Source organism: Nonomuraea diastatica (assembly GCF_004349015.1).
Taxonomy (GTDB): domain Bacteria; phylum Actinomycetota; class Actinomycetes; order Streptosporangiales; family Streptosporangiaceae; genus Nonomuraea; species Nonomuraea diastatica.
Genome location: NZ_SMKP01000080.1, coordinates 1 through 42,513 on the forward strand (window position 1 = coordinate 1; position 42,513 = coordinate 42,513).

The 42,513-nt window shown below is 70.0% G+C and carries 54 protein-coding genes; 34 read left to right on the plus strand and 20 right to left on the minus strand.

Annotated features, from left to right (window positions below; all coding sequences use genetic code 11):
• The 11 genes from E1294_RS26350 to E1294_RS26400 form a co-directional block, all read left to right on the plus strand.
• The coding region (locus E1294_RS26350) for a 2-oxo acid dehydrogenase subunit E2 (RefSeq protein WP_181958555.1) at window positions 1-808 on the plus strand (808 nt) is incomplete at its 5' end.
• A 330-nt stretch (window positions 809-1,138) separates the two neighbouring features.
• Complete coding sequence (locus tag E1294_RS26355; protein ID WP_132512611.1) at window positions 1,139-2,032, plus strand: TIGR01777 family oxidoreductase; 894 nt, start codon at window positions 1,139-1,141, stop codon at window positions 2,030-2,032.
• Between the two features lie 42 nt (window positions 2,033-2,074).
• Window positions 2,075-2,812: a Type 1 glutamine amidotransferase-like domain-containing protein gene (locus E1294_RS26360; protein WP_132512613.1), complete on the plus strand. Its 738-nt coding sequence runs from the start codon at window positions 2,075-2,077 to the stop codon at window positions 2,810-2,812.
• A 37-nt stretch (window positions 2,813-2,849) separates the two neighbouring features.
• On the plus strand, window positions 2,850-3,542 hold the full coding sequence (gene lipB, locus E1294_RS26365; RefSeq protein ID WP_132512615.1) for a lipoyl(octanoyl) transferase LipB: 693 nt from the start codon (window positions 2,850-2,852) through the stop codon (window positions 3,540-3,542).
• Window positions 3,543-3,621: 79 nt separating this feature from the next.
• Window positions 3,622-4,551, plus strand: a complete 930-nt coding sequence (lipA, locus tag E1294_RS26370; RefSeq protein ID WP_132512617.1) for a lipoyl synthase — start codon at window positions 3,622-3,624, stop codon at window positions 4,549-4,551.
• Window positions 4,552-4,649: 98 nt separating this feature from the next.
• The gene (locus tag E1294_RS26375) at window positions 4,650-5,288 is read left to right on the plus strand and encodes a cupin domain-containing protein (RefSeq protein WP_132512619.1); all 639 of its coding nucleotides are present in this window, start codon (window positions 4,650-4,652) and stop codon (window positions 5,286-5,288) included.
• Window positions 5,239-5,367, plus strand: coding sequence for a helix-turn-helix domain-containing protein (locus E1294_RS58195; RefSeq protein WP_132512621.1), 129 nt, complete (start codon window positions 5,239-5,241; stop codon window positions 5,365-5,367). The genes E1294_RS26375 and E1294_RS58195 overlap by 50 nt, the downstream gene beginning before the upstream one ends.
• Window positions 5,368-5,501: 134 nt before the next feature.
• On the plus strand, window positions 5,502-5,888 hold the full coding sequence (locus E1294_RS26385; RefSeq protein ID WP_132512623.1) for a VOC family protein: 387 nt from the start codon (window positions 5,502-5,504) through the stop codon (window positions 5,886-5,888).
• Window positions 5,864-6,679 (plus strand): alpha/beta fold hydrolase, encoded by an 816-nt coding sequence (locus tag E1294_RS26390; RefSeq protein ID WP_132512625.1) that lies wholly within the window; start codon window positions 5,864-5,866, stop codon window positions 6,677-6,679. The genes E1294_RS26385 and E1294_RS26390 overlap by 25 nt, the downstream gene beginning before the upstream one ends.
• Before the next feature lie 107 nt (window positions 6,680-6,786).
• Entirely contained in the window at window positions 6,787-7,467 is a 681-nt protein-coding gene (locus tag E1294_RS26395) for a DUF4191 domain-containing protein (RefSeq protein WP_132512627.1), read from the plus strand.
• Window positions 7,467-8,231: a class I SAM-dependent methyltransferase gene (locus E1294_RS26400; protein WP_132512629.1), complete on the plus strand. Its 765-nt coding sequence runs from the start codon at window positions 7,467-7,469 to the stop codon at window positions 8,229-8,231. The genes E1294_RS26395 and E1294_RS26400 overlap by 1 nt, the downstream gene beginning before the upstream one ends.
• Here the strand turns inward: E1294_RS26400 and E1294_RS54765 are convergent.
• Genes E1294_RS54765 through E1294_RS26415 form a run of 4 tightly spaced genes read right to left on the minus strand, consistent with a single transcriptional unit; the run spans window position 8,212 to window position 9,986 of the window.
• On the minus strand, window positions 8,212-8,388 hold the full coding sequence (locus tag E1294_RS54765) for a hypothetical protein (RefSeq protein WP_220447948.1): 177 nt from the start codon (window positions 8,386-8,388) through the stop codon (window positions 8,212-8,214). The genes E1294_RS26400 and E1294_RS54765 overlap by 20 nt on opposite strands.
• Window positions 8,388-8,852: a hypothetical protein gene (locus E1294_RS26405; protein ID WP_220447949.1), complete on the minus strand. Its 465-nt coding sequence runs from the start codon at window positions 8,850-8,852 to the stop codon at window positions 8,388-8,390. The genes E1294_RS54765 and E1294_RS26405 overlap by 1 nt, the downstream gene beginning before the upstream one ends.
• Window positions 8,830-9,468 carry a TetR/AcrR family transcriptional regulator gene (locus E1294_RS26410; RefSeq protein ID WP_246083295.1) on the minus strand — a complete coding sequence of 213 codons (639 nt, stop codon included), beginning with the start codon at window positions 9,466-9,468 and terminating at the stop codon, window positions 8,830-8,832. Before E1294_RS26410 ends, E1294_RS26405 begins: the two co-directional genes overlap by 23 nt.
• A gap of 56 nt (window positions 9,469-9,524) precedes the next feature.
• A complete protein-coding gene (locus E1294_RS26415) occupies window positions 9,525-9,986 on the minus strand; it encodes an RDD family protein (protein WP_132512631.1) in 462 nt (153 codons plus the stop codon).
• 152 nt (window positions 9,987-10,138) lie between these two features.
• Between E1294_RS26415 and E1294_RS26420 the strand changes: the two genes are divergently transcribed.
• Together E1294_RS26420 and glnA are read left to right on the plus strand one after the other, a co-directional pair.
• Window positions 10,139-10,684: a hypothetical protein gene (locus E1294_RS26420; protein ID WP_132512633.1), complete on the plus strand. Its 546-nt coding sequence runs from the start codon at window positions 10,139-10,141 to the stop codon at window positions 10,682-10,684.
• 84 nt (window positions 10,685-10,768) lie between these two features.
• Window positions 10,769-12,193 carry a type I glutamate--ammonia ligase gene (glnA, locus tag E1294_RS26425; RefSeq protein WP_132512635.1) on the plus strand — a complete coding sequence of 475 codons (1,425 nt, stop codon included), beginning with the start codon at window positions 10,769-10,771 and terminating at the stop codon, window positions 12,191-12,193.
• A 288-nt stretch (window positions 12,194-12,481) separates the two neighbouring features.
• Here the strand turns inward: glnA and E1294_RS26430 are convergent, their stop codons facing one another.
• The 9 genes from E1294_RS26430 to E1294_RS26470 form a co-directional block, all read right to left on the minus strand.
• Window positions 12,482-12,892, minus strand: coding sequence for a hypothetical protein (locus E1294_RS26430; protein ID WP_132512637.1), 411 nt, complete (start codon window positions 12,890-12,892; stop codon window positions 12,482-12,484).
• Window positions 12,893-12,980: 88 nt separating this feature from the next.
• Window positions 12,981-13,433, minus strand: a complete 453-nt coding sequence (locus E1294_RS52930) for a hypothetical protein (protein WP_165977484.1) — start codon at window positions 13,431-13,433, stop codon at window positions 12,981-12,983.
• A gap of 301 nt (window positions 13,434-13,734) precedes the next feature.
• Entirely contained in the window at window positions 13,735-14,427 is a 693-nt protein-coding gene (locus E1294_RS26440) for a B3/B4 domain-containing protein (RefSeq protein WP_132512639.1), read from the minus strand.
• A gap of 150 nt (window positions 14,428-14,577) precedes the next feature.
• A complete protein-coding gene (locus E1294_RS26445) occupies window positions 14,578-15,117 on the minus strand; it encodes a GNAT family N-acetyltransferase (protein WP_246083296.1) in 540 nt (179 codons plus the stop codon).
• 5 nt (window positions 15,118-15,122) lie between these two features.
• A complete protein-coding gene (locus E1294_RS26450) occupies window positions 15,123-15,875 on the minus strand; it encodes an amino acid ABC transporter ATP-binding protein (protein WP_132512695.1) in 753 nt (250 codons plus the stop codon).
• A gap of 8 nt (window positions 15,876-15,883) precedes the next feature.
• The gene (locus E1294_RS26455) at window positions 15,884-16,798 is read right to left on the minus strand and encodes an amino acid ABC transporter permease (RefSeq protein WP_132512641.1); all 915 of its coding nucleotides are present in this window, start codon (window positions 16,796-16,798) and stop codon (window positions 15,884-15,886) included.
• Window positions 16,795-17,733, minus strand: a complete 939-nt coding sequence (locus tag E1294_RS26460) for an ABC transporter substrate-binding protein (RefSeq protein ID WP_132512643.1) — start codon at window positions 17,731-17,733, stop codon at window positions 16,795-16,797. The genes E1294_RS26455 and E1294_RS26460 overlap by 4 nt, the downstream gene beginning before the upstream one ends.
• Window positions 17,726-18,526, minus strand: coding sequence for a deaminated glutathione amidase (locus tag E1294_RS26465; protein WP_132512645.1), 801 nt, complete (start codon window positions 18,524-18,526; stop codon window positions 17,726-17,728). Before E1294_RS26465 ends, E1294_RS26460 begins: the two co-directional genes overlap by 8 nt.
• The gene (locus tag E1294_RS26470) at window positions 18,523-19,464 is read right to left on the minus strand and encodes a substrate-binding domain-containing protein (RefSeq protein ID WP_220447951.1); all 942 of its coding nucleotides are present in this window, start codon (window positions 19,462-19,464) and stop codon (window positions 18,523-18,525) included. The genes E1294_RS26465 and E1294_RS26470 overlap by 4 nt, the downstream gene beginning before the upstream one ends.
• Before the next feature lie 119 nt (window positions 19,465-19,583).
• Here E1294_RS26470 and E1294_RS26475 point away from each other — a divergent pair, with 119 nt between their 5' ends.
• Window positions 19,584-20,936, plus strand: coding sequence for an aminotransferase-like domain-containing protein (locus E1294_RS26475; protein ID WP_132512649.1), 1,353 nt, complete (start codon window positions 19,584-19,586; stop codon window positions 20,934-20,936).
• Here E1294_RS26475 and E1294_RS26480 read toward each other — a convergent pair.
• The 3 genes from E1294_RS26480 to E1294_RS26490 all read right to left on the minus strand — a co-directional run bounded on the left by E1294_RS26480 (window position 20,920) and on the right by E1294_RS26490 (window position 25,708).
• Window positions 20,920-21,954 carry a hypothetical protein gene (locus E1294_RS26480; RefSeq protein WP_132512651.1) on the minus strand — a complete coding sequence of 345 codons (1,035 nt, stop codon included), beginning with the start codon at window positions 21,952-21,954 and terminating at the stop codon, window positions 20,920-20,922. The two genes, E1294_RS26475 and E1294_RS26480, sit on opposite strands and share 17 nt — an antisense overlap.
• 83 nt (window positions 21,955-22,037) lie before the next feature.
• Window positions 22,038-24,941: a bifunctional [glutamine synthetase] adenylyltransferase/[glutamine synthetase]-adenylyl-L-tyrosine phosphorylase gene (locus E1294_RS26485; RefSeq protein WP_132512653.1), complete on the minus strand. Its 2,904-nt coding sequence runs from the start codon at window positions 24,939-24,941 to the stop codon at window positions 22,038-22,040.
• An 86-nt stretch (window positions 24,942-25,027) separates the two neighbouring features.
• Window positions 25,028-25,708 (minus strand): type 1 glutamine amidotransferase, encoded by a 681-nt coding sequence (locus E1294_RS26490; RefSeq protein WP_132512655.1) that lies wholly within the window; start codon window positions 25,706-25,708, stop codon window positions 25,028-25,030.
• A gap of 195 nt (window positions 25,709-25,903) precedes the next feature.
• Between E1294_RS26490 and E1294_RS26495 the strand changes: the two genes are divergently transcribed.
• On the plus strand, window positions 25,904-27,079 hold the full coding sequence (locus E1294_RS26495; RefSeq protein WP_220447952.1) for a mandelate racemase/muconate lactonizing enzyme family protein: 1,176 nt from the start codon (window positions 25,904-25,906) through the stop codon (window positions 27,077-27,079).
• A gap of 64 nt (window positions 27,080-27,143) precedes the next feature.
• Here the strand turns inward: E1294_RS26495 and E1294_RS26500 are convergent, their stop codons facing one another.
• Window positions 27,144-27,857, minus strand: coding sequence for a PaaI family thioesterase (locus tag E1294_RS26500; protein ID WP_132512659.1), 714 nt, complete (start codon window positions 27,855-27,857; stop codon window positions 27,144-27,146).
• Between the two features lie 403 nt (window positions 27,858-28,260).
• Here E1294_RS26500 and E1294_RS57345 point away from each other — a divergent pair, with 403 nt between their 5' ends.
• The 6 genes from E1294_RS57345 to E1294_RS57355 all read left to right on the plus strand — a co-directional run bounded on the left by E1294_RS57345 (window position 28,261) and on the right by E1294_RS57355 (window position 32,420).
• Window positions 28,261-29,058 carry a potassium channel family protein gene (locus E1294_RS57345; RefSeq protein ID WP_132512661.1) on the plus strand — a complete coding sequence of 266 codons (798 nt, stop codon included), beginning with the start codon at window positions 28,261-28,263 and terminating at the stop codon, window positions 29,056-29,058.
• Window positions 29,059-29,188: 130 nt separating this feature from the next.
• Window positions 29,189-29,806, plus strand: coding sequence for an AAA family ATPase (locus E1294_RS26510; RefSeq protein WP_246083297.1), 618 nt, complete (start codon window positions 29,189-29,191; stop codon window positions 29,804-29,806).
• Window positions 29,807-29,915: 109 nt separating this feature from the next.
• A complete protein-coding gene (locus E1294_RS26515; protein WP_132512665.1) occupies window positions 29,916-30,260 on the plus strand; it encodes a YciI family protein in 345 nt (114 codons plus the stop codon).
• Between the two features lie 366 nt (window positions 30,261-30,626).
• Window positions 30,627-31,571, plus strand: a complete 945-nt coding sequence (gene rsgA / locus E1294_RS26520) for a ribosome small subunit-dependent GTPase A (protein WP_246083298.1) — start codon at window positions 30,627-30,629, stop codon at window positions 31,569-31,571.
• Window positions 31,572-31,581: 10 nt separating this feature from the next.
• Complete coding sequence (locus E1294_RS57350; protein WP_281284519.1) at window positions 31,582-31,980, plus strand: class I SAM-dependent methyltransferase; 399 nt, start codon at window positions 31,582-31,584, stop codon at window positions 31,978-31,980.
• A complete protein-coding gene (locus E1294_RS57355) occupies window positions 31,941-32,420 on the plus strand; it encodes a methyltransferase domain-containing protein (RefSeq protein WP_281284520.1) in 480 nt (159 codons plus the stop codon). The genes E1294_RS57350 and E1294_RS57355 overlap by 40 nt, the downstream gene beginning before the upstream one ends.
• Before the next feature lie 71 nt (window positions 32,421-32,491).
• Here the strand turns inward: E1294_RS57355 and E1294_RS54770 are convergent, their stop codons facing one another.
• Together E1294_RS54770 and E1294_RS26535 are read right to left on the minus strand one after the other, a co-directional pair.
• A complete protein-coding gene (locus E1294_RS54770) occupies window positions 32,492-32,596 on the minus strand; it encodes a glutamine synthetase (protein ID WP_246083299.1) in 105 nt (34 codons plus the stop codon).
• A gap of 429 nt (window positions 32,597-33,025) precedes the next feature.
• Window positions 33,026-33,565 carry a Panacea domain-containing protein gene (locus tag E1294_RS26535; RefSeq protein WP_132512669.1) on the minus strand — a complete coding sequence of 180 codons (540 nt, stop codon included), beginning with the start codon at window positions 33,563-33,565 and terminating at the stop codon, window positions 33,026-33,028.
• Window positions 33,566-33,922: 357 nt separating this feature from the next.
• Between E1294_RS26535 and E1294_RS26540 the strand changes: the two genes are divergently transcribed.
• Together E1294_RS26540 and E1294_RS58200 are read left to right on the plus strand one after the other, a co-directional pair.
• On the plus strand, window positions 33,923-34,150 hold the full coding sequence (locus E1294_RS26540) for a winged helix-turn-helix domain-containing protein (protein WP_132512671.1): 228 nt from the start codon (window positions 33,923-33,925) through the stop codon (window positions 34,148-34,150).
• Window positions 34,147-35,166 carry an NAD-dependent epimerase/dehydratase family protein gene (locus E1294_RS58200; protein WP_132512673.1) on the plus strand — a complete coding sequence of 340 codons (1,020 nt, stop codon included), beginning with the start codon at window positions 34,147-34,149 and terminating at the stop codon, window positions 35,164-35,166. Before E1294_RS26540 ends, E1294_RS58200 begins: the two co-directional genes overlap by 4 nt.
• Here E1294_RS58200 and E1294_RS26550 read toward each other — a convergent pair.
• Complete coding sequence (locus tag E1294_RS26550; RefSeq protein ID WP_220447954.1) at window positions 35,159-36,448, minus strand: helix-turn-helix domain-containing protein; 1,290 nt, start codon at window positions 36,446-36,448, stop codon at window positions 35,159-35,161. The two genes, E1294_RS58200 and E1294_RS26550, sit on opposite strands and share 8 nt — an antisense overlap.
• Window positions 36,449-36,781: 333 nt before the next feature.
• Between E1294_RS26550 and E1294_RS52935 the strand changes: the two genes are divergently transcribed.
• The 11 genes from E1294_RS52935 to E1294_RS52945 are packed head-to-tail and all read left to right on the plus strand — an operon-like array spanning window position 36,782 to window position 42,471.
• Complete coding sequence (locus tag E1294_RS52935; RefSeq protein WP_165977485.1) at window positions 36,782-36,925, plus strand: hypothetical protein; 144 nt, start codon at window positions 36,782-36,784, stop codon at window positions 36,923-36,925.
• Complete coding sequence (locus E1294_RS26555) at window positions 36,922-37,257, plus strand: WhiB family transcriptional regulator (RefSeq protein ID WP_132512675.1); 336 nt, start codon at window positions 36,922-36,924, stop codon at window positions 37,255-37,257. Before E1294_RS52935 ends, E1294_RS26555 begins: the two co-directional genes overlap by 4 nt.
• Window positions 37,257-37,496: a hypothetical protein gene (locus E1294_RS26560; RefSeq protein ID WP_132512677.1), complete on the plus strand. Its 240-nt coding sequence runs from the start codon at window positions 37,257-37,259 to the stop codon at window positions 37,494-37,496. Before E1294_RS26555 ends, E1294_RS26560 begins: the two co-directional genes overlap by 1 nt.
• Window positions 37,496-37,687: a hypothetical protein gene (locus tag E1294_RS26565; RefSeq protein ID WP_132512679.1), complete on the plus strand. Its 192-nt coding sequence runs from the start codon at window positions 37,496-37,498 to the stop codon at window positions 37,685-37,687. Before E1294_RS26560 ends, E1294_RS26565 begins: the two co-directional genes overlap by 1 nt.
• Entirely contained in the window at window positions 37,684-38,070 is a 387-nt protein-coding gene (locus tag E1294_RS26570) for an RRQRL motif-containing zinc-binding protein (protein WP_132512681.1), read from the plus strand. The genes E1294_RS26565 and E1294_RS26570 overlap by 4 nt, the downstream gene beginning before the upstream one ends.
• Window positions 38,067-38,333 (plus strand): hypothetical protein, encoded by a 267-nt coding sequence (locus E1294_RS52940; RefSeq protein WP_165977486.1) that lies wholly within the window; start codon window positions 38,067-38,069, stop codon window positions 38,331-38,333. Before E1294_RS26570 ends, E1294_RS52940 begins: the two co-directional genes overlap by 4 nt.
• A complete protein-coding gene (locus tag E1294_RS26575) occupies window positions 38,330-39,289 on the plus strand; it encodes a DUF2637 domain-containing protein (protein ID WP_165977487.1) in 960 nt (319 codons plus the stop codon). The genes E1294_RS52940 and E1294_RS26575 overlap by 4 nt, the downstream gene beginning before the upstream one ends.
• Window positions 39,286-39,579 (plus strand): hypothetical protein, encoded by a 294-nt coding sequence (locus E1294_RS26580; RefSeq protein ID WP_132512685.1) that lies wholly within the window; start codon window positions 39,286-39,288, stop codon window positions 39,577-39,579. The genes E1294_RS26575 and E1294_RS26580 overlap by 4 nt, the downstream gene beginning before the upstream one ends.
• A gap of 5 nt (window positions 39,580-39,584) precedes the next feature.
• Window positions 39,585-40,013 carry a hypothetical protein gene (locus E1294_RS26585; protein WP_132512687.1) on the plus strand — a complete coding sequence of 143 codons (429 nt, stop codon included), beginning with the start codon at window positions 39,585-39,587 and terminating at the stop codon, window positions 40,011-40,013.
• Complete coding sequence (locus E1294_RS26590) at window positions 40,010-40,414, plus strand: hypothetical protein (protein WP_132512689.1); 405 nt, start codon at window positions 40,010-40,012, stop codon at window positions 40,412-40,414. Before E1294_RS26585 ends, E1294_RS26590 begins: the two co-directional genes overlap by 4 nt.
• A complete protein-coding gene (locus tag E1294_RS52945; protein ID WP_165977488.1) occupies window positions 40,414-42,471 on the plus strand; it encodes an ATP-binding protein in 2,058 nt (685 codons plus the stop codon). Before E1294_RS26590 ends, E1294_RS52945 begins: the two co-directional genes overlap by 1 nt.
• Window positions 42,472-42,513 lie beyond the last annotated feature (42 nt).

A 42,513-nucleotide genomic window follows, 5' to 3' on the forward strand; every position in this document is an offset into this window, starting at 1 on the left:
GCCCGCCGCCGCTCCCGCCCCCGCGGCCCAGGCCCAGGCTCCGGCCGCCGCCGCGCCGCCCGAGCCGGTGGAGGTCGACACGACGCTGCGCGGCCGCACCGAGAAGATGTCGCGCCTGCGCCAGACGATGTCCAAGCGGCTGGTCGAGTCGCTGCAGACGGCGGCGCAGCTCACCACCGTGGTCGAGGTCGACGTCACCAAGATCGCGCGGCTGCGCGAGCAGGCGAAGGCCGACTTCTTCCGCCGCGAGGGCGTCAAGCTGTCGTTCATGCCGTTCTTCGAGATGGCCGCCATCGAGGCGCTCAAGCAGCACCCGAAGCTCAACGCGACGATCAACAACGAGACCATGGAGGTCACCTACTTCGACGTCGAGCACCTGGGCATCGCGGTCGACACCGAGCGTGGCCTGATCGCGGCGGTCATCAAGAACGCCGGCGACCTCAACCTCGCCGGGCTCGCCCGCAAGACGGCCGACCTCGCCGAGCGCACGCGCGCCAACAAGGTGACCCCTGACGAGATCACCGGCGGCACGTTCACGCTGACCAACACCGGCAGCCGGGGCGCCCTTTTCGACACGCCGATCCTCAACCAGCCGCAGGTGGGCATGCTCGGCACCGGCGCCGTCGTGAAGCGGCCCGTGGTGATCGACACGCCGGAGGGCGAGGCCATCTCCGTGCGGTCGATGGTCTACCTCGCGCTGACCTACGACCACCGGCTGGTGGACGGCGCCGACGCGGCGCGCTTCCTGACGACGGTCAAGCGCCGTCTCGAGGAGGGCCGCTTCGAGGCCCAGCTCGGGCTCGCGTAGACGCAGGGGTGTCGTGACGCCGGGCGGTCCTCACGGGCCGCCCGGCGTCCGCATGTGGCCCTGCCCCCACACGGCCGGTACACCGGGCCCGTGCCCGGCCGCGAGAGCCCGCAGACCGGCGCCGAGGTTCGGCGCGGGAACGACTCGCGAGAGCGCGACTCGCTGACGCGACGCTCACGGGGCCGCGCGTCTCCCTGGCGGAGCGCGACGTCGCGAAGCGGCACGGCCCGCGACAGCGCGCGGCGTGCCGCCGCCTCCCCAGCCATAGTCGGGCCGACACGTGTGCGGTGGTGGCGCGCCGCCGGGAAGGCGGCGGCGTACATTGGAATGATGGCGATCATCGTGACGGGGGCGTCGGGGCTGCTCGGCTCGGCGCTGGCCGAGGCGCTGCGGGCCGAGGGCCGGGAGGTCGTCAGGCTGGTACGCCGGGAGCCCCGCGGGGCCGGTGAGGCCTACTGGCAACCGCGGGAGCAGGTCATCGACCTGTCCGCGCTCGAGGGCGCCGACGGCGTGGTCCATCTGGCCGGAGCGCCGATCGGCGACCGGCGGTGGAGCGAGGCGTACAAACGGGAACTGGTCGCCAGCCGGGTGGAGGGCACCCGGGTGCTCGTCGACGCCCTGCGGGAGCTGGAGGCGCCGCCCAGGGTGCTCCTGTCGGCGTCCGGCGTCGACTTCTACGGCGACACAGGGGATCGGCTGATCGACGAGAGCCAGGGCCGGGGCGAGGGTTTCCTGGCGGATCTGTGTGCGGCGTGGGAGGGCGAGGCGGAGCGGGCCAGGGAGGCGGGGGTCAGGACCGCGTTCGCGCGTACGGGGCTGGTGCTGAGCCGCCGGGGCGGAGCGCTGGGAAGGATGTTGCCGATCTTCAGGATGGGGCTGGGGGCGCCGCTCGGGTCGGGGAAGCAGTACTGGTCGTGGATCAGCGTGGAGGACTGGGTGAGGGCCGCGCTCCATGTCCTGAAAAATCAGGACGTGGACGGGCCGGTCAATTTCACCTCGCCCTCCCCTGTCACCAACGCCGAGTTCACAAGGACGCTCGGAAAAGCCCTGCGCAGAAGCACGATGCCACTCCCCGTGCCGGCGTTCGCGCTCTCCGCGGGGCTCGGTGAGTTCGCCCGCGAGGCGCTGCTCCCCGGGCACCGGGTCCTGCCGGCGAAGCTGTCCGCCTCTGACTACCGCTTCGCACATACCACTCTCGGTGCGGCGCTCAGCGCCGTACTCTAGGATGCCGTTCCACTACTTTCAGCACGTCGGGAGATTCTTGACATGATCCGGTCAGGACAGTCGCACATCCTCGCCATCGGCGGTGGATCGTTCCGCCCGAGCAACCGCCACTCCTTCATCGAGGCGAGCCCGCTGCTGCGCTACGGCCTCGACCTGACCGGACAGGACCGCCCGAAGCTCGGCCTTGTCGCCACGGCGCTCGGCGACTCGAGCGACTGGCTGCTGAAGATGTACGGCGCCTTCGCCGGGTGGGACGTCGAGCTGAGCCATCTGACGGTGTTCCCGATGCCCAACGTGCCCGATCCCCGGGCCTGGATGCTCGAACAGGACATGATCTACGTCAGCGGCGGCAGCGTCGCCAACCTGATGGCGTTGTGGCGGCTGCACGGCCTGGACGAGGCGTTCGGCGAGGCGTGGCGGGCGGGCGTGGTGTTGTCCGGGCAGAGCGCGGGCGCCTTGTGCTGGCACGTCGGGGGCAACACCGACTCCTTCGGCCCGGAGCTGCAGGTGTGGGCCGAGGGCATGGCCCTGCTGCCCTACTCATGCGGCGTCCACTACGACTCCGACCCGCAGCGCCGCGACCTGCTGCAGAAGTCGGTGGCGGGCGGCGAGCTGCCCGGCGGATACGCCGCCGACGAGGGCGTGGGGCTGCACTACGTGGGCACCGAGTTCATCCAGGCCGTGACCGTCGAGCCGGGCGGCTACGCCTACAAGCTCGAGCACGACGGCGCCAGCGGGGTCAAGGAGGTCAGGATCGAGCCACGGTTGCTGACCCCCTGATTACCCTTCGAAGGTAAGGGAACGGCACAATAGGCTCATGCGCCCCATCCACGGGGACGATCCCCACGCACTCGCCATCGTCCGCCTTGGTGTCGACGTCCCCTACGAGCAGGCCTGGTCGCTGCAGCGCTGGGTGCACGACAAGCGGGTCGCCGGCGAGCTGACCGACACCGTCCTGCTCCTGGAGCACGCGCCGGTCTACACCGCGGGCAAGCGCACCGCCCCGCACGAGCGGCCCGCCGACGGCACCCCTGTCATCGACGTCGACCGGGGCGGCCGGCTCACCTGGCACGGCCCCGGGCAGCTCGTCGCCTACCCCGTCGTCGCGATCACCGACGTGGTCGCCTACGCCTGCCGCCTGGAAGACGTGATGATCCAGACCTGCGCCGACTTCGGCGTCACGGCCAGGCGCGTGCGGGGGCGCGGCGGCGTCTGGGCGGCCGGCGAACCCAGCCTCGGCCTGCCCGATCGCCAGCTCGGCGCGGTCGGGTTGCGCGTCACGCGCGGCGTCACCATGCACGGCTTCTCCCTCAACTGTGCCAACGACCCGCGCTGGTTCAACCGCATCACGCCGTGCGGCATCCCCGGCGTGGGCGTCTCCTCGTTGTCGGCGGAGACGGGCCGCCGCATCGTGGTCGAGGAGGTCATGCCGATCGCAGAGAAGCGGCTGGCCGAAGCGCTCGGCATGGAGCCGTACGACCTGCACGAGGAGGACCTCCTCCGCCGGTGACCGTGCCGGCACCCGACCGTCACGTGAGCGCGTACGCCCCCTCGGACGGCGCGGTTCGGGGGAGACGTAAGCTGAGGACGTGACCGTTGCTCCTGAAGGCCGAAAGCTCCTCCGCCTGGAGGTGCGCAACGCCGAAACCCCTATCGAGCGCAAGCCCCCGTGGATCAAGACCAAGCTGAAGACGGGCCCCGAATACACCGAGCTCAAGTCGCTGGTGCGCAGGGAGGGTCTGCACACGGTCTGTGAAGAGGCGGGCTGTCCCAATATCTACGAGTGCTGGGAAGACCGCGAGGCCACTTTCCTCATCGGCGGCGACCAGTGCACGCGCCGCTGCGACTTCTGCCAGATCGACACGGGCAAACCCAAGGAATACGACCGCGACGAGCCCCGCAGGGTGGCCCAGTCCGTCCAGCAGATGGGCCTGCGCTACGCGACCGTGACCGGAGTGGCCCGCGACGACCTGCCCGACGGCGGCGCCTGGCTCTACGCCGAGACCGCGCGCCAGATCCACGCGCTGCTGCCCGGCTGCGGCGTCGAGTTGCTGGTGCCCGACTTCAACGGCAACCGCGACCAGCTGGAGGAGGTCTTCTCCAGCCGGCCCGAGGTGTTCGCGCACAACGTCGAGACGGTGCCGCGGATCTTCAAGCGCATCCGCCCGGCCTTTCGTTACGACCGTTCGCTCCAGGTGATCACGACGGCCCGCGAGGCCGGGCTGGTCACCAAGTCCAACCTGATCCTGGGCATGGGCGAGACGCGCGAGGAGATCACCGGGGCCATGCGCGACCTCCACGCCGCCGGCACCGACCTGCTGACGATCACCCAATACCTCCGGCCGACGCCGCGCCACCACCCGGTGGAGCGGTGGGTGAAGCCGGAGGAGTTCGTCGAGCTGCAGGCCGAGGCCGAGGCCATCGGGTTCGCCGGAGTGCTGTCCGGGCCGCTGGTCCGCTCGTCCTACCGGGCGGGCAGGCTCTACAAGCAGGCCGTCGAGGCGCGCCAGACCGCTTGAGCGGCTGACAGGGCCCTGGGCGCGCACCGCCCGGGGCCCTGTCGTTTCAGCCCCGTCGTTTCAGCCTGTCGTGACAGCGCAGTCGTAACAGCGCTGTCATGTCCGCCGGCGTTAGCATGGCCAGGGCCGCCGACGGGAGGATGACGGGCATGGCCGTTCTGATCCGCACCAGCGACTTACCCGCCAGAAATCGCCACGACGCCTGGCGGGCCCTCGTGTGTGACACGCTCGGCCCGCTCGACCTGCGCATCGACCCCGACGCCCCGCTGCGGGGCGAGATGGAGCTCGGCCAGCTCGGCTCCGTGGGCGTCGGCAGGGTCCGCACCTCCACGCCGCACAGCGTTCACCGCACCCCCGGCCTGATCCGCCGCGACAACCCCGACGTCTACCGGGTCGTGCTGGCCGTGTCAGGCAGCCCCCGGATCTCCCAGGACGGCCGGGCCACCCAGCTCCGCCGCGACGAGTTCGCCATCTACGACTTCACCCGCCCGTACGAGCTGGCCTACGACGGGGCGGTGCAGCTCGCGGTGTTCAGCCTGCCGCACGACCTGCTCGCCCTGCCTCCCGGCGCCATGTCCGAGCTGACGGCGCTGCCCATCACGGCGGAGACGGGCGCCGCCGCGCTCGCCGCCCCGCTGCTGCCAGCGCCGCCTGGAGCGCTGCCGCGCCGACCTGGCCGACGCCTCGATGCGCGACCTGTCCGTGAGCAGCGTCGGAGCCAGGTGGGGGTTGCCTGACTCGGCGCATTTCAGCAGGTTGTTCCGGCGCGCGTACGGGATGCCGCCCGCGGAGTACCGCCGCGCCGTCGCGCTCTGAGCACCATGCGTGCCGACGCGCTTCTGAGCACAGTGCGCTGAACGTCAAGGTGCCTGGCGTCCAGATCCAAGACCCGGGAGCCGCGGGTCGGCAGACTCATGGGTGTTCCTCCCCAGCGGCGAAAGGTCTCGGACATGCAGCTGTTCGTGAATCTCCCGGTCAAGGACCTGGAGCGGTCAAAGAAGTTCTTCACCGGCCTCGGCTTCCAGCTGTTCGGCGCGTCCCCCGACATGGCGTCGGTGATCATCAGTGAGGAGACGCAGGTCATGCTGCTCACCGAGCCGGGGTTCGCCCAGTACATCACCAAGGACATCGGCGACGCCGCCAAGACCACCGAGTCGATCCTGGTGCTCGGCGTGGAGAGCCCGACGCAGGTGGACGAGCTGGTGGACAAGGCGCTGGCGCTCGGCGCCACGCCCGCGGGCGTGCAGCCCGACGACGGTTTCCGCTACCAGCGCGGCTTCGCCGACCTCGACGGCCACCACTGGGAGGCGCTGTGCCTGATCCAGCCCGCCGGCTGAGTGGCAAGGCGACCTCGGCGGACGGCACCGCCATCGTCTTCGACCGGTACGGCTCGGGACCGGCCCTCGTCCTGGTCAACGGAGCCTTCACCGACAGGGGGCACGCCACGCTGGCGAGCGTGGCGGCCGCCCTGGCCCCGCGGTTCACGGTCGTGGACTACGACCGCAGGGGCCGCGGCGACAGCGGCGACACCGGGCCGTACGCCGTCGAGCGGGAGGTAGAGGATCTGGCCGCCGTCATCGACGCGGCGGGCGGCACGGCCATGGTGTTCGGCGGCTCGTCGGGGGCCGCGCTGGCGATCGAGGCGGCGGCCGTGAGCCCGGAGATCTCGAAGCTGGCCCTGTGGGAGCCGCTGTACCACGTGGACGACAGCGCGCCCCCGTTGCCGGACGACTTCGCGGCCCAGCTCGACGCTCTGGTGCGGGCGGGCAGGCGGGGCGAGGCGGTGGAGCGGTTCATGGTGGAGGCGGCCGAGGCGCCGCCCGAGGCCGTCGCCGCGATGCGTGCGCTGCCGTCCTGGGCGGCGATGGAGGCGGTCGCGCACACCCTCGTTCACGAGGCGGCTGTGATGGGGCCGGGTAACCGGCTGCCCGCCGGCCGGCTGGCGGCGCTCGCGCAGCCGACGCTCGTGCTCACCGGCGAGGCCGGCCCTGCGTGGATGGCTCGGGCGGGGCAGGCGGTGGCGGCGGCGGTGCCCGGGGCGGTGCACCGCGTGCTGGAGGGCCAGGCGCACAACGTGGCGCCGGAGGCGCTGGTGCCCGAGCTGCTGGAGTTCTTCGTCGCCGCGTGAGGACGAGCGGCGAGCGTGCGGTAGGCGAAGGTCACGATCCGGCCTGGAAGCAAAACGGCCGGGCCGCGTTTTCCATCCGGCACCAGTTGGTTTGTATCCTTCTGAGCATGGCAAAGTCCGAGGACCCAGAGAAGCCGGGGCGCATCAAGCAGCTCCGCATGATCGCGAAGATCATCAAGCAGGCCAATCCCAAGGGGATGCCGATCGTCTTCCTCTCGGCGGTGGGCACGCTGGCCGTGGTCGTCGTGATCGGCCTGGTCACGGACTACTTGTGGTATTCGGTGTTCATCGGTGTGCTGGCCGCGTTCACCGTCGGCCTGGTGGTGTTCGGGCAGCTGGCGCAGAAGGCCCAATACTCGATCCTGCACGGCCAGACGGGCGCCGCGGCGGCGGTGCTGCAGGGCATGCGGGGCAACTGGCAGGTCACCCCGGCCATCGCGGTCACCCGTGACCAGGACCTGATCCATCTCGTGGTCGGTTATCCGGGCGTCGTGCTGGTGTCCGAGGGGCCGGGCAACCGGGTGGCGAAGATGCTGGCGGCCGAGAAGAAGCGGGTCGCGCGGGTGGTGCTGGGCGTCGAGATCTACGACATCCAGTGCGGTGACGGCGAAGGGCAGGTGCCGATCAGCAAGCTGCAGCGCCACATCATGAAGCTGCCGCGCAACCTGAAGAAGCCGGCGGTCAACGAGGTCAAAGACCGCCTGCGCTCGCTGCCGAAGAACATGCCGATGCCCAAGGGGCCGATGCCCAAGGGCGCCCGCATGCCGCGCGGCCCCAAGATGCGCTAGTGCCGTCGGTCTCGTCGCGGGCCAATCGCGGCTGGTGGGACGGCAACGCCGACGACTACCAGGTCGAGCACGGCGGCTTCCTGCGTGACAGCGGGTTCGTCTGGTGTCCCGAAGGCGTGGACGAGGCCGACGCGCACCTCCTCGGGGAGGTGCGCGGCCGGCGCGTGCTCGAGATCGGCTGTGGGGCGGCGCAGTGCGCCAGGTGGCTGGTGTCGCAGGGGGCCGAGGTCGCCGCGTTCGACATCTCCCACCGCCAGCTGCTCCACGCGAGGCGCATCGACCTCGGAACCGGCCTGCGCGTTCCCGTGCTGCAGGCCGACGCCGAGTCGCTGCCGTTCGCCGGGGCCGCCTTCGATGTGGCCTGCTCGGCGTACGGAGCACTGCCGTTCGTGGCCGACCCCCTCGCCGTGTTCCGCGAGGTGCGCAGGGTGCTCAGGCCGGGCAGCCGGTTCGTGTTCTCGGTGAGCCATCCCATCAGGTGGGCGTTCCCCGACGATCCGGGGCCCCGCGGCCTGACGTCCGACCGGCCCTACTTCGACCGATCCCCCTACGTGGAGCGCGACGAGCACGGCACCGTGACGTACGTCGAGCACCACCGCACGATGGGCGACTGGGTGAACCTGCTGGTGACGTCGGGGTTGACCGTCATCGGGCTGCTGGAGCCCGAATGGCCCGAGGGGCACGAGCGGGTGTGGGGTGGCTGGAGCCCGCTGCGTGGCCGTCATCTCCCGGGCACGGCCATCTTCAGCTGCTCGCGTACCTAGCGGCCATGGCGTGGAAGACCTCCTTGGGCTCCCACCTCCTCTCGTCGAGCATCCTGACCACGCCGTAGGAGCCGAGGTCGGCCTCGCCGGTCCTGTTGTAGGCGGCGTAGGTGAACCACAGGGCGGTGTCGACGCCCTCCCGCTCGAAGATGTCCATCAGTTCCGTGAAATAGCGGACCTGCTCCCCCTCGTCGCGCACCGCGCCTTCCGGCACCTCCCACGCCGAGCCACCGCGCTCGCCCGCCCCCTGGTAGGGGCAGGTGCTTTTATGAAGCCGTGGCCGAAGGCGGTGATCTCGCAGCCGGTGACCAGCACCACGTCGCCGCCGGCGCGGCGCAGGGCCTCGGCCCGCTCGGCCGACTCGGCGAAGAGCGCCGACATCTCGTCCTCCGTCAGGTCCACGGGGAAGGGGGCGAACCAGACCTCCAGGCCGGCCGCCACCACGCGTTCGGCGGCGGCGGTGACGCGCCCGGGGTCGCCGCCGGAGATGCGGACCGAGTCGCAGTGCAGGTCGCGGGCGATGGTGCGCATGTCGCGCTCGACGTCTTCGAGGTCGAAGGACCTGCGGCTCAGGTCGTCGCCCGGGAGGAACCCGGTGTCATAGTTGATGCCCCTTTTCATGCTGCTCCTCTTCCGTGTGCGTCAGCCCGTGCTCCAGGAGGTCGAAGGCCAGCTCGACGTCTCCTGCCAGCCGCCCGGCCGCCTCTTCCAGCGGCGCGCCCACGGCGAGCCGCTGGAAGAAGGCCTCCTGGAGGGTGGTGATGGCGGCGGTGATCTGCGCGGCCATCAGGTGCGCCGTCAGGTCCGGCTCCCGGCCGCCGGCGAGGGCCGCGGCCAGTTCGTGGCGCCGGCTCATCTGGGCTCCGTAGACAGCGGCCAGCAGGGCGGGGCTGGACGAGATCACGCGGATCCTGGTGATCAGCGTCTCGACGTCCATGTCTGTCGTGACCGGCGCGGCCGTCGCCCGGTAGTGCGCGCGCAGGGCCCCGATCGGCGAGCACCCCTCGGGACGGCCGGTCACGATGGCGGCCATGTCGTCCTGCACTCCGTCGGTGACCAGGCATTCCTTGGTGGGGAAATAGCTGAACACCGTCACCTTGGCGACGCCGGCCGCCTCGGCGATCTCGTTGACGGTCACCTGGTCGTAACCGCGCTCGTCGAACAGCCGCAGCGCCACCTGGGAGATGCGCCGGCGCGTCTGGTCCTTCTTCCGCTCCCTGAGCCCCGCCATCATCATGCGGACAGCGTAACCATACCGGGTTCATTTTCGAACCCGGTATGGTTTTTCCTCGCTCACATGCGGACAACCATCGTGTTGGACACGCGGTCGTGCACCCCTCGGTGGTCGCGGTCCCAGATCAGGGCGGGAAGGGCCAGGGCGAGCAGCACGGTGCGCACCAGCACGGGCATCAGCCGTGGATTGCCTCCGTCCATCGCGGCGACCCTGATGCCCGCCAGGCGGTGCCCGAACGTCTGCCCCATGAGCCCGACCAGGATCAGATATTGCACGGCGAAGGCGAGCGCCGGCGCCCACGGCGACTCCGCCGGGTTCATCCGGAACAGCAACTGCACGACGACCCACGTGCAGATCATCCAGTCGATGACGAGCGCGGCGATCCTGCGGCCCCAGCCGGCGATCGACCCGCTGCCCTCCTCGGGCAGCCCGAGGCGCTCCCCCGGATATCCGAGATCGACCCCGGCGGAACGGAGCCCGCCCAGCCACGTCTGCGTCCACCGAGGTTCCTTGCCGCTCATGGAGTCAACGGTAGCCGCCCGATGAGGCGGTCCGCTTCGTGACCCGGCCGCGTCACGGCCCGCCATGCCACACAAGGACGACCTTGACGCGCGCTTCCGAGCTCGCAGATCGAACCCGGCGAACAGCGCAAGCGCCGGCCACCGCCGTGTGCGTGGCCGCCCGAGCCAAGGGGCTGGGCGGGCTCTCGGAGAACGGCGTCGACAAGGGCGTGCAGTGGACGCGCACGCTGCCGGCCGCCGCCCATCTCGGCAGGAAGACCGTGCTCGGCGACGAGCCCGCCGCCTTCGTCAAGCTGCTGAAGCCGGAGCAACGCGACTGGTTCACGGACAAGGACCTGAAACGCGGCAGCCCACCCGGGGCCTCGTCACCAGCTTCACCCGCCGAGACGGGCGAGTCGTCCACCGACGTGATCAAGATGCGCGGCGGGGCCGCGCTGGGCACGTACCAGGCTCGTCACCCACGCCGCCGGCAGCGCGCGGCTCTGCCGCGAGTCGGGCCGGCGGGTCGTCTGGGGCGGCTGGGCGCGAGTGCGACGCCGGCCCGCTGCGACGTGGACGACGGCTGCATCCACCCGCACGACGTCGGCTTCCCCCGCCGTCAAGGCCTCCGGCGCGCCCTCGGACCCCGTACGCGCTGGAGGACGTCTCGGTCGACGACGGGGAATGTGGGGCGTCGCAGCCCACGTGACTCCGCGTAACACGTGCGAAACAATCGAGACACCGGACGGAAACGGCCAAGCTCTAGCGTCGGCATGATGGCCAGTCCCCAGGGAGGTTCGAGAGTGTTCAACTCCGCCGACGACGTCCTGAAGTTCATCAGTGACGAAGGGGTGCAGTTCGTCGATGTCAGGTTCACCGACCTGCCGGGGACGACTCACCACTTCACCTTCCCGGTAGAGAACTTCAGTGCGAGCGTCTTCACCGACGGGCTCATGTTCGACGGATCGTCGATCCGTGGATTCCAGGCGATCCACGAGTCCGACATGCTGCTGCTGCCCGACCCGGCCAGCGCCGTGGTCGACCCGTTCCGGCAGCACAAGACGCTCAATATCAACTTTTTCGTGCACGACCCGCTGACCGGCGAGGCCTACAGCCGTGACCCGCGCAACGTCGCGCGCAAGGCCGAGGAATATCTCAAGGGCACGGGCATCGCCGACACGGTCTATTTCGGCCCCGAGGCCGAGTTCTACATCTTCGACGACGTACGCTTCGAGACGCGGCAGAACGCTGGCTACTACTACATCGACTCCATCGAGGGCGCCTGGAACACCGGCAAGGCGACCGAGGGCGGCAACCTCGGTTACAAGCCGCGTTACAAGGGCGGCTATTTCCCGGTGCCGCCGATGGACCACTTCACCGACCTGCGCTCCGAGATGGTGCGCAACCTCATCGAATGCGGCATCGACGTCGAGATGCAGCACCACGAGGTCGGCACGGCCGGTCAGGCGGAGATCGACTTCAAGTTCGGCACGCTGCTCAAGACCGCCGACAACCTGATGCTGTACAAGTACATCATCAAGAGCACGGCGCTCGAATACGGCCACACGGTCACGTTCATGCCCAAGCCGATCTTCGGTGACAACGGCTCCGGCATGCACTGCCACCAGTCGCTGTGGAAGGACGGCTCGCCGCTCTTCTACGACGAGGTCGGCTACGCGGGCCTGTCCGACACCGCCCGCTACTACATCGGCGGCCTGCTCAAGCATGCGCCGTCGCTGCTGGCCTTCACCAACCCGACGGTCAACTCCTACCACCGCCTGGTGCCCGGCTACGAGGCCCCGGTCAACCTGGTTTACTCCCAGCGCAACCGCTCGGCCTGCGTCCGGATCCCGATCACGGGCTCCAACCCGAAGGCCAAGCGCATCGAGTTCCGGGTGCCCGACCCGTCGTGCAACCCCTACTTCGCGTTCTCGGCGATGCTGATGGCCGGCGTCGACGGCATCCGCAACAAGATCGAGCCGCCGGAGCCGGTCGACAAGGACCTCTACGAGCTCCCGCCGGAGGAGGCCCGCCAGGTGCCGCAGGTGCCCGGCTCACTCACCGACGTGCTCAACGCGCTGGAGGACGACCACGACTACCTTCTCGAGGGCGGCGTGTTCACGCCCGACCTGATCGAGACGTGGGTGGCGTACAAACGCGAGAACGAGGTCGACCCGATCCGGCTGCGCCCGCACCCGCACGAGTTCGAGCTCTACTACGACGTGTGACGGCGCGGTTTCCCGGCTCCGGCGCTCTTCCTTGGAACGGGCGCTGAGCTGGAAAAACGTTCCCGTCCTTGCGCGTTGTTCTCCGGCCTTTCTCCTCCTCTGGCGGAGCAGGACCGGAACAGAAACGGCCCGGCATCGCATCGCGATGCCGGGCCGTTCCTGTACGTGGGAGAGCTCCCGGGCCGTCCGGGCTCTTCCGGTGGATCGTCTCCTTCGGCACGCCGGACCGCGCAGCAGCACCATCCGGAGTCCGGTGAAGGCGTTTCGTGGCCGCCCTCGACGCGGGCCTCAGCTCGTGGAACCAGGCTCCGGCCCAGCCGTCCCCGTGGAACCAGGCTCCGGCCCAGCCGTCCCCGTGGAGCCGGGCGCCGGCCCGGCCGTGCCCGTGGAACCGGGCCCGGCCGCGTCGACGACCTCCTGTGCGGCGTGCTCGCTGCCTCGGAAGTCACGGGCCATCGCCGTGATGCCCTCACCGGTCAGCCGGAGGTTGCCGTGCAGGTGTGCGCAGGCCTGCTCAAGCAGATCGGTCAGCCCGTCCATGGCCATCCCCGCGGTGCTGCCTCCCCACGCCGTCTCACCGGTGCCGCGCACGGCCACGAACAGGGCCTGGGTGCGCTGCTGGAACTCGGTTGAAACGTCCTGGAGGTGTTGCCCCGCCGCTTCCAGCGACTTCTGGTCGAATCGAATGCCGGCACTCATCACTCAGCTCCTACGAGGCGTCCCGGTTCGATCGGCGACTGTACCAGCAACGAGCGGGATCCGGCCGGGGTGTCAACCGCCCTCGCGGTCACCACCCGTTGAGATCACCATCTGTCGGCCACCACTCGTCGTCGCCGTTGTCGATGCCGTCCCGCTCGAGGTCGCGGTGGTCGAAGTCACGGTGGTCGAAGTCACGGTGGTCGAAGTCACGGTGGTCGAAGTCACGGTGGTCGAAGTCGTCGTGCTTGATGTCCTCCTTCTTGACATCCTCCTTCTTGATGTTCTCCTTCTTGACGACCTTGACCTTGACGTCCTCCGGGTGGTGGTGGCGCCGGTGCTTGTTCTTGTTGCGGTTGAGGTTGTGGACGATGATGTCGATCTTCGGCGGGTGCCAGTGCGGGTTGCGCAGGATCGGCTTCTCCCTCGGGACATGCCTCGGCTTCGAGACGTGCCGGACCGGAGCGGACGGCGGGCCCCCCGCCTCGACGGCGATGTAGCCCGCGCTCGCGCTGGCCATCCCCTGGCCCAGTGGAAGGAACATGACACCGGCGACAGCGCCGGCCAGAGCTAGTACCGCGAACCGCCCATGGCGCGGCGTCCGCGATTGCCGACTTCTAGTATTCACGCGCTCGTTTCCATTCATGGATAGATCAGCCGAAACCAGGCACCCACCTCGGGTGCTCAGACGGAAGCAGACGTACCCATGCACATATTCTCAGCTACCTCTATAAACCCAAACGTCCCGTCAAAACCCAAACGTCCAATAATGATCTGAGCACCATTTACTGGTTTCGAGGCATATTCCTAGGGTTTTCGCGTCGGAGGTGTCCCGTGCGGGGATCTCAGAACGTGAAGCGTGGCGACGAGGCGGTCAGGAGGACGGGCGCCGGAGTCGCCCGCCAGAGGGCACGCATCTCACCGGCCAGTCCGGCGGTGAGCGCCTCGATGTCCGCGCGGGCCGTGTCATGCAGGGCCTCCGCGACGATCAGGACGTCGGTCGTGGTGTCGCGCACGGCCGACCGGCCGCTCTGGCGGTTGGTCCAGCGGCGGGCATGCGCCATCGCGTCGGCGTCGGCGAAGACGACCTCACCGGCCGGCGGACGCTCCGTCTGGCCGGAGAAGGTCACGTACGTCTCATCCCCCGCCGCGTACCGGACCTCGACATAGGAGGAGATCCGGGAGACGTCGAAGACGGCCACCGGGACCGCGTACGCGAGGGACACCGCGTTGCACAGGTCGATCAGCGGGTGCAGCCGCGGCAGCGCACCCTCCTTCCTGAAGCGGCGCAGCAGCGACTCCGACGCGCAGCGGTACTGCGTCGGCTTCAGACCCATCGCCGAGAACGCCCGGCGCCACGCCTGGATCTCCGGCAACTCGCCCTCGGAGGCAGTGGCCAGGCGCTTGGCGGCGATCTCGCCGTAGTGTGCGAGCCGGTCGTCCACGCGGACGTCCTTGGTGACGCCGGCCACGGACATCACCCCCGGGACCAGCCCGGGAAAGTCGCGCCAGATGTCGGTCGAATGCTGGAAGTGCACGGTCACCTCGTCGTCGCGGCCAGGGAGAACGGGCCGATCACGATACCCGCATCCCGGTACGGGAACCCTGGAGGCGCGACGCGGAGGCGCCGGACGGACGCGCGCGGCCGAAGCCGTCCCGCCGCTCACCAGGACGCTCGTCAGCGCCACTCACCAGGACCGGGTGCCGCGCCTGAGCCGGTAGAGGACGTGGCGGCGCAGCGGGCTGTTCTCGGGGACCTTCGGGTGGTCGAAGTCCTCGGCCGGGTCGCGGGTCATGCCGAGGCGCTCCATCACGGCACGCGAACGCACGTTGCGCACGGCCGTCATGGAGATGACGGCGTCGAGCCCTGCCTCGGCGAACGCATACGAGGCGGCCCGCCTGGCCGCCTCGGTGGCGTAGCCGTGCCCCCATGCCGGGCGGGCCAGCCGCCAGCCGATCTCCATGGCGGGCAGGAAGGGAGCGTCGAACGTCTGCAGGACCAGCCCGGCGAAGCCGATGAAGAGCCCGCTCTCGCGCACCTCCAGCGCCCACAGCCCGTAGCCGTGCCGGTCGAAGCCCTGCTCGATCCGGTCGACCATGGTGTCGCTCTGCTCCCGGGTGAGCGTCGCGGGGAAGTGCTCCATCACCTCGGGGTCGGCGTTCATGGCCGCGAAGGGCGCCCGGTCCGTGTCGCGCCACCTGCGCATGATCAGCCGCTCGGTCTCCACCCGGATCAGAGTACCCGGCTCAGGAACGCCTTCGTGCGCGGGCTGGCCGGGCGGTCCAGCACGTCCGCGGGAGTGCCCGACTCGACCACGACGCCGTCGTCCATGAACACCACCCGGTCGGCCACCTCCCGCGCGAACCCGATCTCGTGGGTCACCACGATCATGGTCAGGCCGTCCTCCGCCAGGCCCTTCATCACCGCGAGCACCTCGCCGACGAGCTCGGGGTCGAGGGCGCTGGTCGGCTCGTCGAACAACATCAGCTTGGGCCGCATCGCCAGCGCGCGGGCGATGGCGACGCGCTGCTGCTGCCCGCCGGACAGCTGGCGGGGATAGGCGGCCGCCTTGTCCTCCAGCCCGACCCGGCGCAGCAGCGCGTGCGCGCGCTCCCTGGCCTGGTCGCGAGGTTCGCCGCGGACGCCGACGGGGGCCTCGATGACGTTCTGCACCACGGTGAAGTGCGGGAAGAGGTTGAACTGCTGGAAGACCATGCCGATCTCCCTGCGCTGGCGAGTGATCTCCCGTTTGCGCAGGTGCCGTACCCGGCCTCCGGACGCCTCGAACCCGATCAGCTCCCCGTCGACGTGGATGGATCCTCCGTCGATGGTCTCCAGATGGTTGACGCAGCGCAGGAACGTCGACTTGCCCGACCCGGACGGTCCCAGGACGACCACGACCTCCCCCTGCCGCACCTCCAGGTCGATGCCCTTGAGCACCTCCAGGTGGCCGAAGTGTTTGCGCACGCCGCGGGCGCGGACCATGGGGACGGTCACGAGGGCACCTCCGGGGTCGGGCGGCGGCGGAAGGTCAGGAACGACCAGAAACTCTGCGGGGCGTTCCTGGTGGCGCCGCGCGCGTAGTGGCGCTCGATGAACGACTGGCCGACGTACAGGATCGAGGTGATCATCAGATACCAGACGCAGGCGACGATCAGCAGCGGGATGGTCTGGAACGTACGGTTGTAGATGGACTGCACGGTGTAGAGCAGGTCGGCCAGCGCGATGACGCTGACCAGCGACGTGGCCTTCAGCATGCTGATGACCTGGCTGCCGGTCGGCGGGATGATGAAGCGCATCGCCTGGGGGAGCACGATCCTGCGGAAGGTCCTGGCGCCGCTCATGCCGAGCGCGGACGCCGCCTCGGTCTGGCCGTGGTCGACCGACATGAGACCGCCGCGGATGATCTCCGCCATGTAGGCGCCCTCGTTCAGGCCGAGGCCGAGGATCGCGGCGAGCAGCGGCGTGATGAGCACGTTGGTGTCGGCGCTGACGAACTCGGGCCCGAACGGGACGCCGAACGAGATCTCCGGCAGCAGGTACGACAGGTTGTACCAGAGCACGAGCTGCACCAGCACCGGAGTGCCGCGGAAGAACCACACGTACAGGCCGCAGGCGACCCGCGCGACCGGGTTCTCCGACAGCCGGCCGATGGCCAGGAGCACCCCGAGGACGACGCCCACGGCCATGGCGATCACGGTGAGCAGCAGCGTGGTGAAGATGCCCTGGCCGATGATCTGCGCGTTGACGTACCGGGCGACCACGTCCCACTGGAAGTTGGGGTTGGTGACCAGCAGGCTCACGAGCTGGGCGGCGAGCACGAGCAGGACGATCGAGGCGACCCAGCGCAGCGGGTGGCGGGTGCGGGCGGCGCCCGCGACGTCGACGTCGACGTCGGGCAGGCTCATGACTTCGCCAGGTTCACGCCGGCCTGGTCGAGCTTGTTGTCGGACGTCCCCCACCTATCCATGATCTTGTCGTAGGTGCCGTTGTCCATCAGTTTCTGGATGCCGTCCTTGAGCACGTCGCGCAGCGGCGAGTCCTTGGCCACGACGGCGCCCTGGTACAGGTCGTCGAAGCCGTTACGCTGCCCCTCGCCGGCGAGTTCTAGCTTGCCGCCGGCCTGCTCCACGAAGTAGGTGAGCGGCGCCTGGGAGGAGAAGAACCCGTCGGCCCGCCCGGAGCTGACCGCCAGCACGGAGGTGGGCTGGTCCTTGTACGACTGGACGTCGATCTTCGGCTTGCCCTCCTTGACGCACGTCTGTGACTGGCCCTTGATCACGCTCTCGGCGGAGCCGCCGGCCATGACGGAGATCTTCAGCCCGCACGTGTCCGCCAGAGAGCCGATCTTCTTCGGATTGCCCTTCGGCACGGCGAAGACCACGAACTCCTTGACCCAGTCGACGAAGTCGTTGGACTTCTGCCGGTCACGGAAGTCGCCGACGGGCCCGATGGCGAAGTCGTAGCGCCCGGAGGCGATGCCGGTGAGCGAGCTGGGCAGGCCGTCCACGGTGACGTGCTCGATCTTGACGCCGAGCAGCTGGCCGAGTGCCTCGGACATGTCGGCGGCGGCGCCGGTCAGCGACCTGCCGTCGGCCCCGGCGATCTCGTACGGAGGGAAGGAGCCGTTGTTCACCGAGACGAGCTTGCCCGCCTTCTTGGCCTTGCCGGGCAGCCGGTCGTACAACGCCTGGTCCTTGGCCTGGGCGGCGGTCGTGCCCTGGGGCGGCTGGGAGTTCAGGACGCCCTCCGCCTCCTCGGGGTTGGCGCCGCATCCGGCCAGCAGGAGGGCCGCGCCGAGCAGGGCGGCCGTCACGCGGCTGGGCGTCGTGTACCTAGACATGTCGCTCCAATCGTGGGTCGACGGCGAAGCGCCGGTTCTCGAGGACGGGCAGGGCGAGCCGGGCGTCGGCCAGCTCGCCGGCCGAGGCGTCGGCCCAGAGCATTCCCGGCGCGTCGCCGAGGCGGGCCCGGGTGATTCCGAGCGGGTCGACGACCATGCTGGCGCCGATGTTGCGCCGGCCGCACTCGCCGGAGGCGGCCACGTAGCAGGTGTTCTCCAGGGCGCGTGCGGTGACCATGACCTCCCAGTGCCATTCCTTGGCCGGACCGCGCACCCACGCGGTGGGCAGCGCGATGATCTGGGCGCCCTGGTCGGCCAGCAGCCTGGCCATCTCGGGGAAGCGCACGTCGTAGCAGGTCATCATGCCGACCTTCCATCCCGCGCAGTCGATCACGACGGGGGCGTTCGTGCCGGGGACGACGTTGTCGGACTCTCGCCGGCCGAAGGCGTCGTACAGGTGGAGCTTGGTGTAGGTGGCGACGAGCTCGCCGTCCCTGGCGGCGACCAGGACGTTGGACACGCGGCCGTCGCCGGCGGGGATGTGCACGCCGGCGATCACGGTGGTGGCGGAGCCGTGCGTGCGCTCGACCAGCCCGCTGACGAACGGCCCGTCCAGCGGCTGCGCGGCCTCCCTGATGCGGCCGGGCTCGTCGACGAAGAGCGCGAGCGATCCCTCGGGCAACACCAGCAGGCCGGCGTCGCCCGCCACGGCCTGGTCGATCAGGGCCTGGCAGGTCGTGAGGTTCTGGGTCCAGTCCTGCGCGGAGGCGAACTGTCCGACGGCGATTCTCATGCGGCGAAGACCTCCTCGGCTCCGATGCGACGGGATGAGATGCCCTGGGCGTGCAGCTCGGCGCAGAAGGCGGCGACCATGGCCGCGTTCGGGGCGGCCCCGTACGGCATCCAGTCGTGGCCGAAGGTCAGCGCCGTCTCGGTCAGGTCGGACAACGACCACGGCGTGGTGTCGGCGAGCAGCCGCCGCCGGGCCAGCCAGTGCCGCTTGGAGCGCTCGAACACGTCCTGGACGGCCTGCGGCAACCACGGGTGGCGCTCGACGCTCTCGCGCTTGAGCGTCACCAGGTGGATGCCGGGCACGAAACCGGTCCGCTCGTAGTAGGCGTGCTCGGCGGCGCGGTGGTCGGGCAGCAGGTGGCGCAGGCGGCTCTCGGGGGTGAAGAGCTCCGGAGGCATGAACGGCGTCATGATCGCGTCGAAACGGCCGGCCGCGAGCCCTTCGGCGAGCCCTTCGTCCGTCAGCGAGACGTTGCCGGGCAGCGGGACCGGACCGGTCCTGCCCTTGCCGGTCTCGCCGGCGGCCAGCGGGCCGACCGTCCAGTCGATGCCGCCGAGATCCACGCCCGCGGCTCTGAGCAGGGCCCGCGTCCAGGTGTTGCCCGAGTCGGGCCAGCCGGTGAGCCCGACGCGGGCGCCCTTGAGCCCCTCCAGCGAGGTCAGCTCGCTGTCGCGGCGGACGAGGACGCAGCGGTGCCGGAAGCCGCGCATGACGAAGACGGGCAGGCCCACGAGCCGGTCGTCGCCGGCGGCGCGGCCGAGCACGTACCTGCTGAACGAGGTCTCACCGCCGTCCAGGCCCGGCTCGCTCAGCACATCGGGCGTGACGGCACGCGAGTCGAGGTCGAGAGCGAAACCCTCGGGCCTGACCGCCCCCGTCGCGACCGGCACGAGGTGGTCCCAGTCCCGCGCGGCCAGCCGAATCCGAATCTCGACCACAAACCCCCCAAAAGACATTAGTTGCCCCGAATTGCGAAAAACCATATGTTCAGGGGAAAGGCCAACACAAGACGATCTTTGTTGCTGAACAAAGATTTGCGGAACTCCTGGGGGGTTGAGTGGACGCCGCATGGCTGGCGGAGCGCATCGGCGAACCGAGCGCACGGGGGATCGCGACCGTCCTGACCGACCTGATCAGGCAGGGCACGGTGACCGCCGACACGCGCCTGCCGACCGTGCGCGCCCTGGCCAGGGAGCTGCGGGTCAGCTCGGGAACCGTCGCCGAGGCCTGGTCCGAGCTGCGCGGGCACGGGATGATCCGCACCGACCGCCGCAGGGGCACGGTGGTGCTCGGCCCGCCCGCCGTGCCGCGCCCCATCCGGTACGAGCGCATCGGCCACTTCGGCGACCGGCTGGCCATCGACCTGGCGATCGCCTCCCCCGATCCGGCACTGCTGCCGCCACTGGAGACGGCCCTGGCCGCGGCCGCCCACACCGACCGGCTCAACGACTACACGCGTGAGACGATCACGCCGCGGCTGCGCGCCGCCGTGGAGCCGGACTGGCCGTTCCCCGCGCAGGGCTGGCTCTCGGTCGGCGGCGGCTACGAGGGCGTTCAGCTGCTCTGCCAGACCGCGGCGCTGCCCGGCGACCGGATCGCGATCGAGGAGCCGACGGCGGCGCGGCTGCTGGACATCCTGGAGACGATCGGCGTCCAGATCATCCCGGTCGCCTGCGACGGGGACGGCCCGCTGCCCGGCGCACTGGCCAAAGCCCTGCGAGCCAGGCCGGTGGCGTTCGTCTACCAGCCACGCGGCCAGTCGCCCTGCGGCCACGCCGTCACCCCGGAGCGCTCCGCCGAGCTGGCCGCCCTGCTGGAGCCCACGGCGACCCTCATCGTCGAGGACGACGGGATCGGCGAGCTGTCGGTCTCACCGATGGTGAGCATGGGGACACGCTTCCCCGACCGTACGGTGCTGGTGCGGTCGTACTCCAAGTCCCACGGCCCCGACCTGCGCATCGCGGTCGTCGGCGGAGCGGCCGAGGCCGTGGAGCGGGTGCGCGTGCTACGCAGCTTCGGCACCGGCTGGACCAGCAGGATCCTGCAGGACGCGCTGGCCCACCTGCTCGGCGACGCCGGGACGCGGACCGGCGTCGAACGCGCCCGTGACGCCTACGCGGGCCGGCGCGCGCGGCTGGCCGCCGAGCTGTCCGCCCGCGGCGTCCGCACGGGCGGGCGCGACGGCCTGGTGTTGTGGGTGCCGGTACGCGAGGAGCCGGCGGCGCTGGTCACCCTCGCGGCGCACGGGATCTCAGCGGCCGCGGGCAGCCGCTACGTCATCGACCCCGCGCCCGCCCACCACCTGCGGCTGGCCACGGCCCGGCTCACCGACGACCCCGGCGAGCTCGCGGAGCTGGCCGACGTGATCGCGCTGGCCGCCACGGGCTCGCCTCTCAGCGCCTCGACCTGATCCCCGTGAGCCGGCGGAGGACGTCCCACCAGAACGGCGCCCCGAACAACAACGCCACGTACGTCAGCAGGAATCCGGGCCAGTGGCTCGGCGTGGTCAGCCGGTCCCACCACACGCCGCCGTTCCAGGCGAACACCGGCTCGCCCTCCGCCGGGATCGACACGCTGAGCGGCGCCTGGCCGAGCATCCTGGCCAGCGCGGGCCGGCTGAGCGTCTCCGTGACGCACGACACCGGGTCGCCGCCCGTGCACCGCGCCTTGAGCTCGTCGTACGCGGCGGGCCCCGCCTCGGCGACGGCCGTCACCGAGGCGCGGAAGGCGTTGTCGCGCAGCAGCGTCTTGGCGTGCTCCAGCCCGTCCACGGTGAACAGCAGTGTCACCCCGACGCACAACACGGTGACGACCCACCTGACGTAGCGCCGGTAGAGCATGGTGAGCCGCTGCATCTCGCCGTCGAACCAGGTCTCCACGCCCTGCCTGAACCGGTCGAGGTCGCGCTGCGCCGTCTCCCACACGCCGTTGAGCGGCCCGTGCAGCGGGCTGCCGATCTCCTTCAGCCTCGCCAGGAACCCCTCGACGCCGCCGGGCGCGCCCGTGGCCAGCTCCATCACGGCCACCGCGAACCGCCCCGGCGGGATGTCGGCGATGCTGGTGCGGCCCCTCTTGGGGTGGTCGATCTCGCGTACCCGCTGGTAGAGCAGGGTGACCAGAGCATCGTCGGACCCGCCCGCACGGGCGGGCAGCTCTCCCGCCTGCGCGGGGGCGGGCCGGCCACTGTGCCGTGGGCGCGGGTCGCGCTGGAACGGCAGCGCCGCGAAGACGTCGCGTACGCCGGCCGGTAACCAGGACCGGCCCTGGGCGTCCGAGCCGTCCAAGGTGTCCCTGAGGTAGGCCCACAGGAACTTGCTGCGGATGGACAGCAGCCGTACCACGGCTTCGTTCAGGCCGCTGACCAGCAGCGACAGCAGCAGGAACGACACGACGAGGCCGAGCGCCAGGTCCACGTAAACGGAGAGCATCGCGCTTTGATACACCCGCGGCACCGTGCGATCAAGCCCTCGCTCCGCTCGTCAGGCTGCCACCTCACGGTCGCGCCGGCCCCTCAGTCGTAGAAGACGCCCTCCACCACCTTCCGGGCGCGGCGCGTCACGCGGCGGTAGTCGTCGAGGAAGTCCTCCGAGCCGTCCGGCGGATAGCCGAGCGCCTGCGCGATCAGCCCGCGCTCCCCCGAGTCACGCGGCACGCTGTCACCCGGCCTGCCCTTGACCAGCATGATCGCGTCTCGGATGCGGGAGGCGAAACGCCACGCCTCGGCGAGCACCGCCTCGTCCGCGTGGTCGAGCAGCCCTTCCGCCACTGCCGCGCGCAACGCCTCCAGCGTACGGGTGGTGCGCAGGGACGGCAGCGCGCCCGCGTGGCGCAACTGCAGGAGCTGGGCCACCCACTCCACGTCGGACAGGCCGCCGGGGCCGAGCTTCGTGTGCAGGGCCGGGTCGGCGCCGCGCGGCAGACGCTCGGCCTCCATGCGGGCCTTGAGCCGCCTGATCTCCCTGACGGCGTCGTCGGGCAGGCCGTGCTGCGGGTGGCGCAGCTCGTCGACCATCGCGACGAACGCGGCGCCCAGCCCAGGGTCGCCGGCCGAGAACCTGGCCCGCAGCAGCGCCTGCGCCTCCCACGGCGACGACCAGCGCGCGTAGTAGGCGCGGTAGGAGGCCAGCGTGCGCACCAGCGGGCCCTGCCGCCCCTCCGGCCGCAGGTCGGGGTCGATGGCCAGCGGCGGGTCGGGGGCAGGCAGCGACAGCAGCCTGCGCAGCTCGTTGGCCACGGCGTGGGCGGCGTCGGTGGCCTCGCGCTCGTCCACCCCCGGCAGCGGCGAGTGCACGAACATGATGTCGGCGTCGCTGGCGTAGGAGCACTCCATGCCGCCGAGCCGGCCCATGGCGATGATCGCGAACGAGGTGAGCCGCGCGGCCTTGCCGAGCGCGGCGTCGAGCGCGGCCTGGAGGGTCACGTCGGTCAGCCGCGACAGCGCCGTGCCCACCGTCTCGATGTCGATGAGCCCGGAGATGTCGGCGACGGCCGTACGGAACAGCTCCTTGCGCCGCAGCGCCCGCACGGCCGCGACGGCGTTCTCCGGGTCGCCCGTGTGCCGCGACACCGCGGCGGACGCCTCGCCGAGCAGCGACTCCCGCGAGCGCACGGCCAGCTCCTCGTCGGAGCCCAGCATCGCCACCGCGTCGGGCGCGTGCATGAGCAGGCCGGTCGCGTAGCGGCTGGTGCCGAGCACGCGCGCCATCCTGGCCGCCACCGCCGTCTCGTCGCGCAGCAGCCGCAGATACCACGGCGTGCTGCCCAGCTTGTCGCTGACCTGCCGGAACCCGAGCAGCGCGGCGTCCGGGTCGGGCGTGTCGGCGAACCAGCCGAGCATGACCGGCAGCAGCGTGCGCTGGATCGCGGCCCGCCTGGACACCCCCGTGGTCAGCGCGGCGATGTGGCGCAGCGCGCCGGTGGGGTCGTCGTAGCCGAGCGCCTCCAGCCTGGCCGCGGCGGCCGACGTCGACAGGCGCGCCTCCGACTCCGGCAGCCGGGCCACGGCCTGCAGCAGCGGGCGGTAGAACAGCTTCTCGTGCAGCCGCCGCGCCTCCATCGCGTGCCGCCGCCACCTGGCGGTGAACTCCCCCACCGGGTCGGCCTGCATGCCCAGCGCCCGGCCCAGCCTGCGCAGGTCGGCCTCGTCCTCCGGCACGATGTGCGTACGCCGCAGCCGGTGCAGCTGCAAAAGGTGCTCGACCTGGCGCAGGAACGCGTACGCCTCCGCCAGGCCGCGCGAGTCGTCACGCCCGACGTAGCCGCCGCGGGAGAGCGCGGCCAGGGCGGGCAGCGTGCCCCGGCGGCGCAGCAGCGGGTCGAGCCTGCCGTGCACGAGCTGCAGCAGCTGCACCGCGAACTCGATGTCGCGCAACCCGCCAGGGCCCAGCTTGAGCTGGCGCTCGCCCTCGGCGCGCGCATGCGCCTCCACCCGGCGGCGCATCGCCTGCACGTCCTCGACGAAGTGCTCGCGGGTAGCCGCCGCCCAGACCAGCTCGTTGACCGCCTCGACGTAGGCCGCGCCCAGCTCCAGGTCGCCGGCTACCGGCCGGGCCTTCAGCAGCGCCTGGAACTCCCACGTCTTCGCCCAGCGCCGGTAGTAGGCCAGGTGGCTGGCCAGCGTGCGCACCAGCGGCCCCGACCGGCCCTCCGGCCGCAACCCGGCGTCCACCTCCCACAGCGAGCCCTCAGGGGTGGTCGCGGTGCAGGCCCGCATCATGGCCTGAGCCAGCTGGATCGCCGAACGCAGCGCCTTCGCCTCGTCGGCGCCCTCCCGTGGCTCGGCCACGAAGATCACGTCGACGTCGCTGATGTAGTTGAGCTCGCGAGCGCCGCACTTGCCCATGCCGATCACGGCCAGGCGGACGTCGGCGGCGTCGACCTCGGCCCGCGCGATGGCCAGCGCCGCCTCCAGCGCCGCGCCCGCCAGGTCGGACAATTCCGCCATGACCTCCGCCAGCGTGGCCTGGCCGGTGAGGTCGCGCGCGGCCAGATGCATCACCCTGCCCCGGTACGCCACCCGCAGCGCCGTCAACGCGCCGGCCGCCGACGCCTCCTGATCGGCGCCGACCGCCCGGAGGAGCTCCTCGCGCGGGTCGCCCAGGCGGGGCTGGGCGAGCAGCGCCACCTGCTCCGGGTGGCGTACCAGATGCTCGCCGAACGCCGCGCTGACCCCTAGCACGGCGACGAGCCTGCCCCTCAGCTCATCGTCGGCGCGGAGCCTGCCGGGCACGGACGGATCCCGCTCGGCCAGGCGGGCCAGCGAGGCCAGCGCCTGGTCGGGGTCGGCCACGTCGACCAGCGACTCCAGCAGGTCGTCCAGATCGGCCCCGGCCTGGCCGACGAGCCTGGCCGCCCTGGCGCCGTCGGCGAAACCGAGCTTGGCGAGCCTGGCGGCGGTCGATTCGATCCTGGGCACCCCTCCATAGTGGCAGCTCCCCCGCCGCCGGCCGCAGAGGCCGACGCGACGTCGCGTCTCGATGCGGTCGGTGGCCGCGCTCCAGGTCAGCGGGAGGCGGTCCGGATCACGTCCGCGAACGACGTCGCCACCGGGCACCAGGTCGCGACGAGGGCGCTCTCGGCCGACGTGACCTCGGCGTTGAGCTCCTCGGCCCCTTCCAGGGCCGTCTCCCCGGTCCAGGACACGAAGATCCCGGGGGTGGCCTCCGGGTGGAACTGCACCGCCCAGGCGGCGTCCCCGAGCCGGTAGGCCTGGTGAGGGTACGGCGAGCCGGTCATCAACGGCACCGCGCCGTCGGGCGGGCGCGTGATGACGTCCTGGTGGAACTGCACGGCCACGGCCGTGCCGATTCCGGAGAAGAGCCGGTCGGAGGCGGCATCGGGCAGGGCGGCCACCTCGCGGGCGCCCACTTCGAGCCCGTACGCGCCGCGCTCGACGGCGCCGCCGCAGGCCAGGGTCAGCAGCTGCGCCCCCAGGCAGATCGCCAGCGTCGGCGTGCCCTCCTCGACCGCCCGCAGCAGCAGGTCACGGGTGGCGGGCTGCCAGGGGCTGCGCTCGTCCTCCCAGGCGGCCGCGGCGCCACCGAGCACGATCAGCCCGTCACCCGGGCGTTCGGGAATCTCATCGCCCAGGTACGGCCGCACGACGTCGAAGTCCAGCCCCAGCCATGCGCCCAGATATCCGAGCCCGGCCCCGGCCTCGTGCTGGATGACGGTAACGCTCATATCGGCCCATTATCCGGAAATTTCGCAGCACGTCGCTACATGTCGGGCGGAGCCCGTCCGGGCCGGCGAGGGCCGCCGGCATCCCGCGGCGGACCGCCACCCGCAATCGGGCGTATCCGACAGACAGCCACATACGCCATGTTTGACGGCCATGCCACCTGTGCATATCGGGTCTTAGCACCGAAAGGGGAACTCGTGAAGATCGTCGCCCTCGAGACCATCCGGCCTGCCGTGCAGCCCAACCTGCTGTTCGTCCGCCTGCACACCGACACCGGACTGACCGGGCTCGGCGAGGCGTTCCTCGGCGCGCTGACGGTGGAGGCGTACCTGCACGAGAGCGTCGCCCCCGTCCTGCTCGGCCTGGCCGGTCCCACGCCGGAACGGGTCGCCCGCCTGCTCACCCCGTACACCGGCTACCAGGGCTCCGGCGCCGAGACGCGCGGCAACGGCGCGATCGATCTCGCCCTCTGGGACCTGCTCGGGCAGGCCGCCGGGCTGCCGCTCGTCGACCTGCTCGGTGGCGCCGTCCACGACGGCATGCCCATTTACAACACCTGCGCGGGCCCGGGGTACATCGCCACCTCGGCCCGGCAGGAAACCGGCAACTGGGGCCTGGCCAGCGGCCGCTACGAGGACCTGAACGCCTTTCTCACCGACCCGGCCCGGCTCGCCCGCGACCTGCTCGAGCAGGGGATCGGCGGCATGAAGGTATGGCCGTTCGACGCCGCGGCCGAGCGTACGGGCGGCGCCGGCATCTCCCAGGCCGACCTGGACCAGGGGCTCAAGGTGATCGCCGCGATCCGGGAGGAGGCCGGCCTGGACATGAGGCTGATGGTCGAGCTGCACGGCCTGTGGAGCCGGCCGGCCGCCGAGACGATCCTGGCCGCGCTGGAGCCGTACCGGCCGTTCTGGGTGGAGGACCCGCTGCGCTCGGACGCCGCCGACGCCTACGCCCGCCTCGCCTCTCCCGTGCCGATCGCGGCCGGGGAGACGTGCGTCGGCCGGCGCGGCTTCAAGCCGCTGCTGGACTCGGGCGCCGTCGACGTCCTCACCCTCGACATCCAGTGGACGGGCGGCTTGACCGAGGCCCGCAAGGTCGCCTCCCTCGCCGACGCCTACGGCGTGCCGGTGGCGCCGCACGACTGCACCGGGCCCGCCACGCTGGCGGGCTGCGTGCACTTCGTGTGTGGCCAGCCCAACGGGCTCATCCAGGAGACCGTCCGCGCCTTCCTGCACACCTGGTACGGCGAGCTCGTCACCGGGCTGCCCGCCATCGAGAACGGCGTCGTCACACCGGGCCGCGAGCCCGGTCACGGCGTACGGCTGCGCGAAGGCGACCAGGCCGCGCAGCGGCGCGTCTCCCGCTTGTGACGGCGATCGCCCTCAGGCCGCCCGCCGTCCCCAGGGGCCCTGACGAACGTCCAGGGAGAGGGCGTCAGCGTGGAGCGATCCAGGTGGCGCGGGCGGCGGCCACCAGGGTGCCGTCGTCCTCGTAGATGGCGCTCTGCCCGAACATCTTGCGCCCGTCGCGGCCGGTCGGACGGGCCACCACGGAGTAGCGGCCGCCGGGCTGGACCGGCCGGTGGATCTGCACGCCGAGCCGCCCGAGCAGCGCGGTCTCGCCCGGGCCGAAGTGGGCCCAGCCGGTGATGCAGTCGAGCACCGCCCCGACGATCGAGGCGGGGACGCCGTCCTCGCCCGTCACGTTGAACGGCACCCGCCATCCGGCCGCCACCAGGCCGGCGCCTTCCACGGGCCCGGGGAAGATGCGCAGGCCGTCGCCGGGCTCGCGCATGCCGCAGGCGAAGCACTCGGCGAACGGGTGCGCCCGCAGGCCGACGAATCCCGCCTCGGCGCGGGCGGCGTCGGTGAACGGCACGAAGCCGGGCCCCTCCAGGTCTTCGGCCACGGGGATCGCCTCGACCAGGAGCCGGTCGCCGTGGGAGAGGGAGACGGAGTTGGCCACGTGTTCGAGCCGCAGATCGGTCTCCAGCGGGGTGGGAGCGTGGAGTGTGACTTCGACGGCTGATCGGCCTCCGTTCAGAGCCTCCGCCATGGTGCCCGCTATCCAGCCGCCGTTGGCGACCCCCACCGGGCCACGGAAGCGCTCGGGAACGGTCAGCACGGTCTGCAAGGCAGCCGTCGTCATGCCACACCCTCCTCTATCGCCGCATACGGCGAAAAGTCCGCAAATGTCAATATAAGCAGGCCGATTTTATCCAGACTCCCGATTCCCGCAGGTGCCGGGGGTCTCGCGGCTGATCGACACCACCTATAACGCCTCGATGAGGTCCGTTGCTTCCCACCCATCGCACGGCCATGCCGCCGACATGCCTGCCATCACGCCTGCCAGGGACGGTAGGCGCCCCACATCGCGCGGACGTGAGCCGGGGGTGAGAAGCAACGAAAATCGGCCTCACTCCGAACCGCTGCCGGGAGTGAGGCCGATCAAGGCGTCGGGCAGTACCTTATCCCGGCTCTTCCGTGTCCCGCGACCAATCGACCGATACCCGGCCTAGAGCCACAGGCGGTCATGCCATCAGACTGTCGGGATGGATCGGCTGACCTCATGGGAGCGCCGCACGAGTACGGCACTTCTTATCATTGGCACCGCGTTTCTCCTCAGCTGGGCGATCCCCATTGTCTTGCCTGGCCTTCCGCCCTTCGTAGACCAGGCGTTCTGGTACCTCCAGGTCTGCGCCTATCTCCTGTTCACCATGGACTACCTGAGCCGCGTCTATCTGGCTCCCAACCGCATGCGTTTCGTGCTGAGGAACATCCCCTCACTCCTGGTCGTCCTGCTCCCCCTCCTGCGCCCGCTCTGGCTGCTGCGCGCGCTGCTGCTCCTGCAGGTCGTCGCCGAACGGATCCAGCTCCCGCTGCGGCTGCGCGCGGTGGTGTACGTGAGCGGCACCGCCGTCTTCCTGGCCCTGGTCGGCAGCATCGCCGTGCTGGACGCGGAGCGGGACAACCTCGCCTCCAACATCCAGACGATCGGCGACGCCCTGTGGTGGTCGCTCACCACGATGACCACCGTCGGGTACGGCGACCGTTTCCCCGTCACCACCGAGGGCAGGCTGGTGGCGTCGGGGCTGATGCTGGCGGGGATCGCCCTGCTCGGTGTGGTCACCGCGGCCATCGCGTCCTGGTTCGTCGAGCGGTTCGAGCGCACCGCCGCCAGGGAGCGGCGTACCGAGGCCGACGTGGCGCAGATCCTCTCCGAGATCAACGAGCTGCGCAGCGCGGTGGACGAGCTGGCCGGCATCCGCACCGTCGTGGAAGGCATCGGCGACGACCAGGCTCGGCTGCATGAGCGGCTGGACTCCCTGACCACGCGCCTGGCCCGCTGATGCCGGCCCGGCCGCGGGCGCGCGCCACGGCCCGGCTTCGACGAGTCTCTAAGGCACGCGGTCCCCTCGCCGGAACGGCACGGGACATGTACGTTGATCATGCGGGGGTGGGCCTGTGCAGGGGGCGAGATTGCGATACCCGCCCGGATCCCTGGTCATCCTGACCGGGCTCCCGGGCGCGGGCAAGACCACCCTGCTCCGCCGCCTGTACACCCTGCGCGGCACCGAGAGCCTGCCCGTCACCGTGGGCGCGGTCGTGGTGATCGACTCGGCGCAGGCCAAGCGGCACTGGCACGGCAGGCTCGGCTGGATGCCCGGCTGGGTGCGCCGCGCCCTGGTGTTCGCCACCCATGTGGGCCGCATCCGGCGGGCGCTCGCCGGCGGCCGTTCGGTCATCGCCCACAACCGGGGCTGCGCTCCGTACGTGCTGAGAGGTTTCGCGTGGCTGGCGCGGCGGCACCACGCCCGCTTACACCTGCTCCTGCTGGACGCGTCGCCGGAGGCGGCGCTGGCCGGGCAGCGAGCCAGGGGCCGGGTGGTGGCGGCGCGCACGTTCGCCCGCCATCAGCGGCGGTGGGCCGGCCTGGTCGCGCGGGTGAAGGGCGGCGACCCCACGCCCGCGGCAGGCGGGCTGATCGTCGACAGGGCGGAGGCGGCCATGCTGGAGGCGATCACCTTCGACGACGGCGACGACGACCGCCTGCGGGAGGTCCGGATCACCGGATCGTCGCCCGACCATGAGGGATGACGGCAGGCCGGGACACGGCTGCGGCGCGGCCGGATTTTTCCGCGCGGTGTGTCGATCCGGGCGCGGGCCGTTCGTGTGAAGGGTGAACTCCCGAGGAAAGGACACCACGATGAAGCAGTACGTGCTCACCATGTACCAGCCCGACGGCGAGCCGCCGGGACCCGAGATCCTCGACCCGATCATGCGCGACCTGGGCGCGCTGGAGCAGGAGATGAAGGACGCCGGCGTGTGGGTCTTCTCCGGCGCGCTGCGCCCGGCGGACCAGGCCGCCGTGGCGCGGCTGAGGGAGGGCGAGGTGCTCACCACCGACGGCCCGTACACCGAGGGCAAGGAGCACATCGGCGGGTTCACCATCATCCGGGCGGCCGACATGGAGGCCGCGCTCGGGTGGGGCCGCAAGATGGCGCGGGCCGTGGCGCTGCTCCCCATCGAGGTGCGCGAGTTCCACGGATGAGCCGGCGGGCCCGCGGGCTCGTGGCGAGGAATCGGTACGCATGCTAATTTCTCGGGCGAAAGATCTGCATGCGTGACAACAGGAAACCCTGAGGGAGGTGAGGTTGCATGACCGTCGTGATGATGGCCGCCATCCGCGGCATCCGGTCCATCCTCACGTCTCAGGGCCTTGGCTAGCCTCTCCGAGGCGCCCCGCCCGGTGCGAACGCCACAGGCGGCTCGCGCGGGCCAGGGCTCTTCCAGCAAAGGGTTCTTCTGTTGTCTTCCCATCATTCTCATGGCCTGTCCGCGTACGGCTGGGACGTAGGGCTCGAGCAGTCCTTCACCTCCCATCGCTCCGCGGGGCTCATCCCCGCCCGCGTCACCGGTGTCGACCGCGGCGCGTGCGACGTCGTCTCCGAAGCGGGCCCGCTCCGCGCCCGCGTGTCGCTTCCGACAACCCCGGACGCGGCGTCGTCCCCCTGCGCCGGCGGCTGGGCGGCCATCCGCCTCGGCCAGGGGTCCGAACTGGTGGCCGTGCTGCCGCGGCGTCATCGTCAGGTCCTCGGCGCCGCGTTCCTCCCACGGCCAGGCCCTGGCCGCCAACGTCGACACAGCGGTCCTGGCGGTCTCGCTCGCCGGTCCGCTGAATCCCGGGCGGGTCGAAAGGCTGCTCGCGCTGGCCTGGGAGAGCGGCGCCCTCCCCGTCATCGTGCTGACCAAGGCCGACCAGTCGGCGGACCCCGGCTCGTACGCGGCCGAGGTCGCGCGGCTGGCGCCCGGGGTGGAGATCATCACGACCAGCGCCGTCAGCGGCCAGGGCCTGGACGTGCTCACCGCGATGCTGACCGGCACCGTGGTCGTGCTCGGCCCCTCCGGAGCGGGCAAGTCGGCGCTGGGCAACGCGCTCCTGGGCGCCGAGATCCTCGCGACCGGCGCCGTACGCGCCCAGGACGGCAAGGGGCGGCACACCACGGTCCGCCGCCAGATGGTCCCGCTCCCCGGCGGCGGCGTGCTCATCGACACCCCCGGCCTGCGCGGGATCGGCCTCGTGGACGCCGACGACGGCCTGGAGCAGACCTTCGCCGAGGAGTGCCGCTTCAGCGACTGCGGCCACGACTCGGAACCGGGCTGCGCGGTCCAGGAAGCCATCGTCTCGGGTGACCTGAGCGAGCGCCGCCTGGAGAGCTACCGCAAGCTCCAGCGGGAGAACGCCTGGGCGACCTCCAGGAACGACGCCCGGCTGCGGGCCCAGCACGATGACCGTAAGAAGGCCATCACCCGCTCGCTCCGCGAGACCTACGCCTTCAGGGACCGCCAGCGACGCTCATGACGAGCCGGCCGTGGGGGCGATACGCCCCCACGGCACCATCGCCGCTCCCCTACGACCACCAGAGGAACACGTGTCCGACTTCATCGACGACCCGGTCGTCAACGCGCTCATCACCCTGCACCACGGCCTGCCCCGCCAGGGTCCCGGCTCGGATGCCACCACTCGGCGGCTGCTGGCGCTGGCCCGGCCGCTCCCCGAACGTCCCAAGGTGCTCGACCTGGGTTGCGGCCCCGGCCGCGCCTCGCTCCTGCTCGCCGCCGCGGGCGCGGAGGTCACCGCGGTCGACACCCATCAGCCCTATCTGGACGAGCTGCGCGAGGCCGCGGCCCGGCGAGGCCTGGCCGAGCGGTCCGCACCGCGAACGTCTCCATGGCCGAACTGCCCTACCCCGATCGCAGCTCCGACATGATCTGGGCCGAGGGCTCGGTGTATCTCATCGGCTTCGACCACGCGTTGCGGTCGTGGCGGCGACTGCTCACGCCGGGCGGCGTGCTGGTCGTCACCGAATGCGAGTGGAGCACCTCGGATCCCGCTCCGGAGGTTCGCGCCTACTGGGAGCAGGCCTACCCCCTGCGCGGCGCGGACGAGAACACGGCCGCCGCAGCGGCGGCCGGCTACCGCGTGTGCGCGACGTACCGGCTGCCGGACAGCGACTGGTTCGAGGAGTATTACGACCCTCTCGGGAGGCGGGCCGACACCGCCGACCTTGCGGTTCCCGGCATGACCGAGGCCGTCGCCGCGACCCGGCAGGAGATCGGGCTGCGGCGCGAACACGCCGACGACTACGGATATACCGGATATGTCCTGCGCGTCGACGGCACGGACCCGGCCACGCCGACCGTGTCGTAGATCGCCCGCACCCGCGAGGGTGACCTGGCCTGTTCACGGCGAGCTCCGGCTTCCGCCCTGAACAGGCCCCTTCACAACACGGGCAGGTAGCGGCCGAGCTCGAACTCGGTGACGGTGCGGCGGTAGTCGCGCCACTCGGCCCGCTTGTTGCGCAGGAAGTGATTACCTCTTCGCACTACCTGTTTTGATCTCTCGCCAGACACGCCGACATGGGTACGGGCACCGTCGGCACCTGTCTCTTTCTGTCATTACTGGCCAACGTCGGACGGCCCACAGGCGGCCCAAGGAACTCCCACTCGAGCGGGCTCCAGAGACGCTAGACCGGCCTACTCAGGGTCGAGATTAGGTTGCAGCGTACGGTACGAGTTGACTCCTCGATCCAGTACGAGCAGCACACCACCTGCCAGCCATGACACGTCCCTGGTATCGCCGCGAACCACAAGTTGTTGGACTCCCGCCTTGCCCCCTCGTACGGGTCCTCATAGCGGTTCATGATCCAGCGCGTAACGGCTAAGCACACATCACCGAGCGCGGCCGATGATGGCTCGGTCTCCTCCCACAGGTTGAGCCTCTCGATGAACCCTTCCAGTTTCCAGCCAGCATTGTCATGCACGGGCTGCCAGCCACGCGCGGATGTCCTCCAGACTGTCCGTGCGTCGCGGCTTGTCCCTGCGCTGCGTGGCTTCCAGGGTGCGCTTGACTTCAGCCGGGTCCAAGCCAAAGTCGTTCTCTTTCATGGCCTGGGCGCTGAAGAACTCTCTGATCCACTCCAGTTCGATCCGGGCACTCCTGCCCGGCACCCGACCCGCTTCCGCCCGCATCCACGGAGCCTCTACGTGGATGCGCCTTTCAAGCTCTTCAGTGGCGAGCTTGCCGTACCTGCTGAGGACATACCCGACGGTATTCAGCTCAGCCTCGCTCAGTTCGGGCAGTTCAAGGGCGTCACCGGCCCTTTCCTCCTCCCAGAGCGCATCGACCCCTGGCCCGGTGTCCCATGCCGAGATGGACTCCTTGAACAAAGGGCTGCCGAAGAACGACAAGTGATGGCCCTGGGCGTAGTACAGGAGCGCCTGCAGCTTCTTGGCGCCGAGCCTGGACTGCCTTTGCCGGAGCGCTGCCGCGATGTCGTGGGCTGAGGCTGGCATGCTCCGACGATATGCGTCGTGTCGTGGCCAGTCCGGGCGTTCACCTGGTTGAGACCTACGGTTATCTACGCCTCGGGCACATGCCACCGGTGATGACGGTTGCGTCATGGTCCAGTCCCCTCGCCGAAGTGGTGGGCCACAACCTTTGACGCTACGCCGCAGCCAGCGAGCCGTCATGACACGGCGAGGTAAGACGAACGCAACTCGGTCCCAAAGGGCAACATGACGGCAACGCCCCGTCTCAGGCGTGTCGCTAGGCTCTGCGGCACCCCCGGTTGAAGACGAAGAAAGCCAGGAGCTTGCCTCTCGATCGCAGCCTAGACTGGTGCGCACCACAGACAGGAGGATGGCCGCCCGATGGGTGAGAAGACAGACCGAGTTGAGCACTCAATCCGTGAACTGATCGCCTCAGATGATTTGGGGCCGAACGGCCGCCTGCCTTCCGAGCGAACCTTGGCCCAGGAGCTCGAAGCCGGCCGCACCACGATCCGGCTTGTCCTGATGAAGTTGGCGGCTGAGGGCATCGTCCGCAGCGAGCACGGACGTGGTTACTTCAAGGTCGCAGGGAGCAACGAGACGCGATGACCAAGCTGCTCGTCCTGGGAGGTACGGCGTTCGTCGGGCACGCGGTTGTTAATCAAGCCCTCGCGCGAGGCTGGGAGGTCACCACTTTCAACCGTGGCCTCACTGGCTCCGACGTCGATGGCGTCGAGGTGGTCAGAGGCGACCGCACCGCCCCCAAGGATCTTGCTCGGCTGGCGACTGCCGGCCCTTGGGATGCGGTTGTGGACCTGTCAGGCTATGTCCCTCGCAATGTGCTCAGCACAGCTCAAACGTTGGAACCTCTAGTCGATCACTACATATTCATGTCCACGGTAAGCGTCTATGCTGACTGGCCAACGAAGCCACTTACCGAAGATTCCCCTGTCCTGAAATGCCCTCCAGACGCTGACGAAAATTATGGGGAAGACGTCGAAGACGGGCCAACTAAATACGGCTACCAGAAATCAGGATGCGAGAATGCCGTCCGACTCTCCTTTGGAGAGAGCCGGACATGTACGCTGCGCCCCGGCGTAGTACTTGGCCCCAGAGAGTATGTCGGGCGCCTTCCCTGGTGGCTCCGTCGCGTTTTCCGTGGAGGTCGCATCCTGGCCCCAGGGTCTCCTGAACGTTCCATACAGCCCATAGACGTTCGCGACCTTGCAGCATTCGCTTGTCACACAGTTGCCGCGAAACTATCGTCGTCCTTCAATGTGACCGCACCTTCTCGGTTCGCCACCTTCGGCCAACTACTGGAATATTGCGTTGACGCTACTAATGGTTCTGCCAAATTTGCATGGGCGCCGGACGGCTTCCTGCTGGAGCACGGCGTCCGGCAATGGTCAGAGCTTCCTCTTTGGCGCACACACGCCGGCGTTTGGCAAGTAGACTCCGTTCGCGCTCACAGCGCCGGCCTGGGGTGCAGACCACTCTCCGAGACCGTGCGGGATACATGGGAATGGATCCGCACGACGCGCGAAGTTGCGAACAATGAGCGGTCCAACGAGATAGGGATATCCACAGAACGCGAAAGAGAGATTCTTTCGCTACTTGTCACATGACATCTTCAACGACGCCTGGGTTCGCCGCCGTCTCCTGAAGCCAGTCGTTCATACGGTCGCTAAGCTCGATGGCCGCCGGTTTGCCTTGCCATGCAGGCGAGCCAAGAATAAATCTCGTTCTGGCGAGCCTCCCGGACAGAGATACATTCCTCAGATCAGCAGGCAAGGCGAACACCGGGCCAAGTTCAGCCTCGGCCGCCTCACGATTCCCCGTCAGGAGGTAGGCCGACGCGAGATCAATCCGCGCGCCAGTAACAGGCGAGAACGGTCGGCGCACCTCTGGAATCTGCCCGTAAGCGTCGAGTGCCTCCCGTGCATGATGGGCGGCTTGTTCGCCATCCTTCAGGTAGAGCCACGCCGCAGCCGCACAGGCAGCAGCGCGAGCGCCGTCGAACGTGAATTCTCCCCGCACCTCATCATGCAACTCGTCCGGAAAGTTCACAGATACTTCTTTGTCGTGCCGAGCCTCAACAAGCACCGCCCGAGCAGCTTCGGCGTTGCCCGCAACGGCATGCGCACGGCTGGCGATATATCGGAGTCGATAACGTGAAGCCCCCTGAGGCGCGACCGCGAGTCCACGAAAAACAAAGCCAAGGGAACGCTCAGGCTCATTCTGCCAGAAAGCTAAGGTGCCTTGAAGTCCCAAGGTCCAGGCCTGAAGCGAGCCGTGCCCGGATAGTTCTGCGTAGGTCGTACTGGAACGCGCAAGCGTCGCTGCGGCTTGCCAGTTTCCGAGGTCGAAAGCAATAGACGCCATCAATGCGTTGGCCTGACCCAGCACAAGGTAAAGGTCAATCAAGTCAGATGGCCGGCGCGTTCGCTCGACCAGCGTTCGCGCGAGGTTTTGCGCTGCTCTCGCATTCGCGAACACCTCCATCGGTGCCCGCGAAGAGTAGGCACGAGCGACGTTGACCACTCGGTCGCGGAGGTCTGCAATGCTCTCGGCTTCGCAGTGGACAGCCCGTAGCGCCACATCTTCGGCCGACTCGTGCGCGGCCATCATCATCACCTCTCGAAGACTCCCATGGCTCATAGGCTCGGACTTTCTAGCCTCATTCTCAAGCATGAGACCGAAGCGCGCTTTTACGGCATCCGTGGCCCGCTCAAGAGTCAAGTCGAGAACCTGCTGCATTGAGGGTTGGGGAACGATGGCTGGCTCTGCGTCCCACTTTGCCACTGTCCGCGCAGCCACGCCGAGATGCTGTGCGAAAGCCTCGGCACTCAACCGCAGCGCGGCCCGCAGCGCACCCGCTTTTCTGCCTGTCCAGAGATCAACGATCACGGGGCATCTCCCGATGTTTCACGTCGTCGGCCGCGCTGGCTATGAGATTCCAGTGCATCACAGATGCAGGGCTAGTGCAGGGCTAGTGCAGGGCTAGTGCAGGGCTAGTTCAGGGCTAGTACATGGTCCCCCAGCCCCAACCGACGTTCACTTGAGTGGTGCAGATGGCCGCGATTTTCGATAAGAGCTTGACACTGGTGCGCACCAGTTGTCTACTACTGGTGCGCACCAGTTGAGGTGTGAGACCACAGAGTTCAGGGCGACCCCTATCCGCCAAGACGCGGGGCCGCCCCTCAACTCCCACCCGCTGCAAGCGAAAGAAGGAGCTTCACCATGATGACCCGCTTCTGCGGCATGACCAAGTCGGACTACTGCCCGCCCGCCTGCCGCAACGGCATGATCTGGAACCCCGGTTCCGGCCCGTATCCGTGCCCGATCTGTCAGGGCAACAACGGCGCCGCAAAGGCCGGCAAATGAGCGCCGACCTGCCGGGGAAGCGTCCGGCGCTCGCGCTGCTGGCCGCGGTCACCGCGGGCACGCCGCGGCATCTGGCCGATGAGGCCGCGTGCCGGTTCGACCCTGAGCTGCACACCGGCCCGGACGCCTTCGCCGATGAGCCCGCCGACGAGCGGGCGGCGCGGGAGCAGGTGGCCCGTGAGGTGTGCGCGGGCTGCCCGGTGTGGGCCTCGTGTCTGTTCTCCGCGCTGGACATGCGTCCGGCGTCGGGGATCTGGGCGGGGCTGACGCCCGAGGAACTCCGCGAGATGGCCGCGCCGGTGTCGCCGGATGCGGTGCGGGGGGTGGCGTGATGGATGTCCGCTACTTCACCGTCACGGCGCCGGCGCCGTGGAACAAGTCCGGGATCGCGCGGATCACCGTGCGCACCGGCGGCTCTTACCCGGTGTACCTGTGCATCGGTAACCAGCGCGCCGGCATGTCCGCCGATGAGGCGTGGGCGCTGTGGGTGGCGCTCGGCAACGCCCTGGCCGCCAGCTTCGGCCCTGCCCCGGACTGGGCCACCACCCAGCAGGACGGGGGCAGGTCGTGATGGCAACCGTCGAGAACACCCACAGCGAGGATGCCCGCTTCACCTTCGGGCTGGTCAGCGACGTTGTGAGCGCGCTGGAAACGCACGGGTACCGGCTTCCCCCCGAGGACGGACCCCGGCACCGCGCGCTGGGAGAGACGCTGGCGAGGCTGGCCGAGGTGACACGCGTCTTTGAGGGAGGCGTGTCGTGAGCCGCATCCTGGCCCGATTCTTCGACCCGGCCGGCAAGCGGTACGGGTTGCCGTCCTGGCCGTGGCAGATGGCACCGGCGCATCTGCTCACCCTGCGCCAGCTGGCCGCGCGAGGGCTTCGCCCCGGTGGTCAGGAGGTGCAGGGACAGGTCCTGTGGGCCTCGCGTCGTTACCGCGCCCGCGGTGGGGTGCGCGCGGCCTACCTGTATGACGTCCGGCTGGCGTTGCCCAAGCGCACCCCGACCGCCCGGCAGCGTGCCGCGTTGGGCAAGGCCCTGGCCGCCCGCCGCACGTGCCCCGACTGCACGCGCGACGTGGGCTATGTGCTGGCCCGCCACCTCGGTATCTGCAACGACTGCGCTGAAAGGAGCGCCGCCGCATGACCACCACCCCAGCCAACAACACGGGCAACGCCCCGTCCATCAACGGCGCGAGCCCCGAGCGCGCAACCCGCGCCCTGTTCGTGGTCATCACCGTGCAGACCGCCTACGGGGAGGTGTCCACCAGCAGTCACGACCTGATCGTCCCTGTCGGCATGCGCCACCTGGACCTGCTGACGCACGTGCTGAAGGAGCGCATCGCCGAGCACCTGCGCGGCAAGTGCGTCGTGCTGCACTACTCCGTTCACCCGGCGGTGGTCACATGAAGACCACCCGCCGGCGCGACTGGTGGACGCTCGGCGGTGTCGGCGTGGTGGCCGCCGCCGCGGTCATCGCCTCCTTCACCGCCCAAGCCGGACTCGGCCGTCTGGCCGGATGGGATGCCGCCCTGGCCCTGCCCGGCGGTCTCGAGGTCTCGCTGTCGTGGCTGCTGCCGTTGTGCGTGGACGCCTACGGCGCGGTGGCCACCCGGATCACCGTCAACGCCAAGTACAGCGCTGAGACCCGCAAGCACGCGCTGATCCACGCGGTCGGCGCGGTGGTGGTGTCCATCATCGGCAATGCTATCTACCACGCGCTGGAGGCCGGTGTGCTGCACCTGGGTAGTTCCCGGTGGGTGCTGGTGGTGGCGGTCAGCATGGTGCCGCCGGTGGCGCTCGGTGCGCTGGCTCACCTGATGGCCTTGTGTGCCCGCGACGACACCACCGAACCGGCGTCGTGCGAACCGGCATCGGAATCGGCACCCGCCGCCGCTCCGGTCCGTACGGACGACGCGCCTACGGCAGAGCCGTCACCTCCGACGGGCGTGGGGGAGGAACCCGTACGGGTGGAGCACGTGACGCGCGTGCCGCACACGCCCCGTACGGGTCCGGCGCCGCGTGCGGTGGCTGCCGCCCGTACGGGCGTGGTCGAGCTAGCCACCGTACGGGCCGACCGTACGGAGCGGACGGAACGTGTGGATCGTACGGCCTTCATCGCCGAACTCGCGCGCCAGATCTTTACGGCCGAAGCAGACGGCAACCGGTGGGAGCCCGACTACGACGAGCTTGAGGCCCGTTCCGGCTATCGCCGCTCGTGGTGTGAGAAGGCCGTACGGGACGCGCGGGCGCTGGCCGCCCACGATCAGCCGTCCACCACCAGCACCCACGACACCGACGCCGACGCAGGCGACGCTGACCAGCACACCGGCCATGGCGCCAGTGAGAATGAGGTGGCCCAGTGAGCCGCCGCCGCAACTTCCTGGAACTGCTGGTGGGGAACCTGGTCACCCTGGCCGTGCTGTCCGCCGTAGTCGGGCTGCTGGCCGCTGAGCTGACCCCGTGGCCGCCCTCGGTGGCGGTGTGGCTGTCCGGCTTCACCGCCGGGTTGATGGCCGCCCCGCTCATCCGTACCGGTCTCGCCGTACTGGCCGTACGGCTGTCGCATCCCCCCACCACCCGTACGGCCACCGGTACGGCCCCCCGTACGGGCGGCAAGCGTACGGGTGGCCGTACGCGACGCGGGGGGCGGTGATGGTCGTGACTGAACCCCGCACGGTGTACGTCATCACCGACGCCGCCCCCCGTACGGCCTGCCCCGGCTCCGCCAACGCCCGTCCCGTACGCCCGGCCGGTGTGCTGGCGCGCACCGCCGTGGCGGTGGCCGCGCTGCTGCTGGTGTCCGGACTGGTCCCGGACGTGTACGGCTTGCGCTGGTGGCTGTACGGGGCGGTGTTCGGCTGGCTGGTCTGGCCGTGGCTGCCCCGTATACGGGCGTTTGCCGCCCTGCTGTTCGGCGCGCTCGACGCGCTGGTGGCCGCCGTGCTCGGCACCCGCCGCCTGGTCTATCTGGCTGCGTTGCTGCGCCAGGCCGTACGCGAAACCCGCACCTCTGCCCGGCCCGCCGACGACAACGGCGCCGGCCGCAACGACGACGATGCCGCTTCTCCGGAAGGAGACCCTTCGTGAGCACTCCCGACAACACCGCCAAACCCGGCCGGAGCCGGATCCCCGAGCTGTCATCGATCCCGTGGGAGGGGCCTTCGGCGATCACCCGCTACGCCCAGGTCGGCCGCAACCTGGCCCGTGACCTCGGTGAAGAGTTCGCCCTCGGCTCCGATGAGCTGTACGCGGTGCTGATCCGCAGCTTCAAGGGCCACCCGGTGCTGAGCGTGTTCGGCGCCCCGGACGTGCGCCGCCGCGCCCGCCGGGTGGTCAAGCGGCTCAAGCGCGCCGCCGAACTCCAGCGCGGCGCCGGGGTGGAGCTGGTGAAGTTCCACGCCCAGTTCCGCAAGGAGTTCGTGGAGGTGCTGCCGCCGGCCAAGCCCGAAAAGCGGCGCACCGAGTTCAACTGGAAGGAGGAAGCCTGATGGCCCGCACCACTACCCCGCCGACGCCCGCGACGCTGCCCGCAGTCCCGGACTCCTCATCCTGGGAGCAGGTGGCCACCCGTGAGGTGTCCAAGGCGCTGCTGTACTTCCCGCCCTGGCTGGTCGGCGTGCTGCTGTTCGGCCTCGGCGCCGCCTTCCACTTCACCCTGGCCAGCGACGACCCGCAGACGATCGCCTGGACCACCGCACTCATCATGACGTGCGTGCTCGTGCTGACCGCGCTGACCTGGCGTCAGTCGCACGCCCGCAGCCTGACCGGGCGCGCGCACACCACGCTGACCACCCTCGCGGGTGGGCTGTGGGTGTGCGCGGCCACCATCAACGGCCCCGCCAGCACCGTCACCGGACGGCTGATCCTGATCGGCGGGGTGGCGTTCGCGCTGTCGTTCAACATCCGCACCGTCATCCGCACCAAGCAGATCGACGTGGGCGGCGCGGCGGCCGACCCGCTGGCCTTCCTGTTCGGCCGCGGCGCCGAGAAGGCCGGCATGCCGACGGTGCAGGCCCGCACCATCCAGGCATCCGCGCACAAGGTGACCGGCGAAGTCCAGCTTGCCGAAGGCCGTCAGATCGCCGACGACCTGCAAAAGAAGGTCCCCTACGTCGAGTCGGGGATCGGGCTGCCGCCCGGCTCCATCGTCACCAGCGTCGATCCCGACGACGCGAGCAAGGCCAAGGTGGTCATCTCCGACCCTCGAGTGATGAAGCAGCCCGTTCCCTGGCCCGGCCCGTCCCGCGTCGGCGCCTCGATCGCCGCGCCGGTACGGCCCGGCCTGTGGCAGGACCTCGACGACGTCGCCTACGTCATCGTCGGCCACCACGTGCAGATCATGGGCAAGACCGGTTCGGGCAAATCCATCGGCGGCGCCTGGAACCTACTCGCCGAGATCGTCACCCGCTCCGACGTGGCCGTGTTCGCCATCGACATCACCAAGGGGGAGCAGACGCTCGGACCGCTCAAGGCCGCCCTGCACCGGCTGGAGACCACCTCGCAGGGCGCCAAAGACCTGCTGACCGAGATGCAGGCCAAGATCAAGCCGCGCACCGACCTGCTGTCCGGTAAGGGCCTGCAGAAGTGGGCCGAAGGGTGCGGGCTCACCTACTGGGTGCTGTGGCTGGAGGAGTTCCCCGACATCTACGACGCCCTGACCGACAAGCAGCAAGAACAATTCCTGTCGCTGATCAAGGCGATCCGCAGCGCGGGCGGCACCGTCGTGCTCAGCCTTCAGCGCAGCGACTGGACCCAGATGCCCACCATCGCCCGCGGCCAGCTGGCCAAGATGTGCTTCGGCGTCGATTCGGCCGCCGATGCCACCTTCGGCCTGTCCGAGGCCCAAGAAGACGCCGGATGCCGCCCCGAGCTGTGGAGCAACAAGCAGCCCGGCATGGCCTACCTGGACGCCCCGTCCATTCCCGATGACCGGATCACGATGCCGATGCGAACCTACGCCTGGGGCATGAGCGCCGCCGGCGCCTTCGACGACGAACGCGCCCATGAGCAGATGCGCGCCCACGCCGCCGCCTTCCCCGCTATCCACAAGCAGATCGACCCCATGACCGCCGCCCTGTCCCGGCTGGCCGCCAGCGCGCTGGCCGCACCCGCCCCGCTCCCGGCCCTCAACGACGGCACCGCCGCCGACCCGGCCGACGACGACCCCGACGACGATGAGGAGGTGCGCAACGTCGCAGGCGAGTACCTGAACACCGACGACCCCGACCCCGAGGTCACCGTCGACCTGGACGACGAGATCAGCGACTTCCCCGAAGGGGAACCGCCGCTGACCTTCGCCCCGCCCGAGCCCAAGATGACCCCGGAGCAGCGCGGCGCGGCGCTCATGGACCGCCTGCACGAACTGTGGGACGACGGCGCCCGCGATGTCGGCACCGGGGACTTCAAGGTGCTGTGGGAGACCACCGACATCAGCCGCGCGTGGTTCCAGAAACAGATGCGGCGCCTGTCGGAGGCCGGCGTCATCGGCGCCTACGACGACGACCGCCAGCGCTACCTGATGGAGCACCGGCCCGAACTGCCCTAACCCCTCAAGATCCCGTGGCCCCCCTTCCGGGGCCACGGGCGG

What these genes read in the sequence shown, in the direction of transcription:
- E1294_RS57355 (WP_281284520.1), top strand. Translation starts at nt 31,941, where the DNA reads ATGGCCGAACTGCCCTACCCCGATCGCAGCTCCGACATGATCTGGGCC.
- E1294_RS52930 (WP_165977484.1), bottom strand. Translation starts at nt 13,433, where the DNA reads ATGTTCCTTCCACTGGGCCAGGGGATGGCCAGCGCGAGCGCGGGCTAC.
- E1294_RS26455 (WP_132512641.1), bottom strand. Translation starts at nt 16,798, where the DNA reads ATGAGCCTGCCCGACGTCGACGTCGACGTCGCGGGCGCCGCCCGCACC.
- E1294_RS26375 (WP_132512619.1), top strand. Translation starts at nt 4,650, where the DNA reads ATGTCCGCCGGCGTTAGCATGGCCAGGGCCGCCGACGGGAGGATGACG.
- E1294_RS26535 (WP_132512669.1), bottom strand. Translation starts at nt 33,565, where the DNA reads ATGCCAGCCTCAGCCCACGACATCGCGGCAGCGCTCCGGCAAAGGCAG.
- E1294_RS26575 (WP_165977487.1), top strand. Translation starts at nt 38,330, where the DNA reads ATGAAGACCACCCGCCGGCGCGACTGGTGGACGCTCGGCGGTGTCGGC.
- E1294_RS26480 (WP_132512651.1), bottom strand. Translation starts at nt 21,954, where the DNA reads ATGCTCTCCGTTTACGTGGACCTGGCGCTCGGCCTCGTCGTGTCGTTC.
- E1294_RS26500 (WP_132512659.1), bottom strand. Translation starts at nt 27,857, where the DNA reads ATGACGACGGCTGCCTTGCAGACCGTGCTGACCGTTCCCGAGCGCTTC.
- E1294_RS26515 (WP_132512665.1), top strand. Translation starts at nt 29,916, where the DNA reads ATGAAGCAGTACGTGCTCACCATGTACCAGCCCGACGGCGAGCCGCCG.
- E1294_RS26385 (WP_132512623.1), top strand. Translation starts at nt 5,502, where the DNA reads ATGCAGCTGTTCGTGAATCTCCCGGTCAAGGACCTGGAGCGGTCAAAG.
- E1294_RS26360 (WP_132512613.1), top strand. Translation starts at nt 2,075, where the DNA reads ATGATCCGGTCAGGACAGTCGCACATCCTCGCCATCGGCGGTGGATCG.
- E1294_RS26355 (WP_132512611.1), top strand. Translation starts at nt 1,139, where the DNA reads ATGGCGATCATCGTGACGGGGGCGTCGGGGCTGCTCGGCTCGGCGCTG.
- E1294_RS52945 (WP_165977488.1), top strand. Translation starts at nt 40,414, where the DNA reads ATGGCCCGCACCACTACCCCGCCGACGCCCGCGACGCTGCCCGCAGTC.
- E1294_RS58200 (WP_132512673.1), top strand. Translation starts at nt 34,147, where the DNA reads ATGACCAAGCTGCTCGTCCTGGGAGGTACGGCGTTCGTCGGGCACGCG.
- E1294_RS26490 (WP_132512655.1), bottom strand. Translation starts at nt 25,708, where the DNA reads ATGAGCGTTACCGTCATCCAGCACGAGGCCGGGGCCGGGCTCGGATAT.
- E1294_RS26395 (WP_132512627.1), top strand. Translation starts at nt 6,787, where the DNA reads ATGGCAAAGTCCGAGGACCCAGAGAAGCCGGGGCGCATCAAGCAGCTC.
- E1294_RS26565 (WP_132512679.1), top strand. Translation starts at nt 37,496, where the DNA reads ATGGCAACCGTCGAGAACACCCACAGCGAGGATGCCCGCTTCACCTTC.
- E1294_RS26465 (WP_132512645.1), bottom strand. Translation starts at nt 18,526, where the DNA reads ATGAGAATCGCCGTCGGACAGTTCGCCTCCGCGCAGGACTGGACCCAG.
- E1294_RS26415 (WP_132512631.1), bottom strand. Translation starts at nt 9,986, where the DNA reads ATGAGCGGCAAGGAACCTCGGTGGACGCAGACGTGGCTGGGCGGGCTC.
- E1294_RS52940 (WP_165977486.1), top strand. Translation starts at nt 38,067, where the DNA reads ATGACCACCACCCCAGCCAACAACACGGGCAACGCCCCGTCCATCAAC.
- E1294_RS26540 (WP_132512671.1), top strand. Translation starts at nt 33,923, where the DNA reads ATGGGTGAGAAGACAGACCGAGTTGAGCACTCAATCCGTGAACTGATC.
- lipB (WP_132512615.1), top strand. Translation starts at nt 2,850, where the DNA reads ATGCGCCCCATCCACGGGGACGATCCCCACGCACTCGCCATCGTCCGC.
- E1294_RS54765 (WP_220447948.1), bottom strand. Translation starts at nt 8,388, where the DNA reads ATGGACATCTTCGAGCGGGAGGGCGTCGACACCGCCCTGTGGTTCACC.
- E1294_RS26410 (WP_246083295.1), bottom strand. Translation starts at nt 9,468, where the DNA reads ATGATGATGGCGGGGCTCAGGGAGCGGAAGAAGGACCAGACGCGCCGG.
- E1294_RS26560 (WP_132512677.1), top strand. Translation starts at nt 37,257, where the DNA reads ATGGATGTCCGCTACTTCACCGTCACGGCGCCGGCGCCGTGGAACAAG.
- E1294_RS26405 (WP_220447949.1), bottom strand. Translation starts at nt 8,852, where the DNA reads ATGAAAAGGGGCATCAACTATGACACCGGGTTCCTCCCGGGCGACGAC.
- E1294_RS26450 (WP_132512695.1), bottom strand. Translation starts at nt 15,875, where the DNA reads ATGGTCCGCGCCCGCGGCGTGCGCAAACACTTCGGCCACCTGGAGGTG.
- E1294_RS52935 (WP_165977485.1), top strand. Translation starts at nt 36,782, where the DNA reads ATGATGACCCGCTTCTGCGGCATGACCAAGTCGGACTACTGCCCGCCC.
- E1294_RS57345 (WP_132512661.1), top strand. Translation starts at nt 28,261, where the DNA reads ATGGATCGGCTGACCTCATGGGAGCGCCGCACGAGTACGGCACTTCTT.
- E1294_RS58195 (WP_132512621.1), top strand. Translation starts at nt 5,239, where the DNA reads ATGCGCGACCTGTCCGTGAGCAGCGTCGGAGCCAGGTGGGGGTTGCCT.
- E1294_RS26430 (WP_132512637.1), bottom strand. Translation starts at nt 12,892, where the DNA reads ATGAGTGCCGGCATTCGATTCGACCAGAAGTCGCTGGAAGCGGCGGGG.
- E1294_RS26555 (WP_132512675.1), top strand. Translation starts at nt 36,922, where the DNA reads ATGAGCGCCGACCTGCCGGGGAAGCGTCCGGCGCTCGCGCTGCTGGCC.
- E1294_RS26460 (WP_132512643.1), bottom strand. Translation starts at nt 17,733, where the DNA reads ATGTCTAGGTACACGACGCCCAGCCGCGTGACGGCCGCCCTGCTCGGC.